This window comes from Streptomyces sp. NPDC036764, from assembly GCF_055609385.1.
The window spans coordinates 395,267-452,937 of sequence record NZ_JBVJPT010000005.1; the positions used below are offsets into that span (position 1 = coordinate 395,267).

A 57,671-nucleotide genomic window follows, 5' to 3' on the forward strand; every position below is an offset into this window, starting at 1 on the left:
GGACGAGCACGCGGTCGGCTATGGCGTCGGCCTCCTCCAGGTAGTGCGTGGCGAACAGGACGGTCCGGCCCTGGTCGGCCTGCTCACGCATGGTGGCCCAGAAGGCCTGGCGGGTGGTGACGTCCATGCCGGTCGTCGGCTCGTCCAGGACGATCAGGTCGCTGTCGCCGGCGGTCGCGAGGGCGAAGCGCACGCGCTGGGCCTGGCCGCCGGAGAGCTTGTCGACCTTGCGGTCGGCGATCTTCGAGACGCCCGCGCGGGCCAGCACGTCGGAGACCTTGTACGGCCTCGGGTGCAGATCGCAGGCGAGCCGGACCAGTTCGGCGACGGTGACCTCGTCCATCAGCCCGCCGCTCTGCAGCATGGCGCCCACCCGTCCGGCGACGATGGCCTCGCGCGGTCCGGTGCCGAAGATCCGCACCGTGCCGCTGTCGGGCTGCTTGAGGCCGAGCAGCAGGTCGAGCGTGGTCGACTTGCCGGCCCCGTTCGGGCCCAGCAGGGCCACGGTCTCCCCCGGGTGCAGCGCGAGCGTCAGCCCGTCGACGGCCCGTACGCTCCCGTAGCTCTTGCTCACCCGGTCGAATCCGACCACCTCGGTCGTCGTGTTCAACGCTGTCGTTGTCATGGCTCAAGGTTGGCCGCGGGGGCCCGGGGCCCGGCAGTGTCCGCGGTCCTGAGTGCCGGATGACAGATGTCATGTCGTAGGGCGACGCCCGGAAACGTGATGGCATGAGCACGGCGGATTGGCTAGCGTGATCGCCGCTCGGCCCGACCCGCCGGGTACCACCATCGCAAGGGGGAAACTGCCATGCGGAAACTTCTCGCAAGCGCCGCCACCGCCATGGTCGCCGTCGCCGGCCTCGCCTTCGCCGCTCCCGCGCAGGCGGCATCGGACTCGGTCTCGGTCCAGGCGATCAACTGCCACGCCAAGGAAAGCGTGAAGATCCGGGCCGGGAAGTCGACCGGCTCGGCCGCGCTCGGGGTCTTCCCCAAGGGCGCGGGAGCGGAGTGCGGCGGGGCCTCCGAAGGCGGAACCTTCACGGCCTGCGGCTACACCGACGGATACTTCTGGATCGCGATCAAGTACCAGGGCATCAAGGGCTACGTGGCCCTGTACTGCATCACGCGCCCGTGACCGCCTGAGACCCGTGAAGGCCCGTCCTGCCCGGACGGGCCTTCACGCGTTCGCACAGTCGTGCCTCAGCTCGGGCTGGTGTCGATGACCCCGGTGCGCTCTGCCGTCGTCTTGCCCCGCAGAGCCTTGCGCAGCGCCGAGACGACGTCCTGCGGCAGGACATCGCGCTTCCCGGTCGCGGTCTCGACCTTCACGCCGTTGAAGGTGGCGCCGTACGCCTTCTTGAGCGCATCGAGGTCGTACGTGTCCACGAGTTTGCCGTCGACGGCCTTGAAGGACAGGATCTTCGGCAGTGACACGGGGCCGAACGGGATGCTGTGGGCCGCGTCGGTCTGAATGGTGACGATGTCGGACATCGCCGGCTTCGCGAACTCCTTCATCATCCGGTCGACCTCGGCGTTCGAGACCGACGGCTGCTGCGTGGTCGTCGGGACGGCCACCGCGGCGGACGTGCCCGTCTCGACCTGGCTGCGGTAGGCCTCCTCGACCGCCTCGGTGGACTTGGCGACGTCGATGCCCTTGCCCGCCTTGCCGTAGACGGCCACGGCCTTGCCGGACTCGAACTTGATCGTGCCCTCGGTCACCGAGCCGGAGCCGCCGGAGGCGTCATCCAGGGCGGCGTGCAGCTTCTCCTCGTCGGTCGGCATGACCGGGTCGACGACCCGCTGGTTGCCGAAGAGGGAGCCGATCACGGAGATCGGGTTGTAGTCGCTGCTCGCGGCCGTGCTGACCGTCTGCTGCATGTCGAACTGGAGCCCCGCCTGGTCCGGCTGCAGCTCCACGGTCTTGCCGCCCACGGACAGCTTCAGCGGCTTGCTGACCCGCTCGTCGAAGGCGTCGTTGAGCTTCTTGACGGCGTCGTCGCGGGTGCCGCCGCCGATGTCGACTCCGAGCACGGTGGTGCCCTTGGGCACGTCGGTGTGGTTCATCAGCAGGCCAGCGCCGTACAGACCGCCCGCGAGGACGACCACGCCGCCGCCGATCAGGGCCCGCTTGCTGCGGCCCTTCTTCTTCGGCGCGCGCGAGGACGAGGAGCTCGGCGAGGACGGCTCGGGGAGCTTCGGGGGCGTGTGCGGCCCGGCGGGCGTGTCTGTGCCGCCCGGCCCGAAGGGGCCGCTCTGGGCGCCGCCGGGCACCACCGGGATGCCGCTGGTGACGGTGTGGCCGGAGACGTTGTCGGCGACGCCGAAGTTCGGGCCGCCGGGCTCGGGGGCCGGCTTCTGCGGGGTGAGGATCGCGGTGTCGTCGCTCATGCCGCCGCCGGGACCGTGGCCCGGGGCGTGGAAGGCGGCGCCGGGGCCGTTCGGACCGGGCCCGCCCGGGCCGTTGCCGGGGGCGCCCGGGCCCGCGGGGCCGGCCGGGCCGACGTTGATGCCGGGAATGCCGGGGCCGCCGGGCGCGCCCGGACCACCGGGACCGCCCGGACCACCGGGACCGCCGGGACCGCGGACGCCGGGGCGGCCTCGGCCGCCCTGTCCGCCGCCGGCGACCGGCGGCACCGCCGGGCCGTCGCCGGTGACCGGACCGGTCGTGGGGCCGGCGGGACCCTGCGGGCCGCCCCGGCCGCCACGGCCGTTCGGGCCGTTGAAGTCGCTGGAGCCACCGAAGTCGCTCGGGGCGTTGAAGTCGGCGGCGGGGTCGAAGCCGGCCGGGCCGCCCTGGGCGGCGTAGCCGCTCGGGCCGTTCGGACCGCCCTGCGCGCCCTGGCCGCCGAAGCCGTTCTGCCCGTTCGGGCCGCCCTGGCCGTTCGGGCCGCCGGTTCCGTTCTCCGCGAAGTACGGCAGGTCGTCGCGGCGCGCCTCACCGCCGGGGCGGGCACCGTTGCCGTTGCCGTTGCCCAGCGGGCCCGCCGCCAGCGCCTCGGTGACGTCGAAGGAGCCGGTGCCGCCGCCGTGCCCGGGAGCCACCGGTCCGCCGGTCGCCCCGGGGAGCCCCGCGCCGCCTGGACGGGAGCCGCCGTCCGGCCGTGCGCCGTTCGCGCCGCCGGGACGGGAGCCTGCGCCGGGCACGCTCATCGAGCCGACGACACCGCCGGGCCGCCCGGGACCGGTACCCGCGCCGGGCGCCTGAGCGCCCGTACCGGCGGAACCGCCCGCGCCGGGAGCTGAACCGCCGGGCATACCGGCACCGTTGGTGGCCGGGCCGCCCTGACCGCCCTTGCCGCCCGAGGACTTGCGCGGTGCGAACCAGTCGCTCGTCTTCTCCCCCGGCTGCGCGGCGGGTTCGGCCGGGGGCTCGGTGTTGCCCGTGGCCGCGGCCGTGGCGCCGGCGGGCGGCGGCGCCTCGGTGTCGGCGCCGTCGCCGGGATTCTCGGCGTCGGAGACGGGCTTTCTGACGACGACCGGCGGAATGGGCCGCGATCCGGGGATGTTGATCCGGATCCGGGTCGTCAGCGTCGTCTCGGTCTTGCGTTCCTCCGGCTGAGCGGCCGAACGGCCCCCGTCCGCAGCGCTGTCGGAAGCCATGGGGGTCCCGTACGGCGGCGTGCCCGAGGGGTATGCGGCTCCGCCGCGCCCGTTGGGCCCGGAGGACGGAGTGTCAGTTTCACGACTCAAGGCAGGTTCTCCCGGTTGGCTCCACCGCCCGTTTCGACCTCATTGCTGTGGGCGGCTCGGCGGCGCGCACCACCATACTGGCCACCTCTGGCGCGTATCCCACGACCGCCTGGGAAACCCACACGGGACTCGCACGAGTGCGTCGTGGAGAAGTGGTACGTCAATTGCCAAGTCGGACGTCGTCGCCACCCGGTTGCCCCAACGGCGCGAGGGTGGCACAGATCACAGCAACGGCCATGCCCCCGAGCAGGAAGAGGTAGGAGGCGGCTCCTGTGCCGAACAGGAAATCGCCCTCCGGACGGCTGGCGGTCAGCAGGATGACGGAGATCATCCAGCCGCCGGCGGGTGCGACGGCCCCTGCGCGGCCGCCCATCGCCCGGGCGGCGCCCAGCAGCAGCCCGGCCTCGCCGGCGATGGCGAGCAGCAGCCCGCCCGGGAACCACGCGGGCTGCACCAGCGCGCCGGCCACGCCGACCACCGCGCCGAGCACGAAGAGGGCGAGGTAGGCCAGGGCCCGCAGGGCGGAGGGCCGCTTCAGCTTCAGCGGCTGGGCGAGCATGGAGCTCATGACGCCTCCCCGGGCGTGAGACCGGCGAACAGGTCGGTCTCCGGCCGTGCCCCCGCCGCACCGCGCACCAACTCGTAGTACTCGGTGGTGAACAGGGGCTGCGCGAGCTCGTTGGACAGCGCGAAGTACGGCTCGGCGACCTCGATCTGGGTGGCGTGCGCCCGCATCGCGGCGGCCTTGGCGGCGGCGTGCGCGGTGCCGTCGATCACGGTGGTGATCCGCTCGTCGGCGACGACTCCCGGTACGTCGGCGACGGTGGCGGCCTTGCCGAACGGCAGTTCGGGCAGATCCGCCCGAAGCCGGGCGAACGCCTCGTCGGCCGCGGTGCCCGGGACCCGGTTCCAGTAGATCTTGGGGATCTCCCACCCGGCGTCCACGGCGAGCTCGGCCGCGCGCATGGCGATGCGGTGGGCCTGGATGTGGTCGGGGTGGCCGTAGCCGCCGTCGGGGTCGTAGGTGACCAGGACCTGGGGGCGTACCTCCAGGATCACCTCGACCAGCTCGCGGGCGGCCTCGTCGAGGTCCGCCTGCCACAGGCTCGCGGGGTCGTCGTTGTCGGCGAGGCCCATCATCCCGGAGTCCTCGTAACGGCCCCTGCCGCCGAGGAGACGGAAGTCCTCGACGCCGAGCTCGCGCATCGCGGCGGTGAGCTCCCCCAGGCGGTGTTCGCCCAGCTCGGCACCGGTGAGGTGCCGAAGCTCCGGGGGAATGACCTCGCCGTGCTCGCCGAGGGTGCAGGTCACCAGGGTGACCCGGGCACCCTCGGCCGCGTACCTGGCCATGGTCGCGCCGTTGTTGATCGACTCGTCATCCGGGTGCGCGTGCACCAGGAGAAGACGCCGGTCGGGGAGTTCCGTCATGGACCCCACCCTACGAGGCGGCCGTGGGGTCCCCCCGCTCGGGCGAAGCCGAGAGTGGGGGAGCTCAGAACTTGATGCTTCCGATCATGCCCGCGATGTTCGTCGTCAGCTCGCTGATGGTCGGAGCGACGGTCGAGGACGCCAGGTAGAAGCCCAGCAGCATGCAGACCACCGCATGTCCGGCCTTCAACCCTGATTTCTTGATCAGAAGGAAGACGATGATCGCCAGCAGCACCACCGCCGAAATCGAGAGTGCCACGGCGGCTCACCTCCAAGAATCCCAAGCGCGGGGGTCGGACTATGGGGGCAGATAAATCCATCAAGCAGCCAGCAGGTTCATACCCACTATGCGGTTGTGATCATAACTATCCGTACGTGCGCATCGATCGGCGCACAGCCGCACAAGGGGGCGCACTGGCCAATATGGTCGGGGCATGACGACCGACCCTGTGTCCTTCCCCCGACGGCACGCCCGCACCCAGAGGTTCACGCTCGGCGCGCCGCGCGCGTTCGCGGCGTCGCCCGACGGTTCCCGTGTCGTGTTCCTGCGCTCCACCTCCGGTACGGACCCGGCGAGTTCGCTGTGGGTGCTCGACACACTGAGCGGCGAGGAGCGCGTGGCCGCCGACCCGCGCGCCCTGCTGGGCGGCGCCTCGGAGGACCTCTCGCCCGAGGAGCGGGCGCGGCGCGAGCGCAGCCGTGAGGGCGGCGCCGGCATCGTCGGCCACGCCACCGACCACGCCGTCGAGTTGGCGTCTTTCGCCTTGTCAGGGCGGCTTTTCACGGCCGAGCTGCAAGCCGGGACGGCCCGCGAACTCCCCGTCCCCGGACCGGTGATCGACCCGCGCCCCTCCCCCGACGGACGGCACATCGCGTACGTCACGCAGGGCGCCCTGCGGGTGGTGGGCGCCGAGGGCGAGGGTGACCGTGCGCTCGCCGAGCCCGAGTCGGACGGGGTCACCTACGGGCTGGCCGAGTTCATCGCGGCCGAGGAGATGGCCCGCTACCGGGGCTTTTGGTGGAGCCCCGAGTCGGACCGGCTCCTGGTGGCGCGCGCGGACGACACGCCGGTGCACCGGTGGTGGATCTCCGATCCGGCACGTCCGGAGCGGGAGCCGCAGCGGGTGGCGTACCCGGCGGCGGGAACGCCGAACGCGGACGTCCGGCTGTTCGTGATCGGGCTGGACGGGGTGCGCACGGAGGTCTCCTGGGACCGGGCGCGCTACCCCTATCTGGCGCGAGTGCACTGGTCAGCGGCGGGTGCGCCGCTGCTGCTCGTACAGGCGCGCGACCAGGTCAGCCAACTGTTCCTGGCCGTGGACCCGGCGACGGGGGCGACCCGGATGGTGCACGCCGACGAAGATCCACAATGGCTGGAACTTTTCCCTGGCGTGCCCTGCTGGAGCCCTGCCGGGCAGCTCGTGCGCATCGCCGACGAGGGCGGCGCGCGGGTGCTCACGGTGGGTGAACGCCCGCTGACGGGGCCGCAGTTGCACGTCCGCGCGGTGCTGGACGTCACCTCCGACGACGTGCTGATCTCGGCGTCGGCGGGCGAGGCCGCGGCCGAACCCGAGATCGGCGAAGTGCATGTGTATCGGGTGAACGAGCTCGGCGTGGAGCGTGTGTCACAGGAGCCCGGCGTGCACTCGGCGGTGCGTGCCGGGGGCGTGACGGTGCTCGTGTCCCATACGCCCGACCGGCCCGGGGCCGAGGTCCAGGTACTGCGCGACGGCGACCGAAGGGAGAAGGGGGTACCCCCGGCCGGAGGCTGGGGGAGGATTGGCTTGGTCCGCTCCTATGCCGAAGATCCGGGTCTGTCTCCGCGCATGACCCTCACCACAGGGGGCGCACGCCGCATCCCGTGCGCCGTGCTTATGCCTCGGGACTACGCCGGTGACACCCCACTCCCGGTTTTGCTGGATCCCTACGGGGGACCGCACGGCCAGCGGGTGGTGGCCGCCCACAACCCGCATCTGACCTCCCAGTGGTTCGCCGACCAGGGCTTCGCGGTGATCGTCGCGGACGGCCGCGGCACCCCGGGACGCTCGCCCGCCTGGGAGAAGGCGGTCAAGGACGACATCGCGGCGGTCGTGGTGCAGGACCAGATCGACGCGTTGCAGGGGCTCGCCGAGCGGTTCCCGCTCGACCTGACCCGGGTGGCGATCCGGGGCTGGTCCTTCGGCGGCTATCTGGCGGGGCTCGCGGTGCTGCGCCGCCCGGATGTCTTCCACGCGGCCGTCGTCGGCGCCCCGGTCACCGACCTGCGTCTGTACGACACCCACTACCAGGAGCGCTACGTCGGGCACCCCGAGGAACAGCCGGAGGTCTACCGGCGCAACTCGATGATCGACGACGCGGGCCTGGTGGAGGCGGCCGAGCCGCACCGACCGATGATGATCGTGCACGGGCTGGCGGACGACAACGTGGTCGTCGCGCACTCCCTGCGGCTGTCCTCGGCGCTGCTCGCAGCCGGCCGCCCGCACGAGGTGCTGCCGCTGTCCGGGGTGACCCACATGACCCCGCAGGAAGAGGTCGCGGAGAACCTGCTGCTGCTCCAGCTCGACTTCCTGAAGCGGTCGCTCGGGCTCGGCTAGACGGCAACGGACCGGGGTGACATGGCGCACCCCGGTCCGTTTACGGCACCCGCACGGCCGTACGCTGTACAGCCTGACGCGTCCGTATATCGGAACCGGGTCGGCGAAGTTGCCTGCGTGTTAACGCAGTTGATGTGCCTTTGTGTGGCTATGGCCGCACCGGTTCACCGGGCCTCGGCCGCGACCACCTGCTTCTCCTCCGCGAAATGGCACGCCGAGTCGTGCAGCGCGGGCCCGCTCGACTCCCGCAGCCGCGCCGGCACCGCGAGCAGCGGCTCCTCTTCGGCGCAGCGCTCCTGCGCCTTCCAGCACCGGGTGCGGAAGCGGCAGCCGGAGGGCACGTTCGTCGGGGACGGGACGTCGCCGGTGAGGATGATGCGCTCGCGGCGCTCCCGGGCCTCCGGATCCGGGACGGGGACCGCGGAGAGCAACGCCTGGGTGTAGGGGTGCGTGGGATGGTCGTAGATCTCGGTGTCCCGGCCGGTTTCCACGATCCGCCCGAGGTACATCACCCCGACCCGGTCGGAGATGTGCCGGACGATCGACAGGTCGTGGGCGATGAAGACGTAGGAGAGGTCGAACTCGCTCTGCAGGCGGTCCATCAGGTTGATGACCTGGGCCTGGACGGAGACGTCGAGGGCGGAGACCGGTTCGTCGGCGACGATGACCTCCGGGCGCAGGGCCAGGCCCCGCGCGATGCCGATGCGCTGGCGCTGGCCGCCGGAGAACTGGTGCGGATAGCGGTTGATGTACTCGGGGTTGAGGCCGACCACGTCCAGCAGCTCCTGGACCTTCCTGCGCCGCTCGCCCTTGGGCGCCGCCTCGGGATGGATCTCGTACGGCTCCCCGATGATGTCGCCCACCGTCATACGGGGGTTGAGAGAGGTGTACGGGTCCTGGAAGACCATCTGGATGTTGCGCCGTACGGCCTTCAGGGCGCGGCCGGACAGCCGGGTGATGTCCTCGCCCTTGTACTTGATGGAGCCGGCCGTCGGGCGTTCCAGGTTGACCAGCATCCTGGCGACCGTCGACTTGCCGCAGCCGGACTCGCCGACGATGCCGAGGGTCTCGCCGCGGTGGAGGGTGAGGTCGACGCCGTCGACCGCCTTGACCGAGCCGACCTGTTTCCTGAACAGGACGCCCCGGGTGAGCGGGTAGTGCTTGACGAGCCCGCGGGCCTGAAGAATCGCCTCAGCCATTCAGGCACTCCCTCCACAGGTGGCAGGCGCTGCGCCGGTCCGCGGAGACCTCGTAGGGGGGAGGCACGTCGGTGCGGCACACGTCCTGGGCCATCGGGCAGCGCGGGTGGAAGGCGCAGCCCTGCGGGATGTTCATGAGGTTGGGCGGCAGGCCCTTGATGGCGTACAGCTCCTGGCCCTTGAGATCCAGGCGCGGGATGGATTCCAGCAGGCCGCGGGTGTAGGGGTGGGCGGGCGCCTTGTAGATGTCGTGGACCGGCGCCGACTCCACGATCCGGCCCGCGTACATCACCGCGATCCGGTCGGCGACGTCCGCGACCACGCCGAGGTCGTGGGTGATGAGGATCAGGGCCATGGCGTACTCGCGTTGCAGCTCCGCCAACAGATCCATGACCTGGGCCTGGACGGTGACGTCGAGGGCGGTCGTCGGCTCGTCGGCGATGATGAGCGCCGGTTCGAGGGCGAGGGCCATCGCGATCATGATGCGCTGGCGCATGCCGCCGGAGAACTGGTGCGGGTACTGCTTCACGCGCTCGTTGGCGGCCGGGATGCGGACACGGTCCATCAGCTCGACGGCCTTCGCCCGCGCGTCCCGCCTCGACATGCCCCGGTGCACGACGAACATCTCGCCGAGCTGCTCCCCCACGGAGAGCACGGGGTTGAGGGAGGACAGCGCGTCCTGGAAGATCATCGCCATCTCGGCGCCGCGGACCCTGCGCCGCTCCTGTTCCTTCAGCCCCAGCAGGTCCCGCCCCTGGAAGAGGATCTCGCCCCCGGTGATCCGGCCGGGCGGTGTGTCGAGGATGCCCATCACGGCCTGCGCGGTCACCGACTTCCCGGACCCGGACTCTCCGAGCACGGCGAGGGTCTCGCCCGCGTCCACGCCGAAACTGACGCCGTTGACGGCCTGGGCGACCCCGTCCCTGGTGCGGAACTCCACATGCAGGTCGCGCACTTCGAGCAGCATGCGGCGGCTCACCTCAGCTTCGGGTCGAGGGCGTCGCGCACGGCGTCGCCGAGCATGATGAACGCCAGGACGGTGACGGCGAGCGCTCCGGACGGCCACAGCAGGGCGTGGGGCGCGTTGCGGATGTACGGGGACGCCGCCGAGATGTCGATGCCCCAGGAGACGCTCGGCGGCTTCAGGCCCACGCCCAGATAGGACAGGGTCGCCTCCAGCGCGATGTAGGTGCCCAGCGCGATGGTCGCGACCACGATCACCGGGGCCACCGCGTTCGGGGCGATGTGGCGCAGCAGGATCCGGGAGTTCGAGGCGCCCAGGGCGCGGGCCGCCTGGACGTAGTCGTTCTGCTTGGCGGTGATGACCGCGCCGCGGGCGATGCGGGAGATCTGCGGCCAGCCGAGCAGCGCGATGAAGCCGATGACCGGCCAGACGCTGTTGGCGGTCACGACCGACAGCAGGACCAGGCCGCCGAGGACGACCGGGATGGCGAAGAAGACGTCGGTGATCCGGGAGAGGACCGAGTCCCACAGGCCGCCGAAGAAGCCGGCGAGCGCGCCCAGCACCGAGCCGAGGAGGGCGACCCCGAGTGTGGCGCAGACACCGACCGAGACGGACGTACGCGCGCCGTAGACGGTGCGGGTGTAGACGTCGCAGCCCTGTCCGTCGTAGCCGAAGGGATGGCCCGGCCCGGCGCCCTGCTGGGCCTTGGCGAGGTCGCACTTGAGCGGGTTGCCGGAGGCGATCAGCGAGGGCCACAGGGAGATGACGACGAGGAAGACGATGATCAGGGCCGAGACCAGGAAGACCGGGTTGCGGCGCAGGTCCCGCCAGGCGTCGGACCACAGGGACCGGGGTCTGTCCGTCGGTTCCGGCCCGCCGCCCGCCACCCCGTCGGCGGCCGGCGGCCGCTTCTCAAGGATCTCCGCCTCGGTCGTGGCGAGGCCCGTCACCGCGCCCATGGCCGTGCCGGCGGCGGCACCCTCCGGCTCGAACGGCGGCTCAGGCATAGCGGATCCTCGGGTCGAGTACGGCGTACAGGAGGTCGACGACCAGGTTGCACAGGAGGAAGACGAGGACGAGGACCGTCACGAAGCCGACGACGGTCTGGGTGTTCTGGCGCAGGATGCCCTGGTAGAGCTGGTAGCCGACGCCGTGGATGTTGAAGATCCGCTCGGTGACGATCGCCCCGCCCATCAGGAAGCCGATGTCGGCGCCGATGAAGGTGACGACGGGGATGAGGGAGTTGCGCAGCAGATGCCGGGTGACGACCCGGCGCCTGGGCAGGCCCTTGGCGACGGCCGTACGGACGTAGTCGGAGCTGCGGTTCTCCGCGATGGAGGTGCGGGTCAGACGGGTGACGTACGCCAGCGAGACCGAGGCGAGGACGAGGCCCGGCACGAGCAGCTCGTCGAAGGGGGCGTTGGGGGAGACGGACGGGCGGATCCAGCCCCACTCCACGCCGAGCAGCAACTGCAGCAGCAGGCCGGTGACGAAGGTGGGGACGGAGATCACGACGAGGGTGAGCAGGAGGACGCCGGTGTCGACGGGGCGGCCGCGGCGCAGGCCCGTGACGACGCCCAGGGTGATCCCGATGACGACCTGGAAGACGATCGCCACGATCGTCAGCCGGATGGTGACGGGGAAGGCCGTGGACATCAGCTCGGTGACTTCCTGCCCGTTGAACGCCGTACCGAAGTCCCCGGTGAACAGGTTCCCCATGTAGGTCAGGTATTGCTGCCACACCGGCTTGTCGAGGCCGAACTCCCTCCTGAGCTGGGCGGCCGTCGCCGGGTCGCACTGCCGGTCGCCGCACAGGCCCGCGACGGGGTCGCCCATCACGTTCACCATGAGGAAGATCAGCAGGGTGGCCCCGATGAACACCGGGACCATCTGCACCAGGCGCCGGATCACGTACCCGACCATGGCGGACTCAGCCGACCTTGATCTCGTTGTAGACGGGGACGCTGAACGGGTTGAGGGCCACGTCCGACAGCCGGTCCGACCAGCCGGCGCTGCCGTTCTGGTACCAGAGCGGGATGGACGCCATGTTGTCCCGGACGACCTCCTCGGCCCGCTGGAAGGTCTGGACGGCCTTGGCGACGTCGGTCTCGGCGTTGGCCCGGTCGATGAGCTTGTCGAACTCCTGGTTGGACCACTTGCCGTCGTTGGAGGAGGCGTTGGTGTAGTAGAGCGGCTGGAGGAAGTTCTGGGGCAGCGGGTAGTCCATCTGCCAGCCCGCCCGGAAGGGGCCGGAGAGCTTCTGGGTCGTGGACTTGCTGCGGAAGTCGGCGAAGGTGCCGATCGGGTTGCCGACGCAGGCCCGGTCGTTGTCCAGGGCGTTGTTGATGGAGTTGCAGACGGCGTCCACCCACAGCTTGTGGGAGCCGGTGTCCGCGTTGTACGTGATCTTCACCTGGCCGCCGGGCAGCCCCCCGCCCTCGGCGATGAGCTTCTTGGCCGCCGCGGCGTCGTACTCGCACCACTGACCGCACAGCCCCGCCTTGTAGCCGCCCTCGGCGCCGAGGACGGGTGAGGTCCAGTCGGTGGCGGGGGTGCGGGTCCCCTGGAAGATCGTCCGGGTGATCTGCTCGCGGTCGATCGCCCGGGACAGCCCCTGGCGGACCTTGACCGAGCCGGGCTTGTTCCACTCCTTGTCGTAGTGGGGGAAGGACAGGGTCTGGATGATGCCGGCCGGGGTGTTCAGATACCGGTCGCCGAGGTCGCCGCGGACGTTCTTGAGCTGCTGGGCCGGTACGTCGTCGACGAGGTCGAGGTTGCCGGCGATCAGGTCGGTGTAGGCCGTGTTGTTGTCCGTGTAGACCTTGAGGGTGACGCCGTCGTTGCGCGCCGCGTCCTCGCCCGGGTAGGCGCCCCACTTCGCCAGTCGCATCTCGGAGCCCTTGGTGTACGACTCGACGGTGTAGGGGCCGTTGCCGACGGGCTTGGACAGCCATGCGGCGTGGTCGTCGAAGAACATCCGGGGCAGCGGGACGAAGGCGTTGTAGCCGAGGGTCTCGGGGAAGCTGGAGAACTTCTGGCTGAGCCTGACGGTGAAGGTCCGGTCGTCCACGACCTTCAGGCCGGACATGGTGTCGGCGCTCTGCGCGCCCTGGGCGGGGTGGACCTGGTCGTAGCCGTCGATGTAGCTGAAGAAGTAGGCGTTCTTCTGGTTGTTCTTCAGGCTCGCCCCGTAGTTCCAGGCGTCCACGAAGGACTTCGCGGTGACCTTCTCGCCGTTGCTGAAGGTCCAGCCGTCCTTGACGGTGATCGTGTAGTTCCTCGAGTCGGGGGTCTCGATGCGCTCCGCGAGCATGTCCTCGGCCTCGCCGGTCTTCGGGTCGTACTGCTTCAGCCCGCGGAAGATCATGTAAAGCACCTTGCCGCCCTGCACCTCGTTGGTGTTGGCGGGCTCCAGCGGGTTCTGCGGATCGGTCCACGAAGAGCTCAGTACCGCGCCGCCGGCGCCGGTGCTGTCACCCCCGCCCCCGCAGGCGGTCGTCGCGAGCGCAACCGCCATCGCGCATGCGGCCCATCGGGCGTGCGTCGCTCCACGCATGGAGTGCCTCCTCTGACTACTGATCCGTTACGGGCCAATATCGAGTCAAAAGCCGCATACCGCACACGGACTCCGGCCAATGGGGCGAGACACCATCCGGATGCACGCATCCGCGCGAGCGACGAAACGGACTTCTCCGTCCACCCCCTTCACGCGGTCCGTCGATCTTCGACAGACCGCGCAATGGATCTTCGCCATCCGATGCCGAACCGTTGGATTACGACCCTTGGATGTACACATTTCGGTACTGGAGCGTCCGCATAACGAACTTGTTGCCCGAATAGTCCAGTTGGTCCGAGTCAAGGCACGACTCCATCACGTTGCGCTACCCGCGTAGCTACGGAACGGTCAAGACAGGGTAAAGAACGTAAAGAGACAACCAACTCGGCCGAGAATTTATTGACCTTGAATGAATTGCGTTGAAAAAGTCCGGCGTAGCCCGTAGGGGAGCGTGCCCTGCGGAGTCATCAGACCCTCCCTTGGGCCAGGAGCACCATGACCCCCCCAACTCCATCCGCGGCTGCCCCGCTTGAGGCGACTGACGAGAGCATCGAGAAGTCGCCTTCGCCCTCCACCCATAAGGGCAACGAGAGCCGCTCGCCTGGACGGCTGGCGTGGAACCGCTTCAAGCGGGACCGCACGGGCGTCATATCGGCGTACGTCGTGATCTTCTTCTTCGTCGTCGCACTCGGCGCTCCACTGATAGCCAAGCTGTATGGCAAGGATCCGTACACCACCTATGCGAGTGCACACCCCGAGCTGCTCAACGCCTTCGCGTACCCGGCGGGTCCGAACGGCGGCATCAGCTCGGACTTCTGGTTCGGTGTCGAGCCGCAGCTCGGCCGTGACGTCTTCACCTTCCTGCTCTACGCGATCCGCAACTCGCTGGGCATCGCCCTCGCCGCCACCCTGCTGACCGTGACGCTCGGCGTGGTCATCGGCGTCACCGCGGGCTACCTCGGCGGCAAGACGGACTACTTCGTGGGCCGGGTGATCGACATCCTGCTGTCGTTCCCGTCCACCCTCTTCTTCATCGCCTTCATGCCGGTCGTGTACGGCCTCTTCGTCGCCCCTGACGAGAACATCCCGACCTCGCTGCGTGCCGCCGGCCTGATCGTCGTGCTCTCCGCCTTCGGCTGGGCCTCCATCGCCCGCCTGCTGCGCGGCCAGGTACTCGGCCTGCGCGAGCGGGAGTTCGTCGAAGCGGCCAAGGTCACGGGCGCATCACCGCGGCGTATCGTCTTCAAGGAGCTGCTGCCCAACCTGTGGACGCCGATCATCATCCAGTCCACGCTGATGCTCCCGGCGTTCGTGACGGCGGAGGCGGGTCTCGCCTTCCTCGGGGTCGGCATGATCGACCCGACCCCGGACTGGGGCGTCATGATCCAGCGAGGCGCCCAGTTCTACACCGAGGACCTCACCTTCATGCTCTTCCCGGGCCTGGCCATGGTGATCTTCGTGCTCGCGTTCAACCTCCTCGGTGACTCGGTGCGTGACGCACTCGACCCGAAGTCCAAGCGCTGACTCCGGCTTCTTTCAGGACCACGGCAAAGTCGCCGGGTGCCGGATCTCTCTCATCAACCCACTTCAAGGCAGGATGCGATGTCCTTCTCGCGTAGAAACTTCCTGATCGCCACCGGCGTAGCCGCGGCCTCGACCACCGTGCTGAGCGCGTGCAGCAGCGGCAGCGAGGGGGGCTCGTCGAACGACGCCCCGAAGGTCACCGGCTCCAAGACCACCGAGATCCCGGTGGGCACGAAGGCCGACTCCACCGGTCCGGCCCCCGAGGTCAAGGGCGCGGTCAAGGGCGGGACGATCTACTCGCTCCAGCAGTTCGACATGGACCACATGGACCCGGGTCAGATCTACGTCTCGACCGAGTCCGCCATCACCGTGCCGATCATGCGCGGTCTGACCGGCTACAAGCTGGACGACAAGGGTGCGGCCACCCTGGTCGGCGACGCCGCGACCGACGCCGGCACGATGAAGGACGGCGGCAAGACCTGGTCCTTCACGCTCAAGGACGGCATCAAGTGGGAGGACGGCTCCGACCTCTCCATGGACGACGTCCGCCACACCTTCGAGCGCCTCTTCGCGAGCTTCATCACCGAGGGTCCGGTCTACGTCCAGGAGTTCCTGGTCGGCGGCGACAAGTACGAGGGCCCCTACGACGGCAAGAGCCTCGACTCCATCGAGATCGACGGCAAGACCGTCACCTTCCGCCTCAAGGAAGCCCGCGTCGACTTCAACTACACGCTCGCGATGCGTGGTTACTCCTTCGTGCCGAAGAAGCAGGACACCAAGGAGAAGTACGACAAGCGCCCGTTCTCCTGCGGCCCGTACAAGGTCGAGAGCCGTAGCGTCGGCAAGTCGATGACCTTCGTGCGCAACGAGCACTGGGACGCGAAGACGGACCCGATCCGCAACAACTACCCGGACAAGTACGTCTTCCAGATGGGCTACGAGCTCGTCGCCTCGACCGACCGCTGGATCGCGGACCAGGGCAACGACCAGTACGCGGTGCCGATCTTCAACGAGGTCGCCCCCGAGCGCCTCGCCCAGGTCCTCACCAAGCCCGAGCTGAAGAAGCGCGTCCTCACCGCGGTCGACACGGTCACCTACTACTGGCCGATCAACATGACCCGGGTCAAGGACCTCAAGGTCCGCCAGGCCATCAACCACGCCTGGCCGCACCAGCAGCTCCAGACCATCGGCGGCGGTGCCGCGTCCCAGGAGATCGCCACCACGATCTTCGCCCCGGTGACGCCCGGTTACACCAAGTTCGACCTGTACGGCGTCGACAAGAAGCCGGGCGGCGACCCCGAGAAGGCCAAGGCCCTGCTGAAGGAAGCCGGCAAGGTCGGCTACAAGCTGGTCATCGCCTACCAGCAGTCGGACACCGCGGTGAAGACCGCCGTCGCCATCAAGAACGCGCTGGAGGCGGCCGGCTTCCAGGTCGTCAACAAGCAGGTCGACAAGTCGACGTTCTACACTCAGATCGGCAAGATCGACAACGACTTCGACCTGTTCGCCGCCGGCTGGAGCCCGGACTGGCCGGGCGGTTACTCGCAGTTCTACCCGTGCTGGAGCGGCAAGAACATCGGCGACGGCCGCAGCAACTACGCGCAGCTCAACGACCCCAGCGTCAACAAGGCCATCGACGCGGCCGGCCAGATCGCGGACGTGGAGAAGGCCAACAAGGCCTGGGGCAACGTCGACAAGATGATCATGGAGCTCGCCGCGGTCGTTCCGGACTACCACAAGATCCGCAACTACCTGTACGGCTCCAAGGTCGGCAACGTGATCTGGGACTCCGGACACACCTGCGTCGCGCTCTGCAAGCTCTACGCCAAGAAGTAAGCGAGCACGACCCCTTGGGGGCGGCCATCCCGTATGGCCGCCCCTGCGGCCCACCCCCCTCTACTTCCCCCCGGCGACGGCGCCCCGTCCGGAAAGTCACGCCTCATGTTCCGCTTCCTTGTCCGCCGAGTCACCGGCGCGCTGGTCATTCTGTTGATCATCAGCGCCATCACCTTCTGGCTCTTCTACGCCGTGCCGCGTGACCCCGCGATGATGTCCTGCGGCAAGAACTGCACGCCCGAGAACCTGGCGCAGATCCGGCAGAACCTGGGCATCGACAAGCCGATCCCGGTGCAGTACTGGCTGTGGCTCGTCGGCGTCTTCGCCGGACGCGACTACACGAGCTGGGGCTACTGCGACGCCCCCTGCCTCGGTTACTCGTTCGCGAACAACGAGCCCGTCTTCGGCACGATCATGGACCGTCTGCCGACGACCCTGTCGCTCGCCTTCGGCGCGGCCGTCGTCTTCCTGATCCTCGGCATCGGCGCGGGCATGATCGCGGCCCTCAAGCAGGGCCAGTTCCTGGACAAGTTCGCCAGCTCCGCCTCGCTGCTCGGCTCCTCGCTCCAGATCTACTTCGTCGGTTACATCGCGATGTTCTTCTTCGTCGCGCAGCTCGGGTGGCTCGACCAGCCGCAGTGGACTCCGCTCACCGACGACCCGACCGCCTGGTTCTCCGGGCTGCTGTTGCCCTGGCTGGTCCTCGCGATCATCTTCACGGCCAACTACACCCGTATGACCCGCTCCCAGCTCGTGGAGCAGCTCAGCGAGGACTACGTCCGTACGGCACGCGCCAAGGGCCTGTCCCGGTCGAACGTCTTCTTCCGGTTCGCCTGGCGCGGCGCGATGGGCCCCATCGTCACGGTGTTCGGCATCGACCTGGGCACGCTCATCGGTGGCGCCATCATCACCGAGTCGACCTTCAGCCTCCCGGGCATCGGCCGGCTCGCGGTGAAGTCCGTGGACCAGAGCGACCTGCCGATGCTGCTCGGGGTGACCCTCCTGGCGGCCGGCGCGATCGTCTTCGCCAACATCATCGTCGACGCCGTCTACGCCCTCATCGATCCACGGATCCGGCTCGCCTGACCCCCGCCCCCGGCGTGCCACCGACCACCCACCGGCATCCCTCCCACCGCCCCACCGGGCGATCCCCTCGCATCACCCCTCCAGGAGCGTCCCCGTGACGAGCACCGATCAGCAGCCCTTCCTCTCCGTCAGGGACCTTCAGGTCCACTTCTCCACCGAGGACGGCATCGTCAAGGCCGTCGACGGGCTCTCCTTCGACCTCGCCAAGGGCCAGACGCTCGGCATCGTGGGTGAGTCGGGATCCGGCAAGTCCGTCACCAACCTGACGATCCTGGGCCTGCACGACCCCCACCGCACCACGATCGACGGCGAGATCCTGCTGGACGGCAAGGAGCTGCTCACGGCCTCCGAGCGGGAGCTGGAGAAGCTGCGCGGCAACAAGATGTCCATGATCTTCCAGGACGCGCTGGCCTCGCTGTCGCCGTACCACACCATCGGTATGCAGATCGGCGAGACCTACCGCAAGCACACCGGCGCCTCCAAGAAGGAGTCCCGGACGCGGGCGATCGAGATGCTGCGCCGGGTCGGCATCCCGCAGCCAGACATGCGGGTGGACGACTACCCGCACCAGTTCTCCGGCGGTATGCGCCAGCGCGCGATGATCGCGATGGCGCTGGTCTGCGACCCCGAACTGCTGATCGCCGACGAGCCGACGACGGCCCTCGACGTGACGGTCCAGGCCCAGATCATGGACCTGCTCAAGGACCTCCAGCAGGAGTTCGGCACGGCGATCATCTTCATCACGCACGACCTCGGTGTCATCGCCGACATCGCGGACGACGTGCTGGTGATGTACGGCGGCCGCTGCGTGGAGCGGGGCACCAAGCAGGAGGTGCTGCGCCGGCCGCAGCACCCGTACACCCTGGGCCTGATGAGCTCCATGCCGAGCCTGGACGGCCCGGTGGACGTGCCGCTGTCGCCGATCCCGGGTTCCCCGCCGTCGCTGCTGAACCCGCCCTCGGGCTGCCGTTTCCACCCGCGGTGCGCCTTCACCGAGAAGGTGTCGGGCGGGCTGTGCTCCAGTGAGCGGCCGTTGCTGGAGGTCGTGGAGGGCAGGGGTTCCGCCTGCCACCTCGCGCCGGACCAGCGCAAGGATCTCTTCGCCGACTACGCCGGTTCCCGGCACTGACGTACACGAGACGGGACTTCACCATCATGAGCAACGCGCAACCGCTCCTGGACGTCAGCGGTCTGACCAAGCACTTCCCCATCAAGGGCGGCTTCCCGATCAAGCGCACGGTCGGTGCCGTCAAGGCGGTGGACGGCCTCGACTTCCAGGTGGCCGAGGGCGAGGCCCTCGGGCTGGTCGGCGAGTCCGGCTGCGGCAAGTCCACGACGGGCCGGCTGATCACGCGGCTCCTGGAGCCGTCCGGCGGCAAGGTCTCCTACCGCGGCCAGGACATCACCCACGCGGGCCGCAAGCAGCTCGCGCCGATCCGGTCCGAGATCCAGATGATCTTCCAGGACCCGTACGCGTCGCTGAACCCGCGCCAGACCGTCGGAAAGATCATCTCCGGCCCGATGGAGATCAACGACATCAACCCGGCGGGCGGCCGCGAGAAGCGCGTCCGTGAGCTGCTGGAGATCGTCGGTCTGAACCCCGAGCACTTCAACCGCTTCCCGCACGAGTTCTCCGGCGGCCAGCGCCAGCGCATCGGCGTCGCCCGCGCGCTCGCCCTGGAGCCGAAGCTCATCGTCGCGGACGAGCCGGTCTCCGCCCTGGACGTCTCCATCCAGGCGCAGGTCGTCAACCTGCTCCAGAAGGTCCAGCAGGAACTCGGCATCGCCTTCGTCTTCATCGCCCACGACCTCGCCGTCGTACGGCACTTCTCGCAGCGTGTCGCGGTCATGTACCTCGGCAAGATCGTCGAGATCGCCGACCGCGACGACCTGTACGGCAACCCGCGCCACCCGTACACCCGGGCGCTGCTGTCCGCCGTGCCCGAGGCGACCGTGGACGACGTCCCCCGCGAGCGCATCCGCCTCCAGGGCGACGTCCCCTCCCCCATCAACCCGCCCTCCGGCTGCCGCTTCCGCACCCGCTGCTGGAAGGCGACGGAGAAGTGCGCGAGCGAGGCGCCCCCGCTGGTCCAGGTCGAGGGCAACAAGCCGAGCCACCTGACGGCCTGCCACTACCCGGAGACGGACGAGACGGTCCCCGCGCAGCGTCTCGCCAAGGACCCCCAGCCGGCGGCCTGACACACCCCTTTTCGTCGGTCGCCGTGCACGGAACGGACCTTCTCCGGCCCATTGACCCGAGCCCTTGAACGTCCGGTTCCAGGGGACCGAGGGCCCGCGCCTCCCCGGCGCGGGCCCTCTCCCTTTTCCGCACCCGGATACCGGGAGCCATGGTGAACCGGGTCGCGTCGTTGGCCGAGAACGGCAGGGAGCGCACGGCAACTGCCGTACTGGTCGGCTAGGTTGAGGCGCGTGGCCCTTCACCTGCGCGGCACCCTTCTTCCCGACGGCAACGTCCGGGACCTGTGGATCCTCGGCGACCGGATCACCTTCGAGCGCCCTTCGGTCGAGGCGGAGACGGTGGCCGACGGCGGGTTTCTGCTGCCGGGGCTGGTGGATGTGCACACGCATCCGGGGTCGGCGTCCGAGGACGAGCCGCGCTGGGATCCGCAGGCGTTCGGCGAGCAGATCGCCGCGCACCGGGACGCCGGGACGACGGCGTTGCGGTTTCCGGGGCTGCTCGGGGAGATCCCGGAGAGCCTGCGCGAGGCCCCGGACGCGCCGCGCATGGTCACGGCGGGGCGGTGGCTGGCGTGGGCCGGGCTCTCGAAGAACGCCGACTTCCACCTGGTGACCGACGACCTCGTCGCCTCCGCCGTCGCCGAGGCGAAGGCACACGACGGCTGGTGCAAGCTGATGGGTGACTGGGACTACGAGGCGGACCCGGTGCCGTACGACCTCCTGCGCGCGGTCGTGGACGCGGTGCACGCGGCAGGGGGACGGGTCGCCGCGCACTGCCAGTCGGCGCAAGGGGTGCTCAACGCCGCTCGCGCGGGGGTCGATTCGATCGAGCACGGGATGGCGATGCCCGAGGAGTGCGTGGAGCTGATGGCCGCGCACGGGTCGAGCTACGTCCCCACCCTCACCGCCTTCGCCCGCCGGGCGCCCCAGATCATCGACAACCCGCGCGGCCGGCTCTGGCACGAGGGCCACGGCATCATGATCCGCCGGGTACGCGAGGCCCATGACGCCGGCGTCACCGTCCTCGCCGGCACCGACTCCGCCCCCTTCGGCAACGTCGCCACCGAGGTCGAGCACCTCATCGCCGCCGGGCTGCCCGCCGACGTGGCCGTCGGCGCGGCGAGTTGGACGGCCCGGGAGTTCCTGGGCCTGCCGGGCCTGACCGAGGGCGGTCTCGGCGACGTCACGGTGTACGACGCGGACCCGCGACGGGAGCCGGCGATGCTGCGACACCCTCGCCGGATCGTGCTGCGCGGACGCGTCGTGCGCCGGCCACCGCTGCCGCAGGCCTAACGCCCGCGCTGCGTCCACTCCTCGTGGAGCATCCCGAACAGCACGCTGTCGTACCAGGCTTCGCCCACCCGGACGGCGGCCCGTCGCCGTCCCTCCTCGACGAACCCGACCCTGCGGAACGCCCGCATGGCGCGTTCGTTGCCGCTCCAGGTGTCGAGCTCGATCCGGCGCAGCCGGCAGGCGCCGAACAGATGGCCCACCAGGAGCTCCAGGGCCTCGGAGCCGTAGCCGCCGCCCCAGCGGTCGCGCTCACCGATGGTGATCCCGACCGTGGCCCGTCCGGTGAACGGGTCGAGGTCCCGGTAGTCGGCCATACCGATCGGCCGCCCGTCGGCGAGGTCCTCCACGGTGAACGTCGACTCACTGCGGGGGTTGTCCCGCAGCCGCGCCTCGTGAAACCCCGCCACGGCCTCCCGGGTCACCGGCCCGAACAGCGGATCCCCACCGGTGGCCCAGTGCACCACCTCCGGATCGTTCCGCCACCGCACATGATGGTCGAGATCCTCGGCGCGCAGCGCGCGAAGCCGGACAAGCTTGCCTTCGATCATCACGTGATCATAAGGAAGCCGCCCTCATCCGGCACCCACCACCAGCTCCACCTCGAACCCGTCCGTGTTCTCCAGGTACGCCGCACAGTGCTCCGGTCCGCCCGCATGAGGATGCCGGTCCGCGAAGAGCAGCCGCCAACCGTGCTCGGCCGCCGCCTCGACCAGCGCGTCGAGGTCGGTGCGGTCGCCGGGGACGTGGAAGGCCAGGTGGTTGAGCCCGGGGCGCAGACGGTCGTGGTGGTCCGCCGTCATCGCCGGGGACTGCTCCACGACGACGTACGTCTCCCCCGCGCGCCAACTGCGACCCGTCGGCCAGTCCTGGTGGGGTACATGGCCCAGCCGTTCCAGCAGCCACCCCCACGACGCCACCGCCCGGTCCAGGTCCGGCACCCACAGTTCGACGTGATGCAGCAACTCCTCTGCCTCCCCCTCGCGTTGCGCTTCCGTGTGGCAGACTTCCGCGCGTGGTCGATCGTTCGTTCGCGGATCTCTCGCTCGCCGCGTTGTACGACATCCTCAACCCGTGGGGGCCGGGTGACGACTTCTACCTCGGGTATGTGATGGGTGCCGGCGCCGTGCTCGATGTCGGGTGCGGGACGGGGCAGTTGCTCCGGCGGGCCCATGACGACGGGCATCGCGGGCGGCTCGTGGGACTGGATCCCGCCGCCGCCATGCTCGTACAGGCCCGGCGGTGCGGCGACGGGGTCGATTGGGTGCTCGGGGATCTGCGGACGCGGTACTGGGCGCAGGAGTTCGATCTCGTCGTGATGACCGGGCACGCCTTTCAGGTGCTGCTCTGCGACGAGGAGGTGCGTGCCGCCCTGGAGGCGGTGCGCGGCGCCCTGCGTCCCGGTGGCCGGTTCGTGTTCGAGACCCGGAACCCCAAGGCGCGGGCGTGGGAGGGCTGGACGCCCGAGCGGGTACGGGAGGTGACGGACCCGGACGGGTCCGCCGTACGGGTGTGGCACGAGGTGGAGCGGCCCGTCCTCGGGGACCGCGTGACGTTCACGGAGACCTTCGACAGCGACACCTGGCAACGCCCCCGCGTCAGCCGCACCACCTTGCGCTTCCTCGGCCACGACAACCTGAACCGCTTCCTGCACGCGGCCGGGTTCACCGTCGTCGGGCAGTACGGCGACTGGGGGCGAGGCGCGCTCACCCCGGCCGCCTCCGAGATCATCACCGTGGCCGAGGCCGGGTCCTAGTCTTCGCCGGCCCCCTCCTCCAGCGCCGCCAGCGCCGGATCCAGCACGATGTCCTCGTCCCGGGCCTCGATCGTCGGCTCCTCCGGGAAGTGGCATGCCGTCAGATGGCCGGTGTGGTTGCCGGAGATCTGGATCAGCGGGGGCTCCTCGCTCGCGCACTTGTCCTGCGCCTTCCAGCAGCGGGTGCGGAAGCGGCAGCCGGACGGCGGCGAGATCGGGGACGGCACGTCACCGGCCAGCCGGATCCGCTCCCGCCGGGCCGCCTCCTCACCGGCCACGTTCACCTCGGGCACCGCCGACAGCAGGGCGTGGGTGTACGGGTGCCGGGGGCGGGTGTAGATGGAGTCGCGGTCGCCGACCTCGATGATCTTGCCGAGGTACATGACCGCCACGCGCTGCGAGAAGTGCCGTACGACGGCCAGGTCGTGGGCGATGAACAGGAACGCGATGCCGAGCTCCTGCTGCACCTTCTGGAGCAGGTTCACCACCTGCGCCTGGATGGAGACGTCCAGGGCGGAGACCGGCTCGTCCGCGACGATCAGCTTCGGCTCCAGGGCCAACGCCCTTGCCACGCCGATGCGCTGGCGCTGGCCGCCGGAGAACTCGTGCGGGAAGCGGTTGAAGTGCTCGGGGTTCAGACCGACGATCTCCAGCAGTTCCCTGACCCGTTTCTCCCGGCCGCCCGAGGGCTCGATCCCGTTGATCTCCATCGGACCCGAGATGATCTTGCCGACGGTCTGTCGCGGGTTCAGCGAGGAGTACGGGTCCTGGAAGATCATCTGGATCTCGGACCTGATCGGCACCAACTGCCTGCGTGTGGCGTGCGTGATGTCCTGGCCGCGGTAGGAGATATGGCCGCTCGTCGGCTCCACCAGCTTGGTGATCAGCCGGCCCGTCGTCGACTTGCCGCAGCCCGACTCCCCCACCAGCCCGAAGCTCTCGCCGACGTGGACGGTCAGGTCGATGCCGTCCACCGCCTGCACCTGGCCGACCGTGCGGCGGATCGGGAAGCCGCCCTTGACCGGGAAGTGCTTGACGAGCTTCTCCACCACCAGCAGTGGTTCGCCGGACGCGTCGGTGGCGGCCTCGCGGGGAGCCGGGAGGACGAGGTCCTCTGTCATAGCCGTAGTCCTCCTCAGACGTGGCTGATCGGGTGCGCTAGCCGAGCCGTGGCTTGATCTCTTCCACGAAGATGGTCCGCTTCTGGTCCGCCGTGAGATGGCAGGCCGAGGCACGGTCCGGGCCGAGCAAGGGGACCTCGGTGACGCAGCGGGTGCCGCCGACCCGGTCCTGGAAGGTGCAGCGGGGGTGGAAACGGCAGCCGGAGGGCGGCCGCAGCAGCGACGGCGGCGTGCCCGGGATGGGCGCGAGCGGGGTGTTCGGGTCGGAGTCGAGCCGGGGCATGGAGTTCAGCAGGCCCCAGGTGTACGGGTGTTGCGGCGCCCGCAGCACCTCGTCGACCGTGCCCCGCTCCGCCGCCCGGCCCGCGTACATCACCATGATGTCGTCGGCCATGTCGGCGATCACCCCGAGGTCGTGGGTGATGAAGACGATCGCCGAGCCGAACTCCTGCTGGAGGTCCTTCAGCAGGTCCAGGATCTGGGCCTGGACGGTGACGTCCAGCGCGGTGGTCGGCTCGTCGGCGATCAGCAGGTCGGGGTCGCAGACCAGCGCCATCGCGATCATCGCGCGCTGGCGCATACCGCCGGAGAACTGGTGCGGATAGTCCTTCGCCCGCTGCCGCGGGTTGGGGATGCCGACCTTCCCCAGCATGTCCACCGCCCGCTCCCAGGCGGCCTTCTTCGAGGTGCGCATGTGCTTCATGTAGGGCTCGGCGATCTGCCGGCCCACGGTGTAGTACGGCGACAGCGCGGTGAGCGGGTCCTGGAAGATCATGGCGACCTTGTTGCCGCGCAGCTTCTCCAGCTCGGACTCGCGGGCCGTGGTCAGTTCCTTGCCGTCCAGCAGGATCTCGCCCTCGACGGTGGTGAACATCGGGTTGTGCAGGCCGAGGATCGTCAGGTTCGTCACCGACTTCCCCGAACCCGACTCGCCCACGATGCCCAGCGTGCTGCCGCGTTCCAGGTCGAAGGAGAGCCCGTCGACGGCCCGTACGACGCCGTCCTCGGTCCGGAAGCTGACGTGCAGGTCCCGCACCGAGAGGAACGCGCCCTCGCCGGCCGGGACCGGGGCGCCGGCCTCCTTGGTCAGAGTGGTCACGTCAGTGCTCCTCAGCCTGTTCCTCAGCGCGGCCTAGGCCAGCCGCACACGCGGGTCGATGAAGGCGTACGTGGCGTCGACGACGATGTTGCACAGCAGAATCATGGTGGCGGAGAACAGCATCACGCCCAAGAGGAGCGGCAGATCGCTGAAGAACACCGACTCCACCGCCAGCCGGCCGATCCCGGGAAGTCCGAAGGTGTACTCGGTGATGATGGCGCCGCCGAGCAGCGAGCCGAGGTCGATGCCGAAGATGGTGACGATGGGGATCAGCGAGCCGCGCCAGGCGTAGCGGAAGAAGACGTACCGCCGGGACATGCCCTTGGCGCGGGCGGTGCGTACGTGTTCCTCCTGGAGCTGTTCGATCATCGACGAGCGGGACATACGGGTGTACTGCGAGGCGAAGATCGTGGACAGGACGACCCAGGGGATGATCAGGCCCGTGAACCAGGCCCCCGGGTTCTCGGTGAGCGGGTTGTAGGCCGGTTTGTCGAAGAGCTGGGTCTGGTAGACGAGGATCGCGAGGGCCAGCGGGCCGAGGAAGTAGATCTGCATCGAGCTGATCACCATCGCGCCGGCCGTGAAGGACTTGTCGACGAGCGTGCCGCGCTTCCAGGCGGCGACCAGGCCGGTGCCGAGGCCGACGATCAGGAAGCAGACGGCCCCGCCGAGGGTGAGCGAGATGGTGGTGGGCAGCCGGTCCATCAGGGTGCCCCAGACCTGCTCGTTGGAGTGGTACGAGTAGCCGAAGCAGGGGGCGGGGCAGGGGCCCTGGGCGAAGTCGTCGCTGCCCGAGACGAGGTTGGTCAGGAAGATCCAGTACTGCTCGGGGATCGGTTTGTCGAGGCCGAGCACCCGGTGCAGGTTCTCCAGGTTGGCCGGGGTGCACGTCTTGCCGCACATCAGCAGCGCCGGGTCGCGCGGCATCCCGAAGAACAGCAGGAACGCGACGATGCTCAGCAGGAAGAGGATGATCACGGCGCCGAGGGACCGGCGGACCAGGAAGCGCAGCATGGCAGGCAGCTCTCAGACGTCGGCGGGCTCTGGGGGCCTGTCCGGCGGCACCCGGTGCGCCGTCCCCGAAAGCGAGGGCGGACGCACCGGATGCCGGGCGGGCGGGGTTACTTGACGTACAGGCGGCGCGGGTCGACGCCGGCGATGATGTCGTCGTAGACGAGCCCGCCGACCTTGGTACCGGCGATCTGGGTCTGCTTGTAGTACGCGGTCGGGACGATGTTGACGACGTCCTTGACCAGGTACTCGTTGAGCTTGCCCCACTCCGCCGACGCCTTGGCCGGGTCGGTGATCTTGTTGATCCGGTCGATCTCGCTGTTGACCTTGGGGTCGTTGACCTGCGAGTAGTTCTGCGCGCCCTCGGCGATTCCGCGGCCGTCGTACAGCGGCGGGATCACGGTCGAGGCGGACGGCCAGTCGGCGCCCCAGGCGGTGTGGAAGATGTCGTAGTTGTTGTCCAGCTTGCTGACCTGGTCGTAGTAGGTCTCGGCCGGGATCTCCTGGCGCTGGACGTCGAAGCCGGCCTTCTCCAGGCCCGCCGCCATGGCCGTGGAGTACTGCTGGCCCTCGGGGGTGTTGATGTAGCCGAAGGTCAGTTTCAGACCGGTCTTGCCGGCCTCCTCCAGGAGCGCCTTGGCCTTGGCCGGGTCACCGGCGGGCTTCTTCTTCTTGCCCCACGGGTCGAAGGCGGGGTCGTAGCCGGTGACGGTCGGGCTGATGATGCCGCCCGCGACCTCCATCGCGTCGGTGCCGCCGTAGGCACGCACGAACGGCGTGACCGGGAGGGCGTAGGCGATGGCCTGGCGGACCTTGATGTCCTTCATCTCAGGGTGGGCCAGGTTGATGTTGATCTGGCCGACGTAGGGCTGGAAGCCGGAGACCGTGCGGGACTTCATCTTCGGGTCGTTCAGGACCTTGGACAGGTTGCCCGCGTCGACCTGGTTGCTGAAGCTGACGCCGGTCTGGTCGGTGCCGCTGTCGGCGAGGAGCGCCTTGGTGGAGTCCTCGTACTGCTGGTTGAAGGTGATGTTGAACTTGTCGACGTACTGGTGCCGCAGCGGGTCGGTGGCCGGGTCCCAGTTCTCGTTCTTCACGAGCACCATCGACTTGCCGGACTTGAACTCCTGGATCTTGTACGGCCCGGTCACGACCGGCTTCTTGTCGTACTTCTCCTTGGTGTCGCCCTTCTCGGAGACGACGGCGTAGCCCGTCATCGCGAGGGCGTACGGCAGGTCGGCGTGCGGCTGCTTGAACTTGAAGACGACCGTCTTGTCGTCCGGGGTCTCGATGATGCTGTCCGGCAGGTGCTTGCCCTTGAACGGGCCGTCCGGCAGCAGCTTGCGGTAGTCGGCGCCCGGCGTGTCGGCGAGCCACTGCTGGATGTACGGCGGGCCCTGGTTGACGAAGGCCGCGAACTGCCGCTCGAAGGTGTGGCGGACGTCGGCCGAGGTGATGGCCGAGCCGTCCTCGAACTTGATGCCGTCCTTGAGCGTGTACTTCCAGGTCTTGCCGCCGTCCGTGGTGGTGCCGGAGTCGGTGGCGAGGTCACCGACGACCTCGTGCTTGCTGCCGTCGTCGCTGGTGGCCTTGTAGCCGGTGAGTCCTCTGTGCAGGAGCTGCGACACGGCCATCTCGTCCTGGACGTAGATCTGTCCGGGATCGAGGTGGGCGTAGCTGTCGCGGGCCAGCACCGAGATGGTGCCGCCGGACTTGGCTCCGGGGACCTCCGCGGCGGGTCCCTTGGAAGCCGCCTCGTCTCCGAACTTGATGGCAGCCTGCTGCCGTTCGGCGTTCTCCTGCTGTTCCTTGTCGTTGCCGCCGCTCTTGCTGCCGCCCTCGCTGCACCCGGTCAGCACCAATGCGCCGGCCGCGAGCACCGAGATTGCCGCGTATGTGTGGCGTCCGCCCCTACTCATCACTCAGTTTCCACCCATCTGTGTGTCACCAGAGCTAAGAAGTGCCAAGTGCCAACCAGGCCGTCAGCGCGCCGTCTTGGGGTCGAAGGCGTCCCTGACGGAATCCCCGAGCAGGTTGAACGCGACGATGAAGATGATCATCGAGATGCCGGGGAAGAACATGTACGTGATGTCGTTCTGCATCACGAGTTCGGTGGACGCCTTGGAGAACATCTGCCCCCAGTCCGGCGTCGGTTCGACGATGCCCACGCCGAGGAAGGACAGACCGGCCTCGGCGGTCACGAAGTTGGGGAGCATGTAGGTGCCCTGCACGAGGATCGGCGTCACCACGTTCGGCAGGATCTCCTTGCGGATGATCCGCCACGGCGGGGCCCCGCTGACCTTGGCCGCGTCGATGAACTCCCGTTCTCGCAGGGCGAGTGTGGTGCCTCTGAGGATCCGTCCGAGGCTCATCCAGCCCAGGAACCACTGCACGAGGATGAGGGCGACCACCCTGACGTAGACGGGGGTCTCGTCGCGCGGGCTGACGAACAGTGAGACCACGACCGGCATGCTGGCGATGAAGAACAACTGCGCCGGGAAGGCGAGCAGGAAGTCGATGATCCGGCTGAGCCAGTAGTCCGTCCTCCCGCCGAGATAGCCGGCGGTGACGCCGAGGACGATCCCGGTGAGGACGGTCGCGAGCGTGACGGCGACCGAGATGCCGAGCGAAGTGCGGATGCCGTAGAGCAACTTGGTGAAGACGTCGTATCCGTTGCCCGGTTCGAGGCCGAACCAGAACTCCCCGCTGATGCCGCCGTTGGGCTGCACGGGCACGCCCGCGCTGTCGAACAGCTCGGGGCGTTCGTCGGCGTACACCGTGTACGGATTCTTGCCGTACAGCCAGGAGATGACCGGGGCGAGCAGGCCGATCAGGAAGAAGAAGAGGACGACGTAGGCCGAGATCACGCCGGTGCGGTCGCGCTTGAAGCGGATCCACATCAACTGGCCGGGAGACCGGCCGACGAGCTCCTCGTCCTCGGCCTTCACCACCGCCGGCGGTTCGCCGTCCGCGATGACCGAGGTCCCGCCACCCTCAATACCGATACGACTTGTCACGTTTCGCCCGTTTCGCTGGTATGGGTATGCCAAAGCGAGGCGTACGGAAGTCCGCAGCCGGACGCGCGTAGGAGGTACTTGCCCCACCCTCCGACACCCCTGACGAAGGATCAGGCAACCGCCTGTGCTCGTGAGTCGGCACTGTCCCCACAGTGCGAGACCCATTGACCCGAGCGCTGCGGCTAACTATCTGGCATGAGCCAACTACCGACCACCGTCTTTAAATCTCAATTCAGTCACAGCTCACGCCTAGATCTTCCAAAATCCGGACAAACTGTTTGCGGGGAGAAGGGCGCGAAACGGACGTGTTACATGGGTATCGTGCGAGGAACTCCGCATTTCGGACATGGGGGCGAGTCTCGGCCACCAAAAAACGGCTTGCAAAAAAGCCCGGGCTCCCCCTAGGTGGGGGAGCCCGGGCTCAGGTGTCCGAGAATCAGCCGTGCTTGGCGCGGCTCGCGGCGCGGGCGCGCTCGCGGGCGTCCAGGTTCACCTTGCGGATACGGACGGCCTCCGGGGTCACCTCGACGCACTCGTCGTCGCGGCAGAACTCCAGGGACTGCTCCAGGGAGAGCTTGCGCGGCGGCACGATCGCCTCGAACGAGTCGGCCGAGGACGACCGCATGTTCGTGAGCTTCTTCTCCTTGGTGATGTTCACGTCCATGTCGTCGGAGCGCGAGTTCTCACCGACGATCATGCCCTCGTACACCTCGGTGCCCGGGTCCGTGAACAGCACGCCGCGCTCCTGGAGGTTCGTCATCGCGAACGCGGTGACGGCACCGGCGCGGTCGGCGACCAGCGAGCCGTTGTTGCGGGTCTGGAGCGCACCGAACCAGGGCTCGTGGCCCTCGTGGATGGAGTGCCCGATGCCCGTGCCGCGGGTCTGCGTCAGGAACTCGGTCCTGAAGCCGATGAGGCCGCGGGACGGCACGACGAACTCCATGCGCACCCAGCCGGAGCCGTGGTTCGACATGTTGTCCATCCGGCCCTTGCGGACACCCATGAGCTGCGTGACCGCGCCCATGTGCTCCTCGGGCACGTCGATCGTCATGCGCTCGACCGGCTCGTAGACCTTGCCGTCGACGTCCTTGGTGACAACCTGCGGCTTGCCGATCGTCAGCTCGAAGCCCTCGCGGCGCATCTGCTCGACCAGGATGGCGAGCGCCAGCTCACCACGGCCCTGGACCTCCCAGGCGTCCGGACGCTCGGTGTCGAGCACGCGGAGGGAGACGTTACCGATCAGCTCGCGGTCCAGGCGGTCCTTGACCTGGCGGGCGGTCACCTTGCGGTCCTTGACCGCGGCCTTGTTGTCGGCGCCCTTGCCGGTGCCGCCACGGCCGACCAGCGGCGAGGTGTTGGTACCGATGGTCATCGAGATCGCCGGCTCGTCGACCGTGATCAGCGGCAGCGGGATCGGGTTCTCGGTGTCGGCGAGGGTCTCGCCGATCATGATGTCCGAGATACCGGCGACGGCACAGATGTCACCCGGGCCGGCCATCTCGGCGGGCTTGCGGGTGAGCGCCTCGGTCATCAGCAGCTCGGTGATGCGCACGTTGGACATGGAGCCGTCGCGCTTGATCCACGTGACGGTCTGGCCCTTGCGCAGCTCGCCCTGCTCGACGCGGAGCAGCGCGATGCGGCCGAGGAAGTTGTCGGCGTCCAGGTTGGTGACGTGCGCCTGGAGCGGCGCCTCCTCGTCGTACTCCGGAGCCGGGACGTGGGACAGGATCGTGGAGAAGAACGGCTCCAGGCTGTCGCTGTCCTGCGGGACCGTGCCGTCCTCGGGCTTGGTCAGCGAGGCCACGCCGTCGCGCGCGCACGCGTAGACGATCGGGAACTCGATCTGGTCCTCGTCGGCGTCGAGGTCGAGGAAGAGGTCGTACGCCTCGTTCACGACCTCGTCGATGCGCGAGTCGGGGCGGTCCGTCTTGTTGATGCACAGGATGACGGGCAGGCGGGCCTGGAGCGCCTTGCGCAGCACGAAGCGGGTCTGCGGCAGCGGGCCCTCGGAGGCGTCGACCAGCAGGACGACCGCGTCCACCATCGACAGACCGCGCTCGACCTCGCCACCGAAGTCGGCGTGGCCCGGGGTGTCGATGATGTTGATGGTGATGACGTCGCCGCCATCCTTGGGGTGGTACTTCACGGCCGTGTTCTTGGCCAGGATCGTGATGCCCTTCTCACGCTCCAGGTCGTTCGAGTCCATCATGCGGTCGTCGAGGGACTCGGCGGCGTGCGCCGCGAAGGCACCGGCCTGCTTCAGCATGGCGTCGACGAGGGTCGTCTTGCCGTGGTCGACGTGGGCGACGATGGCGACATTGCGGATGTCGTGGCGCGTGGCCATATTGCGGCGTACTCCCGGAGTGTGAGGAAGGGGCCGGCGCGTACGTCTGTGTTACGCGGACCCTGCCGGGCTGTACATGCCACGGCCTCACCCCATGGTACGTGCCCTCCGCGGCAAGGGCTCCCTGGGCCAGCCCAAGCCCCCGCGCACCGCCGCCCGGCTACGAAGCCGCAGGCCCCGGATTCGTCCCCTTCTTCAGGAAGCCCATGTCCTCGTACACCGGTGTCCCGAAGCCGAAGGCACCGGCGTTGGCGATGTTCGTCCTGGCCGCGGTGAGCTGGGGGCGCTGGTAGAGGGGGATCGAGCCGGCCGCCGCCCAGATGCGGGAGTCGGCCTTGCGGATCAGCGAGCGGGACTCGGACTCGTCCAGCGTGGCGATGGCCTGGTCGAAGAGCTGGTCGACCTGGTCGGTGCCGACCCGGGTGTAGTTCTGCTCGACGTTCAGGGAGCCGTCGGCGGCCGGGACCGGCTTGGCGTAGATCGGGCGGGCGTCGGTCGCGGGGTAGGCGGACGTCGGCCAGGAGTAGAGGGCCAGGTCGTACTGGCCGGAGGCGATGTGGTCCTTGAAGTAGCTCTCGTCCGAGACCTTGCTGATCACGGTACGGATGCCGACCCGCTCCAGCATGATCGAGATCCGGTCCGCCACCGTGCGCAGCGACTGCGAGCCCTCCCCTGCCGGGACCACGAACCGCAAGGTCAGCGCCTTGCCGTCCTTCGCCAGCGGCCGCACCGCCGCGCCTGCGGGGGCCGCGGTGCCCCGTGGGGCGTAGGCGCCGGGCACCGCGCCCTGCTGGAGCTGCTTGCTGCCGTACTGCTTGCCGTCCTGGGCGAGGTGCTCGCCGTGCCCGCCCTTGCGGCCCTCGTCGCCGTCCGCCTTGTTGTCCTCCCCGACGACGTACGTCCCGTCGTCCCCGCCCTCGGAGTCCTTGCCCGAGTCCTTCTTGTCGGACTTCTCCTCGGACTTCTTCTCGGACTTCTTGTCGGCCTTCTTCTCGGCCTTCTCTTCGGATTCATTGGCCGAGTCCTTTTCGGGGCCCTTCTTGGGCTTCTCCGCCTCGCTCCCGGCCGCCTTCTCCGCCTTCTTCTCCTTGATCGGCCCGCCCTGCACCCAGCCCGCGTCCGCGAGCAGGGCCTGGGCCTCGGCCGTGTCCTGGCCGCCGATCGCCCCGCTGTTGTCGGCGTAGGCGGCCTGGCCGGACAGCGCGAGATGGCTGCCGACCGGCTCGGCGGGCAGGCCGAGCGGGGAGAGGACCAGCTTCGCCAGCTCCTCGCGGTCGAGCGCGCGGGCCACCCCGCGCCGCACCCGCTCGTCGGCGAGCGGACCGTCGCCGCCGTTGAGGGCGAGCTGGGTGTACGCCGGCTCCAGCGACTTGCGCACCTCGAAGCCCCGGAACCTCGCCTTGTCGCGCTTCTGCGCGAGGGTCAGCGTGCGCCGGTCCGGGCCCATCAGCGGGGTCGCGGACCCGCCGGCCGACGGTGACTGCGGGCGCGGCGGGGCGGCGAGCGCGATGCGCCTGGCCGCGGCCGGGTCGACCTCGGCCAGGTCCAGTTCCCCGGCGGCGAGCTGGGCCGCCCGCTCGTCGCGGGGCACGGCCCGCAGCACGATCTCGTTCAGCTTCGCCCGCTCGCCCCACCAGCGCGGATTGCGGGTGAGGCGGATCTCGTCGCCCTTGCGGTCGATCTTCTTCACGGTGAACGGCCCGGCGCTGACCTTGAGCTTGCGCCGCGCCCCGTCGTTGAACGAGTCCGGCGTGCCCATGACCTCCTTCGGGTACAGCGGCGAGAACAGCGACCGCCAGTCCGCGTAGGGCTGCCCGAAGGTGACCCGCACCTCCAGGTCGTTGTCGCCGCGCTGGATCTTCTCGATGCGGTCGTAGCCGGCGTTGCGGGCGGTCCAGTACGCGCTGTCCTTGCCGGACAGGGCCCGCCACTGGGCGGCGAAGTCGGCGGCGCCGATCTCCCGGCCGTCGCTCCAGACGGCCTGCTGGTTCAGCTTGTACAGGACGACCTGCTTGGGCTCGGTCTCGACGACCTTGGCCGACTCCAGGTAGGCAGCGTTGCGCTCCGGGCGCCCGTTGCCGTCGAACCGGAACATCGACGGCAGCGTGGCCTGCGCGATCCGGGTGGTGGTGGCGTCGGCGTCCGACTGGAAGGTGTTCAGCGTCTCCGGCACGGCGTCCACGGCCCAGCGCAGCGTGCCGCCGTCGGCGATCTGGGCCCGGGCGGCCGGGGCGATGTCCTGACCGGCGAGCGGCTTCCCGGCCGGGTCGGGGTCGCTGCACCCGGCGAGCACGGACACCGCGAGCGCGCTCGCACCGAGGAAGGCGACCGAGCGCATGACCGAGCGGGTGGCGATGCCGTCGTGGGACATCTCTGGTACCTCCGTGGAGCAGCTCCCGCCGGTGACAATTAGTGCGTTCTGATCACATTTGGCGGTATTTTGGAGTTGATCAGATCTATGGCCCCCCACTGAAGAGGAAAGGGTTCGCCGGGCGGAGACGACACGGCGGCGGGGGCGGGCAAGCCCACCCGTCCGGAGTAAGGCCCCCTCGCGCTCCTTGGCTCCCCCGGCGTACAAAGAGCGCGTGCGAGCGCGCGTCGGAGGCGTGCAATCCGCCAATCGCTGCACATGCCTTCACAGCGACAGGTGTGACGCGCGACACTCGCAGGCGCATGAACGTTGCCACCCAGGGCCGAAGGGCCCACGGAAGTGAGGTCACGTCATGTCCGTGCAAGACGACCTGACAACTGTCCAGCGCTGCCTCGACGACCTGGCCCGGTCCGTGGGCCGCCTCGAACAGCAGTTGGGCACCGGCGGGCTGGAGATGCGCCGTGTGCGCACCGACGCCGACCACCTGCGCGAGAGCGTGGCGCTGCTGCGGGAATCAGCCGCGTCCCCCGTCGCGCAGCGCAGGCCGGAGCTCGTCTCCATCCCCGACACGCCGTACGACGACTCTCTGTGGATCGACACGGATGACGAGGGTCTCGGCGCCCGGGACCGCCGCGCCCCTTGATCCCTCCCCCTGACCCGACCGGAGTCATGCATTGGCCACTGGTACGGAACCCCATCTGAACAGCGGCGGCGTACGAACCGGTACACGCGCCGCGATCACCGCCCCGCACCTGCGGACCGACCGCTGGTGGCTGGCCCCGGCCGCCACCGCGGCCGGTCTGCTGGCGTTCATCGTGTACTCGACCTGGCGGGCCTTCGCCAACGCGGACTACTACGCGGCGCCGTACGTCTCCCCGTTCTACTCGCCCTGTCTGGCGGAGAACTGCGAGCCCATGCACGCCGGGCCGAACTGGGACCTCTTCGGGAGCTGGTGGGGCATCTCCCCCGCGATCATCATCCTGATCTTCCCGCTCGGTTTCCGCCTGACCTGCTACTACTACCGCAAGGCCTACTACCGCGGCTTCTGGATGTCGCCCCCGGCCTGCGCGGTGGCGGAGCCGCACAAGAAGTACTCCGGTGAGACCCGCTTCCCGCTGATCCTGCAGAACATCCACCGGTACTTCTTCTACGCCGCGCTCCTGGTCGCCGGGATCCTGACGTACGACACGGTGCTCGCCTTCCGCGACGAGAACTACGAGTGGGGCCACATGGGCCTCGGCACCCTCGTCTTCCTCGCCAACATCGCGCTGATCTGGGCGTACACCCTCTCCTGTCACTCCTGCCGGCACATCGTCGGCGGCAAGCTCAAGCACTTCTCCAAACACCCCGTGCGCTACCGCATGTGGCAGTGGATCGGGAAGCTCAACGCCCGCCACATGCAGTTGGCGTGGGCGTCGCTGGTGAGCGTGGCGCTCGCCGACTTCTACGTCTATCTCGTCGCGTCCGGGGTCTTCGACGATCCGCGCTTCTTCTAATCGTGAGTGGGGACTGAACAGATGTCCGTGGTCGAACGGCAGGAGTGGGACGTCGTCGTGATCGGCGCGGGGGGCGCGGGCCTCCGGGCGGCGATCGAGGCACGGGAGCGAGGCGCCCGTACGGCCGTGATCTGCAAGTCGCTGTTCGGCAAGGCGCACACCGTGATGGCCGAGGGCGGCATCGCGGCGGCCATGGCAAACGCCAACGAGCACGACAACTGGCAGGTCCACTTCCGCGACACCATGCGCGGCGGCAAGTTCCTCAACCAGTGGCGGATGGCCGAACTGCACGCGCAGGAGGCGCCGGACCGGGTCTGGGAGCTGGAGACGTGGGGCGCGCTCTTCGACCGTACGAAGGACGGCCGGATCTCGCAGCGCAACTTCGGCGGGCACGAGTACCCGCGCCTGGCACACGTCGGTGACCGCACCGGCCTGGAGCTGATCCGCACGCTGCAACAGAAGATCGTGGCGTTGCAGCAGGAGGACAAGAAGGAGACCGGGGACTACGAGTCCCGGCTGAAGGTCTACCAGGAGTGCACGGTCACCCGGGTCCTCAAGGACGGCAGCCGGGTCTCCGGGGTCTTCGCCTACGACCGCGAGACGGGCCGCTTCTTCGTCCTCGAAGCCCCGTCCGTGGTCATCGCGACGGGCGGGATCGGCAAGTCCTTCAAGGTGACGTCGAACTCCTGGGAGTACACGGGCGACGGCCACGCGCTGGCACTGCTCGCCGGGGCGCCCCTGCTGAACATGGAGTTCGTGCAGTTCCACCCGACGGGCATGGTCTGGCCGCCGTCGGTGAAGGGGATCCTTGTCACGGAGTCGGTGCGTGGCGACGGAGGGGTGCTGCGCAACTCCGAGGGCAAGCGGTTCATGTTCGACTACATCCCCGACGTCTTCAAGGAGAAGTACGCCCAGTCGGAGGAGGAGGGCGACCGCTGGTACGAGGACCCGGACAACAACCGCCGGCCTCCCGAGCTGCTCCCCCGTGACGAGGTCGCGCGGGCCATCAACGCCGAGGTGAAGGCGGGCCGCGGCTCGCCGCACGGCGGGGTCTTCCTGGACGTGTCCACCCGGATGCCGGCGGACGTCATCCGTCGTCGGCTGCCCTCCATGTACCACCAGTTCAAGGAACTGGCGGACGTGGACATCACGGCCGAGGCGATGGAGGTCGGACCGACCTGCCACTACGTCATGGGCGGCGTCGCGGTCGAGTCCGACACGGCGGCGGCACGCGGGGTGCCGGGGCTGTTCGCGGCCGGCGAGGTGGCCGGCGGCATGCACGGCTCGAACCGGCTCGGCGGGAACTCCCTGTCCGACCTGCTGGTCTTCGGCCGCCGGGCGGGCTGGCACGCCGCCGAGCACGCGGCGGCACGCGCCTTCGAACGCCCCGAGGTCAGCGACCTGGAGATCGACACGGCGGCCGCCGAGGCGCTGCGCCCGTTCTCCGCGGAGGGCCCGGCCGGGGGCGAGGACGACGGGCGCCCGCCGGAGAACCCGTACACCCTGCACCAGGAACTCCAGCAGGCCATGAACGACCTCGTCGGCATCATCCGTCGCGAGGGCGAGATGGAGCAGGCGCTGGAGAAGCTCGCCGACCTGCGCGTACGGGCCCGCAGGGCCGGGGTCGAGGGCCACCGGCAGTTCAACCCGGGCTGGCACCTCGCGCTCGACCTGCGCAACATGCTGCTGGTCAGCGAATGCGTGGCGCGGGCGGCGCTGGAGCGCACGGAGTCGCGCGGCGGCCACACCCGCGAGGACCATCCGACGATGGACCACAGGTGGCGCAACATCAACCTGCTGTGCCACCTGGCCGACCCGACGGGCGGCCTCGCGGCCACCGACCCCGAGCGCGGCCAGATCAATCTCGTACGGGAGACCACCGACCCCGTCCGCGCCGACCTACTGGCTCTCTTCGACAAAGAGGAGCTGGTCAAGTACCTCGCCGAAGAGGAGCTCTACCAGTGAGCAGCTACGAGGCCCGCTTCAAGGTGTGGCGGGGCGATGTGCAGGGCGGTGACCTGGAGGACTTCAAGGTCGAGGTGAACGACGGCGAGGTGGTCCTCGACATCATCCACCGCCTCCAGGCCACCCAGGCGCCCGATCTCGCCGTCCGCTGGAACTGCAAGGCGGGCAAGTGCGGTTCGTGTTCCGCCGAGATCAACGGGCGGCCGCGGCTGCTGTGCATGACACGGATGTCGGTGTTCACCCGCGAGGAGACGATCACCGTCACCCCGCTGCGCGCCTTCCCCGTCGTACGGGACCTGGTCACGAACGTCGGCTTCAACTACGAGAAGGCGCGGGAGGTCCCGGCCTTCGTGCCGCCGGAAGGCGTGGCCCCCGGCGAGTACCGGATGATGCAGGAGGACGTGGACCGCTCGCAGGAGTTCCGCAAGTGCATCGAGTGCTTCCTGTGCCAGGACACCTGCCATGTGGTGCGCGACCACGAGGAGAACAAGCCGGCGTTCGCGGGCCCGCGCTTCCTGATGCGGGTCGCCGAACTGGACATGCACCCGCTGGACGCGGCCGGCGAGAGCGGCCTGGACCGCAAGAAGACCGCCCAGGACGAACACGGCCTCGGCTACTGCAACATCACCAAGTGCTGCACGGAGGTCTGCCCCGAGGGCATCAAGATCACCGACAACGCCCTGATCCCCCTGAAGGAACGGGCCGTGGACCGCAAGTACGACCCGCTGGTGTGGCTGGGCTCGAAGATCAGGAGGCGCTCATCGGCGGAGTGAGTGCCTGGTGTCAGCGGACCCAGCCCTCTTCGTACGCCGTCCAGTCGCCCTCTGTCGCCGCGAAGTCGACGTAGAGGGCGACGCCGAAGTCGACGCGGTCGGCGTCGGTGCGGGACAGGCCCAGACGGACGCCGCGGACGGCGGCGGGGACGGTCTCCGCCGCCGCCCGGTGGCCGCTCGTGCTGTCGTGGAAGAACGGCAGGCCCATCAGGAGATCCGTGCCGGGCGGGGTGACCTCCAGGGCCAGTGAGGTCTGCTGGGCGACATAGCCGCCGTACAGGCTCTCCAGGGGCATGGCCGTGTCGTACGACATCACGGCGATCTGGTCGACGCGGCGGGCCACCTCGCCGAAGAACTCCTGCGACCACCACTTGGGGTGGCCGGTGAGCGCGCCGGCGACGGAGTGGAGTGCCGGGAGCGGGTCGATCTGGTGGGCGGCGACGGAGAGCGGGGCTCCCTGAGCGCGGGTGAGCTTGTGGAGGGCGTCGAGGAGGGTGAGGTAGTCCCGGTCCCCGGAGTGGAGGGGTTCGAGGTCGAAGTGGGCGCCGTCGAAGCCGGCGGCGAGGATCCGGCGGGTGGAGTCGGCGATGGCCTCGCGGGTCGCCGGGCGGCTCAGGCGCAGGCCGTCGTCGTCCTCGGTCGCCAGTTTGTCGCCGAGCCAGGCCTGGACCCGCACGGCGGGGATCTCCCGGTGTACGGCCTCTATGAGCCAGCGGGCTCTGGGGTACGCCGAGGCGGGGAGCGTGCCGTCGTGTTCGAGGGGGCCGGCGTGGACGTAGAGGTCGCGGATGCCGGTGCCTCGCAGGCGGCGTGCCAGGGCCTCGACGTCGGCGTCCTTCTTACGGCCGTCGACCCAGGCGTGGCCGAGCCAGACGGCGTCCCGGTTTCTGGTGTGGGTGCCTTCCGCCGGGTGGCCGGTGTAGTTGAGACGCAGGGCGAGCGCGACGCCGAGGACGGGGAGGACGAGGATCAGGGCGAGGCTGAGGGCGGTGCGGCGCAGGCGGCGACGGCGACGGGCGCGGCGGTCGGTGCTTGTGGGGCCGTCGGTGCTTGTAGGGCCGTCGTCGTTTACGGGGCGGTCGTCGCTTGCCCGGCTTTCGGTGGGTGGGTGGTCGTTTCCTTGTCGGTCCATCGCCGGGTCCCCTCATCCGTCGCCATGTGTCCCTCCACACCACCCTTGACGCATCCCGGTCGCGCGGGGGCATTGCTGCTCATACGCTCCGAAATGTGACGTCAACCTTGATCCGGGGCCGGCCGCGGCGTGAGCGCTCGCACATATCGGTGCGGGTGGCACACGCCGTGGTGGGCGGACTGGTCGGGGTGGTGTGGCTGGTGTTGCCCGGCATGACGATCAGCGGTGGGGGCGCGGTTGCGGGCGGCACGGATCGACCCGTCGCCGGTGCGATGGAGCACCGGGAGGGCGCGCGGAACGCGCAGGACGAGGACACCTCTGCCGCCGACTTCGTGATGCCCGTGGTGGCGGTGGTCGCGGCGGGGATCCTCGCGGGGTTCGGGTTCATACGGCGCAGGCGGCGCGCGCGGGATCGTACGACTCCCGGAGGCGCGTCGGTCCAGGCCACGGAGCCGCCCGCCGGCGAACTCGACGAGCGGGCGTGGGCCGCGCTGGTCGAGGCCGACGACTCGGTGCGGGTCAGCGAGGAGGAGCTGGGGTTCGTCGCGGGACGGTTCGGGGCGGGGGACGTCGAGCATGTGGAGCCCTTCACGCGGGTTCTGCGGGACGCGGTGGGCGAGTTGGCGGTCGCGTTCCGGATGCGGTGGCAGTACGAGGGCGGGGTGCCGGAGGAGGCCGCGGCCCGTCGGCACACGCTGGCGGGAATCGTCGGGCGGTGCGAGGAAGTGGGGCGGCTGCTGGACGGGCAGGCGGCCGCGTTCGATCAGTCGCGGGGGCTGGAGGAGGGGCTGGGCGGCGGGCTGGGGCATGCCCTGGTCGTCGCCGAGGGCCGGTTCCGTGAGCTGACCTGGCGGACCGGAGGTGCGGGCACCGTGCTGGGTGAGCTCGGCGAGCTGTACGCCCCCTCCGCGAGCGCCGCCGTCGCGGGCCATGTCGAGCAGGCCAAGGATCGGCTGGTGTTCGCCACCACACAGCTCAACCACGCACGCCAGTCGGCCGACTTGGGCGACAACGAGCGCGCCGGGGGCCGGCTGCGTGCCGCCGAGGGTGCCATCGCCCAGGCGGCCGCCTTCATCGACGGCGTCGAACGGCTGGCCGGGGCGCTCTCGACGGCGGCGGCGATGGTTCCGGCCGCGCTGACCGGCGGTGAGGCGGAGATCGCGGGGGCGCGCGAGCCGGTGCCGGCCTCGATGGGTGCCCCGTACGCGGACATCCCGCCCGGCGAGCTGCGCTCCCGGGTCGCCCACGCCGACGCCACCCTGGCCGGCGTACGCGAGGAGCTGGCCTCCGGTCGGCCGTACGACCCGCTCGACCTGCTGCGGCGGATCGTGCGGGGCGTCGCGCCCGTCGCGGCGGGGCGTGCCGGGGTGATCCCGGCGGCCGCGGTGGTGTGCGCACGCACTGCGGTCGGCGGCGCTGACGACGTCGTCGCGACGCATCGGGCGGCGGTGGGCGGCGAGGCACGTACCCGACTGGCCGAGGCACGGCGACTGCTCCTCGTCCCGGTACCGGCGCCGGCCGGGCGGGGGCCGCGTGCGGAACTCGCCGACCTGGTCGCGGCCGACACCCTGGCCCAGCAGGCCCGCGAGCTGGCCGAACAGGACATCCGCCTGCACGGCCACCCCGTCGACGGCCCCGGCCACGACATCAGCGGCCTCACCGGAGCGGTCCTGGGCGGCATCCTGCTGCCCGCCGAGCCCGACGGCGGTACACCCCCCAGCTTCGGCGGCCCCCGCACCCGGGCCCGCCGCCCGGCCCGGATCGACTGACGCCCGAAAGCCCACCCCCGGCCCACCGGACCGGATGTACGAGGCCCGGCGCCTCAGAACAGGCTCAGCAACGCCTCCGCCGGATCCATGAGGCCGTTCTCGCCGTCCGGCAGGGGGAGTTCGAACCAGACCGTCTTGCCGCGTGGGGTGCGGCGGGAGCCCCAGGCCGCGCTGAGGAGGCCGACCAGTTGGAGGCCCCGGCCGCCCTCGTCCGTGTCGCGGGCGCGGCGGCGACGGGGCTGGACCAGGCCGGAGTCCCAGACCTCGCAGACCAGGGTGCGGTCCAGGAGCAGGCGCAGTCTGATCTCGCCCTCGCCGTAGCGCAGGGCGTTGGTGACCAGTTCGCTGACGAGGAGTTCCGTGGTGTCGACCAGGGGTTCGAGGTCCCAGGACAGCAGTTGGCCCCGGGCGTACTCGCGGGCCCGGCCCACACTGCGCGGCTCGCGCGGCAGGGTCCAGTCGCCGACCGACTCGGCGGGCAGGCCCTGTACACGTGCCATCAGCAGCGCGATGTCGTCCTCGCCGTGGTGGGAGTCGAGGGTGTTGAGGACGTGGTCGCAGACGTCCTCCAGGGGGCGGGTCGGGTCGGTCAGCGCGCCCACGAAGGCTTGCAGGCCCTCGTCCAGGGGGTGGTCGCGGGACTCCACGAGTCCATCCGTGTAGAGCGCCAGCAGAGCACCCTCCGGCAGTTCGACCTCGACCTCCTCGAACGGCTCCCCGCCGACCCCGAGCGGCATCCCCGGCGGCACGTCGAGCATCAGTGCCGCCTCGCCGGGCTCGACGAGGACCGGCGGCAGATGGCCGGCGTTGGCGAAGGTGCAGCGGCGCGTGACGGAGTCGTAGACCGCGTACACACAGGTCGCGAGGTACACCTCCGACAGGTCCGCCTCGCGGGGCCGGCGGGCCGCACGGGTGGCCTGCTGGACACCGCCGGGTGCGCCGAGGCCGCGTGCGATCTCGTCCAGCGCGGAGAGGACCTCGGCCGGTTCGAGGTCCAGCAGGGCCAGCGTGCGGACGGCGGAACGCAGTTCGCCCATCGCGACGGCCGCGCGCAGCCCGCGCCCCATGACGTCACCCACGACCAACGCGGTTCGGTGGCCGGGCAGTTCGATGACGTCGAACCAGTCGCCGCCCACCTCGCTGGGCCGGTCCGACGAGGAGTTGCCGGGCAGATAACGGCACGCGATGTCCAGGCCCGAGGCGACCGGGTCCCCGGGCGGGAGCAGCGACCGCTGCAGTATCAGCGCCCGCTCGTGCTCACGCCGGTACAGCCGGGCGTTGTCGATGCAGACCGCGGCACGCGCGGCGAGCTCGACCGCCAGATCCCGGTCCCGGTCGCCGAACGGCTCGCTGCCCTTCGTCCGAGCGAACTGCGCCAGCCCTACGACCGTGTCGTGGGCGACCATCGGCACGGCGAGCGTGGACTGCACGAGCCCGCCCTCCTCGCCGGGCACGTACTGCGGCCGGGCGGTGCGCAGGGCGTCCGCGCAGGGCGAGTTGAAGGGGTAGTGGTGGACGGCGCCGACCGCGACGGGGACGCCGCCGCCGACGAAGGGCGCGTCGGAGACCGCACTGGCGAAGGCCACCCGGCGCAGCTCCGCGCTGCCGTCGGCGAGGCCGGGCGGGGTCTCGTCGCCGGCCAGCAGCCCCTGGTAGAGGTCGACGGTGGCGAGGTCGCAGAAGCCGGGGACGACGACGTCGAGGAGTTCGCGGGCCGTGGTCTCCAGGTCGAGGGAGTTGCCTATGCGGGCGCCGGCCTCGTTCAGCAGGGCGAGATTGCGCCGGGCGGCGGCGGCCTCACGGGCGGCGGCACGGCGGGCGGTGATGTCGATTCCGAGCCACGCGATACCGATGGGTCGGCCGCTGCCACTGTGCACCCGGTAGAGGTTGATGGACCAGTGGCGACGCTCGTCGGAGCCGGGCACGAAGCCGGTGACGTGCATGTCCGTGATGGAGTCGCCGCTCTCCAGGACGCGGCGCAAGGTGGCCGAGATGCGCTCGGCCTCGGGCCGCGACAGGTAGTCGTGGACGCCCCGGCCGCGGTGTTCGTCGGGGGTGCCGCCGAACAGCGAGGCGAACCGCTGGTTCGCGCGGCGCACCCGCAGATCGGGGTCGATCAGCAGGAACCCGAAGGGAGATTGACCGAAAATCGCCTGCGAGGCGGCGAGGTCGGTCTCCATCCGGCGCAGGGTGCGCACGTCCACGACGATGCACACGGCGGCCTTCTCGCCGCCCTCGGTCCGCGTCGGCATGACGTACACCTCGGCGAGGCCGTCCTCACCGGGGCGGCCGTCGGCGTCGTCGGGCATCCGGAAGGGGACCACGCCGGTCCACTCGCGCCCGTCCAGGATCTCCGCCATCTTGCGCTGGCCCTGCTCGTGCAGGTCCGGGTCGACGAACGCCTCGATGGGGTCCATGCCGACGGCGCGCTCGGCGGGGATGCCGAAGATCTGCTCGGCGCGCAGACTCCACTGGTCGACCAGGCCGTCGGGGCCGATGGAGAACGACGCGACCTTGATGTAGTCGTAGATCGAGCCGGGCGGACTGCTCTGCCAGACGGGGTCTCCGGGCCGGGGCTCGTCCAACGGGAACACCGGGTCGGAGTCGGTGGCCGCGTAGGCGCCGGAATCGCTGGAGGCTTGCGCTCCACGGGAGTTCGATACATCGCCGGAGTTCTGTGTGTCCCCGGGGGCCCGTGTGTCCTGAGAGGCTTGCGAGGCCCGTGTGTCGCCGGACCGCTCCCCCGCGGCCCTCGTCCTCGCGCCGTCCGACGGGTCCTCGGACTCCGTGGCCTTCGCTGGTATCTCGCTCACGCGAACCGTCCCCTCCAGCTCACCGCGCCCGGCACCGGTCACCGGCGGCGGCTGCCCGCAGTATCCAGCACTACGGCCCCGCACAACACGGTGTTCACGATCACAGCACGGTCCCGATGGTTTTCGGTCCCGGCCGCAGAAACACTTCCAGACTTCTAACCAGCGGACACGCAGTCGAATCACGCGGTTCTACAACTGCCACTGGCCTGAACCATTCGTTCGACAGGGCGAAGGGCGGCGTACACCGCCATGGACGTCTACTGACGGGTTGTACAGGGACCGGGAGCGCCGCACGGAACGCACGGGGTCACTCCGGCACCACGAGCTCGAACCACACCGTCTTGCCCGTGTTCCGGCCGGGTCTGGTGCCCCAGCGGCGCGAGGAGTGCGCCACGAGCTGGAGCCCGCGGCCACTCTCGTCCTCCAGGTGGGCGACGCGTTCGCGAGGCGGGTCCGGAAGGGGGTCGGAGACCTCGACCAGGAGGACGTCACCGAGGCAGCCGGGGCGGACCAGCCGTACACCGATGGGGCCCGTGGCATGCCGCAGGGAGTTGGTCACCAGTTCGCTGACCAGCAGCGCCGCGATATCGGCGAGGCTGTCCAGCCCCCAGGCGCGCAGCCTGTCCCGGACGGCGGTGCGTGCCGCCCGCACGGCACCCGCCTCCGCGGGAAAGCTCCACTCGGCGCAGTCGCCTTCGGTGTCGATCACGCCGATCACTTCCCAGGCCAATGGGTTCACCCATGTCCGGTTTCGCAGGGTTAATGACCACATACCCGATATTCATGGGGCGGTACCGCGCGAAACGTGCAGGACACGTCAGGAAATCCGGGAAGTTCCTCAGGCCCGAAGCCGTGCCGCCACCTCACGCACGGCCGGCACGTCCTGGTCCAGCCAGTCCACGTCCCAGAGTTCTCCGGGACCCAGCCAGCGCAGCTCGTCGTGGTCCTCGAGGGTCTTGGGTTCACCCGTTCCGGGCAGGAGCCGGGCCGTCCACACGTGCAGGACGTAGGGGGATTTCAGGGGCCATGCCCCCGGTACGCGCTCGATCACCTCGGCGTCCACGCCGAGTTCCTCCCGCAGCTCGCGCACGAGCGCCGCCTCGGGCGTCTCGCCGGGCTCGACCTTGCCTCCGGGCAACTCCCAGCGCCCGGCGAGCTCCTCGGGCGCACTGCGGCGCGCGGCGAGAAGGCGCTCTCCGTCCAGCAGGGCGGCGCCGACCACGATCCGTTCCGTCATGCGCCGGAGCCTACGGGAGCCCAGGGGGGGTCAGTTGTCCCCGCTGTCGCCGTTCTGCGCGATCCGCTCGACCCAGTAGAGCTGCTTGTGGCCCCGGCTGTCGAGGCTGTCCGCGATCTTCTGGGCCTCGGCCCGGGTCGCGTACCGGCCCACGCGATAGCGATTGCCGTTGTCGTCCTGCCGGACGACGAGCCAGGGAAGAGTGATCGTGCTGTCGTTCATCGCGTCCCACCGCCCCTTCCCGCCCTCGACCGGCCGCTCGCTCCCGCCCCCCGCCGCCCGAGTGCTGCTCGCGGCGTGTGCCGTGCCCCGCCCGCTAAGGAAACCGCAATCCGCATATGCCCGAGCCTACGCCTAACCTTTACGCAGCGAATACGCCTTTTCACAAAGAGGTACGCAACCAGCCAAGTCGCAGGGGGCGCACGGCGCCGAACGCGCCGTGCGCAGACCTCGATGCTTCCGGTCACAGGCATGCCACGCGCGCCCGTGTCGACCTGCGAGAACGGCCAGATTCCAACGACTGCGGAAGGGGCGGGAGTTGAGGCTCTGCCGGCGGCAACTGCCGTGAAGGTGTGCGCTACCTCACCAACGGGCGCGTCACTTCACCGGAAGGTGGTACGAGACCCGGTAGCGGTCAGCGGGAATGACCACGTCCGCCGTCTCCACCGGACGGCCCGAGGCGTAGTAGGTGCGCTGGATGACGAGGACGACGTGGCCCGGGACGCCACCCAGCGTCAGCAGTTCCTCCGCGAGGCCGGGGCGCGCGCCCACCTCCTCGGTGACGTTGTCCACGACGACGTCGATGGCCGCCATGCGCTCGACGACGCCCATGCCGCCGAGCGGGCCCTCCTCGGGCAGCATCACGGGGGTGCGGCCGGTGACAGCCAGGGGCTCCCAGGAGGTGGACAGCATCATCGCCTCGCCGGCGTCCCGGAAGAGATAGCGCGTGCACATCACGCGGTCGCCGGGCCGGATGCCGAGCCGCTCGGCGACGGCGACACTGGCCTCGGCCTGCTCGCTCCTGGACTCCCAGGTGCCGCGCGCCTCGCCGTCGGCCTGCTCCTGACGGAACGGCGTGGCACCGCTCGGCGGACGGAAGCCGGAGCGGGCGACGCTGCGGGGCACGGCACGCTCGCGCACATAGGTCCCGGAGCCGGAGCGGCCCTCGACCAGACCCTCGGCCATCAGCACCTTGCGGGCCTCCAGCGCGACGGTGTCCGAGACGCCGTACTCCTCGCGGATCCTGGCCTGGGACGGGAGGCGGGTATGCGGTGGCAGCGAACCGTCGACGATCTTCTTGCGGAGATCACCCGCGACGCGCAGGTACGCCGGCTGCTCACCGAAAGTCACTGGCCGCTCCCATCAGGTTGTACAGACAGCAACAGCCTGGCAACCATGAGTTGTCTCACGCAAGCAAAGGCCAGAGAATCACTCGATGTGATGACTTGTGCCCCCGGAGGGCTTTACGCAGGCACTTTCTCCCCGCTATAGCCGCGCTCACACCTCGGTTCACACATCGAGACCGCCGGCACCGCTGCTCCCGCCGCCTCCGGCGGAGTCGTCCTCGTACGTCGGCGCGGTGGTGTCCAGGCCCAGAGCCTTGCGGGCGGTGACGGTCGTGGGGCCGTCGACGTATTCGTACCCGTTGTCGTAGTGGGCGTAGTACGTGTCCGCGTCCTTCGCTGCGGCTGCCTTCGCCCACTCCTTGCGGGCGGCCTCCATCTCGTCGATCAGGTCGGCGACCGGCCGCTCGGCGTCCGGCTGCCAGGTGTGCCCGCGCAGCCCCTCGATCTGCTCGCCGAGGACGGCGTGGATCTCCTTGGCCCAGGCCCGGTTGGCCGCCAGGTCCTCCTCGGGATACTCCTCGGGCTCCTCGTACAGCGCCGCGTCGACGGCGTTGGCCACGGAGAGGAAGATGGTCTGGTCCACGTCGAGGGTCGTCGGGTCGCTGCGCAGCGAGCCGGTCAGCTTGCCGTTCTTCTCGGTGCTGCCGAACAGGCAGGTGATCTCGCGGTCGCCGAAGCGCCAGCTCTGCCGGGACGGGATGAAGTAGTACACGTCCACGTCGTCCGGCACGGCCCAGCTATCCATGGCGTAACCGTCCCGCAGGGCGTAGCACTTGTCGTCGGCGGTACGGCTGACCTCGTCGTCGCCGGGGAACTCACCGCCCGGCAGGGAGACGACCGCGAAGACCTCGCCGTCGTGCGGGGCGGAGCAGGACACCGCGTCGATGTCGTACGCCTCTCCCTCCAGGTTGCCCGTCGGCGAGTCGAAGCAGTCGCCCTTGGCGAGCGAGTAGGCGGTGCCCTCGCCGTTCGCGGCATCCCTGAAGCCGTCCCAGAACTCGGAGGCGCCGCCCGTGGACAGCGCCAGTGCCCACAGCACCAGCCCGACGGTGGACAGGATGGAACCGGCGATCGCCATGCCCTTGCCGCGTTCACCCTTCTTCTTGATCTGCGCCAGCGCGATCAGCCCCAGCACCAGGCCCACGGCCGGCACGAAGCAGAGGATGCCGAGGACTAGGGCGCCGATGGCGAATCCGTTGACGGGGACGGGGCGGCCGTAGGGACCGTAGGCGCCGTGGGGGTGGTAGCCGTACGGGCCCGGAGCACCGGGTGCGCCGTACGGATACGGCGACGGCGGTGCGTACTGCCCCTGCACGGACGGCCCTTGGGCCTGCTCCGGGGACCCTTGTGGCTGGTCAGGTCCGGGAGGCGGAGGTATGGACACGAGTACCGTGCTCCTGGTTCGGGCGGCGGTGCCGGGGCGGGAACGGGCGTACGACTGGGCGAATGGTAAGCGGTTGACGAGGGGGATTGTCATGCTGGTGACGAAAGCGGCGATCCGGGCGGTGAACGGGCTGACCGCCCGATGGGCGCAGGCGTCGGACCCCGCCGCGGGCGGCGGCACGGTCTTCTCGGCGGCGGGCGTGTGGCCACTGCTCGCCTTCCTGGCGGACGGGGCGGACGGTCCGGCCAGGGCCGAGCTGGCGGACGCGGTCGGGCTGCCGGCCCACGAAGCGGCGGGCGCGGCGCGGGAGTTGCTGGGTGCGATGGGTGCGATGCGCGGGCTGGAATCGGCGCTCGGCCTGTGGACCAAGCGGACGCTGGAGCTGCGGGAGCGGTGGGAGGCGGGTCTGCCCGCGGCGGCACACGGCGTGCTGACGGGGGATCCGGCGGCCGACAAGGGGGCGTTGGACGCCTGGGCGGCGAAGCGGACGGGTGGGCTGATCGAGGAGATGCCCGTCCGAGTGGAGAAGGACACCGAGATGGTGCTGGCGAGTGCGCTGGCGATGCGGACGAACTGGCTCCGGCGCTTTTGGGGCTATCGGATGACGCCGGAGACCGGGCCGTGGAACCACCGGGTGCTGGTCGGCCTGCACCGGCAGAGCGCACTGTTGGACCGGGTCGGGGTGGTGGACACGCCCGAGGGGCACGTCACCGAGCTGCGCGTGCTGGGCGACAACGCGATCGACGTCCATCTGCTGCTGGGCGAGGAGGGGATGACGCGGGGGCAGGTGCTGGGGACCGGGGTGGACATCCTGGCGCGCAGGCTTCCTGTGGTGTCGGGGCCGCAGCTTCCCTACGGGGAGGTGGGACCGGGCCTGCGGGTGGTGAAGAAGCGCAGTGAACGGCCCCTGCCACCCACCCTGGACGTGACCACGGCGGCGTTCGACCTGCGTGCGCACCACGACCTGCTCGCACTGCACCGCGTCTTCGGCCTCACCACGGCGAGTGACGTCGGCCGCGGCCACTTCCCCGGCATCAGCGGCTTCCCGCTGGCCGTCGGGTCGGCCCAGCAGTCCACGACGGCGCAGTTCGGGGAAGTGGGCTTCCGCGCGGCCGCGGTGACGGCGATCGGCTTCGCGCCGGGCGGCGTACCCCGGCTCCGCTGGGTGACCACGAGCATCAGGGCCACCTTCGACCGCCCCTTCGGCTTCCTCGCCCTGCACCGCCACACACGCCTCGTCCTCGCGGCGGGCTGGGTGACGGACCCGGAGCCCTACCGCGAGGACGAGGAGCACTACTGATCGCCGGTTCGGCCACCCCCTTTCAGGGGCGCGGGGAACTGCGCGACAAACCACGACGCAGCCGCGGACAACAGACGGCCATGCGCGGCACTACCCGCTCAGAACTGCAGCGCCCAGGCGTCGATCCGCCCGGTGTCGAGATTCGCGTTGTCGCTGACGCGGAGCTTCCACGTGCCGTTGGCGGCCTCCGAGGAGGCGTTCACCGAGTACGTGGTGTCGATGTTGTCCGAACTGCCGCCGGTGCCGTACGACTTCAGCGTGTACGCCGTGCCGTCCGGGGCGATGAGCTGGACCTGGAGGTCGCCGATGTACGTGTGGACGATGTGGACCTCGACGGCCAGGGCCGACGGCGCGTTGCCGGAGACGCCGGAGACGGTCACCGGGGACTCGACCGTCGCGTTGTCGGCGATGGCGTAGTCACCGGTGTTCTCGAAGCGCGGGCCGGGCGGGGTGGTCGTACCGCCACCGACGTTGAGGAGCCTGTTGGGCGAGCCGGTGCCCGGGCTGGTGACGACGCCTGTCGTGGCGGCGGACGTCAGGGCCGAGGAGACCTGCGCCGGGGTGGAGGTGGGGTGGTCGGCGAGGTACAGAGCGGCCGCGCCGGCGACGTGCGGGCTCGCCATGGACGTACCGGAGATGGTGTTGGTCGCCGAGTCGCCGGAGTTCCAGGCCGAGGTGATGGACGAACCCGGCGCGAACAGGTCGAGGACCGAGCCGTAGTTGGAGTAGCTCGCCTTGGCGTCGGTCGAGGTCGTCGCGCCGACCGTGATCGCCTCCGTCACCCGTGCGGGCGACTTGGTGGAGGCATCGGTCGACTCGTTGCCGGCCGCCACGGCGAAGGTGACGCCGGAGGCGATGGCGTTGCGTACGGCCGTGTCGAGAGCGGTGTCGGCGCCGCCGCCGAGGGACATGTTGGCGACGGCCGGCTTGACCGCGTTCTGGGCGACCCAGTCGATGCCGGCGACGACCTGCGCGGTCGTACCGGAGCCGGAGTTGTTCAGCACACGGACGCCGACGACCTTGGCCTTCTTGGCGACGCCGTAGGCGTTGCCCGCGACCGTGCCCGCGACGTGCGTGCCGTGGCCGTGGCCGTCCTGGGCGGTGTTGTCGTTGTCGATGGCGTCGTAGCCGTAGGAGGCACGGCCGCCGAAGTCGCTGTGGGTGATGCGGACGCCGGTGTCGATGACGTACGCGGTCACACCCTGCCCGGCCGAGTCCGGGTAGGTGTACGAGCTGTTCAGCGGCAGGTTCTTCTGGTCGATGCGGTCCAGGCCCCAGGAGGGCGGGTTGGTCTGGGTCGCGTCGATGTGGAACGTGCGGTTCTGCACGACGGAGGCGACCGCCGGGTCGGCGGCGAGCCGCTTCGCCTCGGCCGCGGAGGCCTCGATCGCGTAGCCGTTCAGGGCCTTCTTGTACGTCCGCTCGATGCCGGCGCCGTACTTCTGGACGAGGGCACGTCCCGCCTGGGAGCCGGAGCGGGCGTGGTCCGCCCTGAGCGTCACGATGTAGCTGTCGGCGACGGCATTTGCCGCGCCGGCGTACTGGATGCGGCCCTCGGGGGCGGCGGCCGCGGCGGGGAGTGCGGAGACGAGGCCCGCGACGAGGGTCGCGGTGGCCGCTGCGCTGAGCGCGGCGAGTCTTCGCCTTGAGTCTCTGCGGGAGTTACGCATCACTGCCATCTGAGGGGTCCTCCTCAATCGGTGGTGCGTCGGTGGGGGGAGCACGGGGCGGGAAGGAATCATAATTTGGTCAGGAACATGTCAAACTCTTGTCTCGCACCTGTGCGCCAGGCGAAAGATTGAGGGCTCCACAGGAATTACACAAGGGGCCCTGCACGGCGAACTCGGCCGGCCCTCCGGATCGGCCGGGCCGTCCGGAGGGCGTTCACTACAGGCGGGTGACGGCGCTTGCCGCACCCCTCACTCGTCGAAGGCGGTCGCCCGCGTGCGCTTCTCCCAGGCCGCGACGTCCATGCGGACCTGGTCGAGGTGGCCGAGGACCGCTTCGACACCGTCGTCGCCCAACGGCAGCCGCAGCGGGGTGTCCTCGGACCCGAGGGCGGCGAGGATGAGGGCCGCGGCCTTCGCCGGGTCGCCGGGCTGGGTGCCGTCGCCGCCGGAGACGAACCCGCGTGTCTGGCTCACCTTGGGATACAGGCCGCTGTCCGTGCTGGTGCCGGCCCGGCCGGTCTCGAACAGCGAGGTGCGGAAGGAGCCCGGCTCCACGATCAGCACCTTGATGCCGAACTCCGCGACCTCGTCCGCGAGCCCCTCGGACAGACCCTCCAGCGCGAACTTGGTTCCGCTGTACGCCGAGAAGCCCGCGAAGGACATCTGCCCGCCCATGCTGCTCATCTGCACGATCGCCCCCGACCGCCGCTCACGCATGTGCGGCAGCACGGCCCGGGTGAGTGCGGCAGGCCCGAAGACATGCACCTCGAACAGCTCGCGCAGCTCCTGCTCGGTGGTCTCCTCGAAGGCGCCGACGTGGGTGCGGCCCGCGTTGTTGACCAGGACGTCGATCCGGCCGTGCCGGGCGATCACATCCCGTACGGCGGCCTCCGCGGCCCCCGTGTCGCCGACGTCCAGCCGCAGCGCCTCCACCTGATCGGGGTGAGCGGCCACGAGATCGTCCAGCCCCTCGGGCCGCCGTACCGCACCCACCACGACGTCGCCCTCGGCGAGGGCCGCGTCCGCGATGGCCCGGCCGAAACCGCTGCTCGCGCCCGTGATCAGCCACACCTTGTTCATGACAGCTCCTCGTGACGGTTCGTTCGTTCGGGCTTGCACGGACCAGCCTGCTTGCGAATGAGGTTGCCCGTCCAAGACCCACACTGATAACCGATGGTTATGGCGATGGACGTTCATGTACGGGACCTGCGGTACTTCGTGGCGGTGGCCGAGGAACTGCATTTCACCCGCGCGGCCGAGCGGCTGTACGTGTCGCAGCCCGCGCTCAGCAAGCAGGTGCGCGCGCTGGAGCGGCACCTGGGCGTGGAGCTGTTGCGCCGCGATCCGCAGGGCGTGACGCTCACCGCGGCGGGCGCGGCGCTGCTGCCGCACGCCCGGCGGGTGCTGGAGGCCTGGTCGGAGGGGTCGGCGGCGCTGGAGGCCGCCCGTGCCGCGGCGCGCGGCACGCTGGTCGTGGGCATGAGCACCAGCCCCGGCCGGGGCGGCCTGCTGCCCGCGATCCGCTCCCGTTTCACGGCCGCCCACCCGGAGACCGTCCTGCGGCTGCGGCAGGTGAGCTGGGAGGACCCCACCGCCGGGCTGGCCGACGGCGACGCCGACATCGCCTTCGTCTGGCTGCCGCTGCCGGACGCCGGCCGCTACGGCTGGACGGTGGTCGCGGAGGAGCCCCGGCTGGTCGCGCTCCCGCAGACCCACCGCCTCGCCTCCCGCCCGGAGATCGACTTCGCGGACCTGCTGGACGAGCCCTTCCTCGCCCTGCCGGCCGGCGCCGGGCCGTTGCGCGACTACTGGCTCGCCCTGGAGGAACGCGGAGGGCGTCCGCCGCGCATCGGGGCGGAGATCGCCGGTACCGAGGAGACGTACGAGGCACTGGTCGCGGGGCTGGGGGTGTGCCTGGTGGCCACGGGCAACGCTCCGCTGATCACCCTGGGCGGGGTGGTGACGCGTCCGGTGCGGGGGCTCGCGCCGAGCCGGTACGCGCTCGCGTGGCGACGGGAGGACGCCCGGCGGCCTTTGGTACGGGCGTACGCGGAGGCTTGTCGACGGGTGGCGGGAGGGGTGTGAGCCGTACGGACGTGAGCCGTACGGACGTGAGCCGTACGGACGTGAGCCGTACGGACGTATGCGGAGGCTTGCCGGCGGGTGGCCGCAGGGCCGTGAGCCGTACGACCGTATGCGGTACGGACGTATGCGGCACGGACGTGTGCGGCAGGGCGTTCTCGGTCATGCTCGTTCCGTCGCGGGCGTGGCCGGTGTGGTGGCCAGCCGTGCCTGTTCCTCCTCGACGATGCGGCGGGCCAGGGTGATGTCCGAGATGTCGACGGCGTCCGGGGTCGCCTCGGCGACCGCGCTGCGGCGGGCGTAGGCGTCGAACAGGCGGGACTTGTTCTCCAGCAGCCGCACCAGCCGTTCGTCAACTCCGCCCGTGCAGAGCAGGCGGTGCACCTGGACCGAGCGGACCTGGCCCATGCGGTGGGCGCGGGCGACCGCCTGGTGTTCGACGGTGGGCTTGAGCTGTGGCTCGCAGAGGATCACGACGGAGGCGGCCTGCATGTTGAGGCCCACGCCGCCGGCCTCGATCTGCGCGAGCAGGACCGCGTGGCCGGGCGCGGCCGCGAAATCGTCGACGAGCTGCTGCCGGCGGGCGGGCGGCACGCTGCCGGAGATCGGGCCGAACACCTGCCGCCCGCCCCTCGACAGCGGCCCGTCGCCGTTCGGGCCGTGCCGCGGAGCCGGTGCCGCTTCCCGGGCCGGCTCGTCGCCGTCCGTCGCGCCTGCCGGAACCGTGCCGTCCGCGAGGGCCTTCTGTGTCACCCCCAGGACGTCGCGGAAGGCCGAGAACACCACGACCTTCAGGCCGTTCTCGGCGGCCTCGGCGGCGATCTCGCACAGCCGGTCCAGCTTCGCCGAGCGCGCCGGACGCGCGTACGCCGCCCTGCGCATGGCCATGAAGTTGCCGGCGCGGACCGCCTCGCGGTAGGCCTCCTCGTCCTGCGCGCTGGGTTCCTCCCACTCGTCCGTGTGCTGGAGCGCGGGGAGTTCGGTGAGGACGTCCTGCTGGTTGCGGCGCAGATAGACCGGGGCGACCGCCTTGCGGAACGCCTTGGAGCCGGCCACGCCGTCGTGCTCGTCGACGCTCTCGGCCAGCTCGGGCTTCAGGATCCGCACCAGGCTGCGGAACTCCTCGACGCGGTTCTCCATGGGCGTTCCGGTCAGGAACAGCACCCGGTCGCAGTGCTGCGCCCACTCGGAGACGACCATCGAGCGGCGGGTGCGGGGGTTCTTCACGTAGTGCGCCTCGTCGACGACGAGCATGCCCAACTCGCCGCCGGGCACCGGGAAACCGCGCAGGGCGTCGAAGGTGGTGACGGCGACGCCGCCCCGCTCCTTCCAGTCGGCGAACGCCTCCTGCCGGTCGGGGCCGTGCAGCGGCGTCACCCGCAGTGCGCTGCGCTTCTCGATCTCCCGGGTCCAGTTGATGAGCACGCTGGCCGGGCAGACGACCAGGAAGTGGCTCCGTCCCTCGCCCGCGAGGTGCGCGAGCGCGGCGATGGCCTGGATGGTCTTGCCGAGCCCCATCTCGTCGCCGAGGATCACCCGGCGCTGGGCGAGCGCGAAGCGGGTGCCGAAGGCCTGGTAGCCGCGCAGGGAGACCCGGCGGTGCGTGTCGTCGAGCGTCTGGGTCCTGACCCGCTCGGCCACCTCGTCCGGCAGAAAGCCCTCGGCCGCCGCCGGGTCGGGGGCGCGGCCCGAGAGCTCGGCCAGCAGACCGTAGTACTCGGCGGAACGGAGCTCGTAGTCGACCAGCGCGGCCACGTCGGACTCCGGGCGGCGCAGCAGGTCGACCGAGGCCTGGGCGAGCCGCTGCGGCACCTCGTCCCGGTCGGCCTGCTCGGTGAGGGCGCGGACCTCGGCCAGGGCCGTCAACGCGCGCTCCCGTCCGGCCCGGCCCGCGAGCAGCATGCGCAGCCGCCCGGACGTCGGTGCCGCGTCGGCCAGCGGCGGCCCGAGCCGCTCGGTGAGCGTGCCGGCCGTGTCGACGGCCCTGCGTGCCTCCGGTCCCGCCTCCACCAGGACGTTGAGCGCGACGACCAGTGCGGTGATCCGGGGCTCCGGCCGGTCCACGTCGATGTGCACGGCGATTGTCTCGCGTACGGCGTCCGCGATCCGCCGGGCGGCGGCCACCGTCTGGTCGGCCGTCTGCTGTCCGACGCCGGGCAGTTGCCGCAGCCGGTACGGACCGGCGTCCAGGACCTGTCCGACTGTGCGGAACCCGCCCTTCTCCACCTCGCCCAGCCGCAGCCTGCCCTCGGTGAGGTCCTTCAGCCGGGCGACCGGAATGGCGTCCAGCTCGCTGCGGGCCAGGTCGTCATGGATCGGTTCCAGGGCGGTACGTACGGCCTCGACGGCGCGCGCGTGATCGTCGACGACGGCCCGCGCCGCCTCGAACAGCCGCCTGCCCCTGGCCACCGCCTCCCGCTCGCTCCGCCCCATCGCGCCCCGCCCCTCTCGCCCCTCCCACCGCGTCCCCGCATCCTGCCACCCCGGGCACGACCGGCGTCGACCGCCGGTTCGCCCCGACTGTCACCAACCGGCCGAGCCGCGCCTGCGGTCCGCCGTCGTCTGCCGGCCTTCGGCTTACCGGCTCCGGCCTACGTGCATCAGCCGCTCGGCCGGGTCCCTTGGTTCTCCCCCTCGTTGCCCATGCCTCGATCATGGCACCGGCCACTGACAGTGACGGTGGAACGAGCGGCCGGGGGCGGCATTGTCAGTGGCCCCCTCTACTGTTGCGGCCAGTTGATCGAGCGATCACCGGCCGGGGGGTCGGCGAAGGGGAGGGACCGTGCGGCGCTGGGAGTTTGTCGGGGACGGGTCGGCGAAGTTCTGGGAGGCGGAGGCCGAGGGCGCCACCGTCACCGTGCGCTACGGACGGGTCGGAGCCGAGGGTCGTACGCAGGTGAAGGAACTGGGCTCGGCCGAGGCCGCCGAACTCCATCTGGCGAAGGTGATCGCGGAGAAGGAACGCAAGGGGTATCGGGAGGTTTCGGCCGAGGTCGAGGTGCCGATCGGCGGCGCGGTCCCGGCCTCTGCCTCTGCCTCCACCCCCGCCTCTGCCTCTGCCTCTGCCTCTGCCTCTGCCTCTGCCTCTGTCGAGGATTCGGCGCAGGCTGTGGAGTCGGCGCCGGCCTCGCCGGACGAGGTCGTCCTGCCGGACGAGGAGACCTTCGAAGTGCCGGCCGCCTGGCGGCGGTTGGTCCATCCGAGGCGGGGCGGGATCAGGCGTGGCGCCGTCGCGCCGCGCAAGGACGCCGAGGAGCTGGTGGCCGGTCGGCTGAAGGAGGAGGCGGACTGGATCGAGCAGATGCTCTCCTCTCCGAAAAGCGACTCCCGGATCGTCGATGCGGCCCGCGCGCATCTGAGCGGGAGCCCCAGCCCGCTCGGCGCGGCCGCCCTGGCCGCGCTGACCGTCCACTACCAACTCCCCAGCGGGGTCTTCGTGGACACCTGGGTCCAGGACCACGGCCTGGCCTTCGCCGCTCGTGCGGTCGTGGAGTACTTCGACATCGAGGCCTACTGGCAGCAGTACGGCATGAACCGGCAGGATCCCCGGCTGCGCTTCCGGCCCGTCGGCGGCTATGTCGACGGCCAGTGGGCGCGCCCCCACTTCGCGGACCGGATGCGAGCCCTGCTCGCCGCGGCCGACGAGGACTCGTACGGGGCGGCCGTCGCCGCGCTCGCACGGTGCCGGGACGCGGAGCGTCGTCGCATCGTCGTGTCCTATCTGGTGCCCAGCGAGCGGGAGTGGGTCGCCGAGTGCTGCACGGGCGAGGTCGTGGACGACCCGCTGCTCCGGGAGATGCTGCTGTGCTCGATCGATTCCCCGGACCGGCTCGGCCACTTCGGCAGCAAGCTGCATCTGCACTGGGGCGGCTGGTCGATGGCGTTCGTCGCCACGCTCGCCGAGGGCACCGGCACCGCGTTCGCGCCGTTTCTGGAGGAGGGTCTTGACGTCGCGTACGGCTCCGACCGGACCAAGGCCCTCGCCGGTGCCCTGGTCGAGCTGCCCTCGGACGACGCCTTCGGCATCCTTCTCGCCCGCGTCGAGGACAAGCACGTCCGTCCGCATCTGCTGGAGGCGATGCGGCGCTACCCGGTCCGCGCCCTGCGCCTGCTGGGCAAGGCGGCCCTCGGCTCCGCCAAGTACGCGTCGATGGCGGAGCAGTTGCTGGCCGCGCACGTCCACACGCACCGGAAGCTGACGGCCGCCGTACTGCCCGACCTGCCCGCCGCCGTGGCCGACCTCGTCGAACCGAAACTCACCAAGGGTGACCTGGTGGCCGACGCTCCGACGGAGGCGCTGCCCGCGCTGCTGGTCAGCCCGCCGTGGGCGAAGAAGCGTACGGCCCGCAAGGCGCGCGTGGCGGACGGGACGCCGGTCGTCCCGGAGCCCCGGGTCTCCTGGCTGCCGGGTGAGCGGGAGGAGTGGGCCGGCACCAAGTCCTGGTACGCCGAGTGGCGCAAGGAGTACACCTGGGCCAAGGAGATCGAAATCCTCCAGCGGGGCGAGCAGTTGAAGGACGTCCGGGACGTCCGGCTGTTCGTCGACGGGCCCGAGGACGTCGTACGACCGCTGCTGGCCGGCTGTGCCCCCACGGACTACTGGGACGGCGAGTCCGCTC

The 57,671-nt window shown here is 70.2% G+C and carries 46 protein-coding genes (2 of these 46 running past the window's edge); 17 read left to right on the top strand and 29 right to left on the bottom strand.

Features of this window, described 5'->3' with window-relative positions:
- Positions 1-625, bottom strand: the 5' portion of a protein-coding gene (locus tag ACZ69Q_RS22495) for an ABC transporter ATP-binding protein (RefSeq protein ID WP_471044548.1). Its footprint begins 308 nt before the window's first position; the window shows 625 of its 933 coding nt (coding positions 1-625); it begins with the start codon at positions 623-625; the stop codon falls past the left edge of the window.
- A 183-nt stretch (positions 626-808) separates the two neighbouring features.
- Here ACZ69Q_RS22495 and ACZ69Q_RS22500 point away from each other — a divergent pair, with 183 nt between their 5' ends.
- Positions 809-1,135 (top strand): SH3 domain-containing protein, encoded by a 327-nt coding sequence (locus ACZ69Q_RS22500; RefSeq protein WP_471044550.1) that lies wholly within the window; start codon positions 809-811, stop codon positions 1,133-1,135.
- A gap of 65 nt (positions 1,136-1,200) precedes the next feature.
- Here the strand turns inward: ACZ69Q_RS22500 and ACZ69Q_RS22505 are convergent, their stop codons facing one another.
- From ACZ69Q_RS22505 to ACZ69Q_RS22520, 4 genes are all read right to left on the bottom strand, one after another.
- Positions 1,201-3,690, bottom strand: coding sequence for a hypothetical protein (locus tag ACZ69Q_RS22505; RefSeq protein ID WP_471044552.1), 2,490 nt, complete (start codon positions 3,688-3,690; stop codon positions 1,201-1,203).
- Positions 3,691-3,850: 160 nt separating this feature from the next.
- Positions 3,851-4,258, bottom strand: coding sequence for a DUF6113 family protein (locus tag ACZ69Q_RS22510; protein ID WP_471044553.1), 408 nt, complete (start codon positions 4,256-4,258; stop codon positions 3,851-3,853).
- Positions 4,255-5,118 (bottom strand): N-acetyl-1-D-myo-inositol-2-amino-2-deoxy-alpha-D-glucopyranoside deacetylase, encoded by an 864-nt coding sequence (gene mshB, locus ACZ69Q_RS22515; protein ID WP_471044556.1) that lies wholly within the window; start codon positions 5,116-5,118, stop codon positions 4,255-4,257. The genes ACZ69Q_RS22510 and mshB overlap by 4 nt, the downstream gene beginning before the upstream one ends.
- 64 nt (positions 5,119-5,182) lie before the next feature.
- Positions 5,183-5,377 (bottom strand): hypothetical protein, encoded by a 195-nt coding sequence (locus ACZ69Q_RS22520; protein ID WP_019755516.1) that lies wholly within the window; start codon positions 5,375-5,377, stop codon positions 5,183-5,185.
- Between the two features lie 175 nt (positions 5,378-5,552).
- Between ACZ69Q_RS22520 and ACZ69Q_RS22525 the strand changes: the two genes are divergently transcribed.
- Positions 5,553-7,712, top strand: a complete 2,160-nt coding sequence (locus ACZ69Q_RS22525; RefSeq protein WP_471044559.1) for a S9 family peptidase — start codon at positions 5,553-5,555, stop codon at positions 7,710-7,712.
- 164 nt (positions 7,713-7,876) lie between these two features.
- Here the strand turns inward: ACZ69Q_RS22525 and ACZ69Q_RS22530 are convergent, their stop codons facing one another.
- The 5 genes from ACZ69Q_RS22530 to ACZ69Q_RS22550 are packed head-to-tail and all read right to left on the bottom strand — an operon-like array spanning position 7,877 to position 13,431.
- Positions 7,877-8,911 (bottom strand): ABC transporter ATP-binding protein, encoded by a 1,035-nt coding sequence (locus ACZ69Q_RS22530; RefSeq protein ID WP_471044560.1) that lies wholly within the window; start codon positions 8,909-8,911, stop codon positions 7,877-7,879.
- On the bottom strand, positions 8,904-9,878 hold the full coding sequence (locus tag ACZ69Q_RS22535) for an ABC transporter ATP-binding protein (RefSeq protein WP_471044563.1): 975 nt from the start codon (positions 9,876-9,878) through the stop codon (positions 8,904-8,906). Before ACZ69Q_RS22535 ends, ACZ69Q_RS22530 begins: the two co-directional genes overlap by 8 nt.
- 8 nt (positions 9,879-9,886) lie before the next feature.
- Positions 9,887-10,882 (bottom strand): ABC transporter permease, encoded by a 996-nt coding sequence (locus ACZ69Q_RS22540; RefSeq protein WP_471044566.1) that lies wholly within the window; start codon positions 10,880-10,882, stop codon positions 9,887-9,889.
- Complete coding sequence (locus ACZ69Q_RS22545; protein WP_471044568.1) at positions 10,875-11,798, bottom strand: ABC transporter permease; 924 nt, start codon at positions 11,796-11,798, stop codon at positions 10,875-10,877. The genes ACZ69Q_RS22540 and ACZ69Q_RS22545 overlap by 8 nt, the downstream gene beginning before the upstream one ends.
- 7 nt (positions 11,799-11,805) lie before the next feature.
- Complete coding sequence (locus ACZ69Q_RS22550; RefSeq protein WP_471044570.1) at positions 11,806-13,431, bottom strand: peptide ABC transporter substrate-binding protein; 1,626 nt, start codon at positions 13,429-13,431, stop codon at positions 11,806-11,808.
- A 495-nt stretch (positions 13,432-13,926) separates the two neighbouring features.
- On the opposite strand from ACZ69Q_RS22550, the gene ACZ69Q_RS22555 reads away from it, so the two are divergent.
- From ACZ69Q_RS22555 to ACZ69Q_RS22580, 6 genes are all read left to right on the top strand, one after another.
- Positions 13,927-14,955 (top strand): ABC transporter permease, encoded by a 1,029-nt coding sequence (locus tag ACZ69Q_RS22555; RefSeq protein WP_471044571.1) that lies wholly within the window; start codon positions 13,927-13,929, stop codon positions 14,953-14,955.
- A 78-nt stretch (positions 14,956-15,033) separates the two neighbouring features.
- Complete coding sequence (locus ACZ69Q_RS22560) at positions 15,034-16,791, top strand: ABC transporter substrate-binding protein (RefSeq protein ID WP_471044573.1); 1,758 nt, start codon at positions 15,034-15,036, stop codon at positions 16,789-16,791.
- Between the two features lie 105 nt (positions 16,792-16,896).
- The gene (locus ACZ69Q_RS22565; RefSeq protein WP_471044576.1) at positions 16,897-17,877 is read left to right on the top strand and encodes an ABC transporter permease; all 981 of its coding nucleotides are present in this window, start codon (positions 16,897-16,899) and stop codon (positions 17,875-17,877) included.
- Positions 17,878-17,971: 94 nt separating this feature from the next.
- Positions 17,972-19,006 carry an ABC transporter ATP-binding protein gene (locus ACZ69Q_RS22570; protein ID WP_471044579.1) on the top strand — a complete coding sequence of 345 codons (1,035 nt, stop codon included), beginning with the start codon at positions 17,972-17,974 and terminating at the stop codon, positions 19,004-19,006.
- Positions 19,007-19,032: 26 nt separating this feature from the next.
- Complete coding sequence (locus ACZ69Q_RS22575; protein WP_471044581.1) at positions 19,033-20,076, top strand: ABC transporter ATP-binding protein; 1,044 nt, start codon at positions 19,033-19,035, stop codon at positions 20,074-20,076.
- Between the two features lie 231 nt (positions 20,077-20,307).
- The gene (locus ACZ69Q_RS22580; protein WP_471044584.1) at positions 20,308-21,369 is read left to right on the top strand and encodes an amidohydrolase family protein; all 1,062 of its coding nucleotides are present in this window, start codon (positions 20,308-20,310) and stop codon (positions 21,367-21,369) included.
- Here the strand turns inward: ACZ69Q_RS22580 and ACZ69Q_RS22585 are convergent.
- Complete coding sequence (locus ACZ69Q_RS22585) at positions 21,366-21,917, bottom strand: GNAT family N-acetyltransferase (RefSeq protein WP_471044586.1); 552 nt, start codon at positions 21,915-21,917, stop codon at positions 21,366-21,368. The genes ACZ69Q_RS22580 and ACZ69Q_RS22585 overlap by 4 nt on opposite strands.
- A 24-nt stretch (positions 21,918-21,941) precedes the next feature.
- Positions 21,942-22,331 (bottom strand): VOC family protein, encoded by a 390-nt coding sequence (locus ACZ69Q_RS22590; protein ID WP_471044589.1) that lies wholly within the window; start codon positions 22,329-22,331, stop codon positions 21,942-21,944.
- Positions 22,332-22,381: 50 nt separating this feature from the next.
- Between ACZ69Q_RS22590 and ACZ69Q_RS22595 the strand changes: the two genes are divergently transcribed.
- A complete protein-coding gene (locus ACZ69Q_RS22595) occupies positions 22,382-23,122 on the top strand; it encodes a class I SAM-dependent methyltransferase (RefSeq protein ID WP_471044591.1) in 741 nt (246 codons plus the stop codon).
- Here the strand turns inward: ACZ69Q_RS22595 and ACZ69Q_RS22600 are convergent.
- The 7 genes from ACZ69Q_RS22600 to ACZ69Q_RS22630 all read right to left on the bottom strand — a co-directional run bounded on the left by ACZ69Q_RS22600 (position 23,119) and on the right by ACZ69Q_RS22630 (position 34,085).
- Complete coding sequence (locus tag ACZ69Q_RS22600; RefSeq protein WP_471044593.1) at positions 23,119-24,243, bottom strand: ABC transporter ATP-binding protein; 1,125 nt, start codon at positions 24,241-24,243, stop codon at positions 23,119-23,121. The genes ACZ69Q_RS22595 and ACZ69Q_RS22600 overlap by 4 nt on opposite strands.
- Before the next feature lie 37 nt (positions 24,244-24,280).
- Positions 24,281-25,342 (bottom strand): ABC transporter ATP-binding protein, encoded by a 1,062-nt coding sequence (locus ACZ69Q_RS22605; RefSeq protein WP_471044595.1) that lies wholly within the window; start codon positions 25,340-25,342, stop codon positions 24,281-24,283.
- A gap of 33 nt (positions 25,343-25,375) precedes the next feature.
- Positions 25,376-26,356, bottom strand: a complete 981-nt coding sequence (locus ACZ69Q_RS22610) for an ABC transporter permease (protein ID WP_030967465.1) — start codon at positions 26,354-26,356, stop codon at positions 25,376-25,378.
- Between the two features lie 107 nt (positions 26,357-26,463).
- Positions 26,464-28,272: an ABC transporter substrate-binding protein gene (locus ACZ69Q_RS22615; RefSeq protein WP_471044598.1), complete on the bottom strand. Its 1,809-nt coding sequence runs from the start codon at positions 28,270-28,272 to the stop codon at positions 26,464-26,466.
- Between the two features lie 63 nt (positions 28,273-28,335).
- Positions 28,336-29,370 carry an ABC transporter permease gene (locus ACZ69Q_RS22620; RefSeq protein ID WP_471044600.1) on the bottom strand — a complete coding sequence of 345 codons (1,035 nt, stop codon included), beginning with the start codon at positions 29,368-29,370 and terminating at the stop codon, positions 28,336-28,338.
- A gap of 436 nt (positions 29,371-29,806) precedes the next feature.
- A complete protein-coding gene (gene typA, locus ACZ69Q_RS22625) occupies positions 29,807-31,714 on the bottom strand; it encodes a translational GTPase TypA (protein WP_471044601.1) in 1,908 nt (635 codons plus the stop codon).
- 160 nt (positions 31,715-31,874) lie between these two features.
- Positions 31,875-34,085 carry an ABC transporter family substrate-binding protein gene (locus tag ACZ69Q_RS22630; RefSeq protein WP_471044603.1) on the bottom strand — a complete coding sequence of 737 codons (2,211 nt, stop codon included), beginning with the start codon at positions 34,083-34,085 and terminating at the stop codon, positions 31,875-31,877.
- Between the two features lie 352 nt (positions 34,086-34,437).
- Between ACZ69Q_RS22630 and ACZ69Q_RS22635 the strand changes: the two genes are divergently transcribed.
- Genes ACZ69Q_RS22635 through ACZ69Q_RS22650 form a run of 4 tightly spaced genes read left to right on the top strand, consistent with a single transcriptional unit; the run spans position 34,438 to position 38,319 of the window.
- A complete protein-coding gene (locus ACZ69Q_RS22635; RefSeq protein WP_471044605.1) occupies positions 34,438-34,728 on the top strand; it encodes a hypothetical protein in 291 nt (96 codons plus the stop codon).
- Positions 34,729-34,759: 31 nt separating this feature from the next.
- Positions 34,760-35,581, top strand: coding sequence for a hypothetical protein (locus tag ACZ69Q_RS22640; protein ID WP_471044607.1), 822 nt, complete (start codon positions 34,760-34,762; stop codon positions 35,579-35,581).
- A 21-nt stretch (positions 35,582-35,602) separates the two neighbouring features.
- A complete protein-coding gene (locus ACZ69Q_RS22645; protein WP_471044610.1) occupies positions 35,603-37,546 on the top strand; it encodes a fumarate reductase/succinate dehydrogenase flavoprotein subunit in 1,944 nt (647 codons plus the stop codon).
- A complete protein-coding gene (locus ACZ69Q_RS22650; RefSeq protein WP_471044612.1) occupies positions 37,543-38,319 on the top strand; it encodes a succinate dehydrogenase/fumarate reductase iron-sulfur subunit in 777 nt (258 codons plus the stop codon). Before ACZ69Q_RS22645 ends, ACZ69Q_RS22650 begins: the two co-directional genes overlap by 4 nt.
- A 10-nt stretch (positions 38,320-38,329) precedes the next feature.
- Here the strand turns inward: ACZ69Q_RS22650 and ACZ69Q_RS22655 are convergent, their stop codons facing one another.
- On the bottom strand, positions 38,330-39,451 hold the full coding sequence (locus ACZ69Q_RS22655; RefSeq protein WP_471044614.1) for a glycoside hydrolase family 18 protein: 1,122 nt from the start codon (positions 39,449-39,451) through the stop codon (positions 38,330-38,332).
- 95 nt (positions 39,452-39,546) lie between these two features.
- On the opposite strand from ACZ69Q_RS22655, the gene ACZ69Q_RS22660 reads away from it, so the two are divergent.
- Positions 39,547-41,220, top strand: coding sequence for a hypothetical protein (locus tag ACZ69Q_RS22660; RefSeq protein ID WP_471044616.1), 1,674 nt, complete (start codon positions 39,547-39,549; stop codon positions 41,218-41,220).
- Positions 41,221-41,273: 53 nt separating this feature from the next.
- Here the strand turns inward: ACZ69Q_RS22660 and ACZ69Q_RS22665 are convergent, their stop codons facing one another.
- The 6 genes from ACZ69Q_RS22665 to ACZ69Q_RS22690 all read right to left on the bottom strand — a co-directional run bounded on the left by ACZ69Q_RS22665 (position 41,274) and on the right by ACZ69Q_RS22690 (position 48,000).
- Entirely contained in the window at positions 41,274-44,033 is a 2,760-nt protein-coding gene (locus ACZ69Q_RS22665; RefSeq protein WP_471044619.1) for a SpoIIE family protein phosphatase, read from the bottom strand.
- Between the two features lie 307 nt (positions 44,034-44,340).
- Positions 44,341-44,772: an ATP-binding protein gene (locus ACZ69Q_RS22670; protein ID WP_471044621.1), complete on the bottom strand. Its 432-nt coding sequence runs from the start codon at positions 44,770-44,772 to the stop codon at positions 44,341-44,343.
- Positions 44,773-44,871: 99 nt separating this feature from the next.
- Positions 44,872-45,270 carry a (deoxy)nucleoside triphosphate pyrophosphohydrolase gene (locus ACZ69Q_RS22675; RefSeq protein ID WP_471044624.1) on the bottom strand — a complete coding sequence of 133 codons (399 nt, stop codon included), beginning with the start codon at positions 45,268-45,270 and terminating at the stop codon, positions 44,872-44,874.
- 30 nt (positions 45,271-45,300) lie between these two features.
- On the bottom strand, positions 45,301-45,492 hold the full coding sequence (locus tag ACZ69Q_RS22680; protein WP_404097743.1) for an SPOR domain-containing protein: 192 nt from the start codon (positions 45,490-45,492) through the stop codon (positions 45,301-45,303).
- A gap of 375 nt (positions 45,493-45,867) precedes the next feature.
- Positions 45,868-46,620: a GntR family transcriptional regulator gene (locus ACZ69Q_RS22685; RefSeq protein WP_471044627.1), complete on the bottom strand. Its 753-nt coding sequence runs from the start codon at positions 46,618-46,620 to the stop codon at positions 45,868-45,870.
- Positions 46,621-46,779: 159 nt separating this feature from the next.
- Positions 46,780-48,000: a DUF4190 domain-containing protein gene (locus ACZ69Q_RS22690; protein WP_471044629.1), complete on the bottom strand. Its 1,221-nt coding sequence runs from the start codon at positions 47,998-48,000 to the stop codon at positions 46,780-46,782.
- 91 nt (positions 48,001-48,091) lie between these two features.
- Here ACZ69Q_RS22690 and ACZ69Q_RS22695 point away from each other — a divergent pair, with 91 nt between their 5' ends.
- Entirely contained in the window at positions 48,092-49,300 is a 1,209-nt protein-coding gene (locus tag ACZ69Q_RS22695) for a serpin family protein (protein ID WP_471044631.1), read from the top strand.
- A 98-nt stretch (positions 49,301-49,398) separates the two neighbouring features.
- Here ACZ69Q_RS22695 and ACZ69Q_RS22700 read toward each other — a convergent pair whose 3' ends face one another.
- Positions 49,399-50,979 (bottom strand): S8 family peptidase, encoded by a 1,581-nt coding sequence (locus ACZ69Q_RS22700; protein ID WP_471044634.1) that lies wholly within the window; start codon positions 50,977-50,979, stop codon positions 49,399-49,401.
- 240 nt (positions 50,980-51,219) lie between these two features.
- Positions 51,220-52,050, bottom strand: a complete 831-nt coding sequence (locus tag ACZ69Q_RS22705; RefSeq protein ID WP_471044637.1) for an oxidoreductase — start codon at positions 52,048-52,050, stop codon at positions 51,220-51,222.
- Between the two features lie 99 nt (positions 52,051-52,149).
- Here ACZ69Q_RS22705 and ACZ69Q_RS22710 point away from each other — a divergent pair, with 99 nt between their 5' ends.
- Positions 52,150-53,055 carry a LysR family transcriptional regulator gene (locus ACZ69Q_RS22710; RefSeq protein ID WP_471044639.1) on the top strand — a complete coding sequence of 302 codons (906 nt, stop codon included), beginning with the start codon at positions 52,150-52,152 and terminating at the stop codon, positions 53,053-53,055.
- A gap of 159 nt (positions 53,056-53,214) precedes the next feature.
- Here ACZ69Q_RS22710 and ACZ69Q_RS22715 read toward each other — a convergent pair whose 3' ends face one another.
- A complete protein-coding gene (locus ACZ69Q_RS22715) occupies positions 53,215-55,485 on the bottom strand; it encodes a DEAD/DEAH box helicase (protein ID WP_471044642.1) in 2,271 nt (756 codons plus the stop codon).
- 349 nt (positions 55,486-55,834) lie between these two features.
- Between ACZ69Q_RS22715 and ACZ69Q_RS22720 the strand changes: the two genes are divergently transcribed.
- Positions 55,835-57,671, top strand: partial view of a WGR and DUF4132 domain-containing protein gene (locus tag ACZ69Q_RS22720; RefSeq protein ID WP_471044645.1) — the beginning only. The gene runs 1,841 nt beyond the window's last position; only the first 1,837 of its 3,678 coding nucleotides appear in the window; its start codon is at positions 55,835-55,837; its stop codon lies off the right edge, out of view.

Bases quoted from the DNA above. Each gene is read 5' to 3' on its own strand.
- ACZ69Q_RS22500 (WP_471044550.1), top strand. From the start codon at position 809: ATGCGGAAACTTCTCGCAAGCGCCGCCACCGCCATGGTCGCCGTCGCC.
- ACZ69Q_RS22510 (WP_471044553.1), bottom strand. From the start codon at position 4,258: ATGAGCTCCATGCTCGCCCAGCCGCTGAAGCTGAAGCGGCCCTCCGCC.
- mshB (WP_471044556.1), bottom strand. From the start codon at position 5,118: ATGACGGAACTCCCCGACCGGCGTCTTCTCCTGGTGCACGCGCACCCG.
- ACZ69Q_RS22525 (WP_471044559.1), top strand. From the start codon at position 5,553: ATGACGACCGACCCTGTGTCCTTCCCCCGACGGCACGCCCGCACCCAG.
- ACZ69Q_RS22530 (WP_471044560.1), bottom strand. From the start codon at position 8,911: ATGGCTGAGGCGATTCTTCAGGCCCGCGGGCTCGTCAAGCACTACCCG.
- ACZ69Q_RS22535 (WP_471044563.1), bottom strand. From the start codon at position 9,878: ATGCTGCTCGAAGTGCGCGACCTGCATGTGGAGTTCCGCACCAGGGAC.
- ACZ69Q_RS22540 (WP_471044566.1), bottom strand. From the start codon at position 10,882: ATGCCTGAGCCGCCGTTCGAGCCGGAGGGTGCCGCCGCCGGCACGGCC.
- ACZ69Q_RS22545 (WP_471044568.1), bottom strand. From the start codon at position 11,798: ATGGTCGGGTACGTGATCCGGCGCCTGGTGCAGATGGTCCCGGTGTTC.
- ACZ69Q_RS22550 (WP_471044570.1), bottom strand. From the start codon at position 13,431: ATGCGTGGAGCGACGCACGCCCGATGGGCCGCATGCGCGATGGCGGTT.
- ACZ69Q_RS22555 (WP_471044571.1), top strand. From the start codon at position 13,927: ATGACCCCCCCAACTCCATCCGCGGCTGCCCCGCTTGAGGCGACTGAC.
- ACZ69Q_RS22560 (WP_471044573.1), top strand. From the start codon at position 15,034: ATGTCCTTCTCGCGTAGAAACTTCCTGATCGCCACCGGCGTAGCCGCG.
- ACZ69Q_RS22565 (WP_471044576.1), top strand. From the start codon at position 16,897: ATGTTCCGCTTCCTTGTCCGCCGAGTCACCGGCGCGCTGGTCATTCTG.
- ACZ69Q_RS22575 (WP_471044581.1), top strand. From the start codon at position 19,033: ATGAGCAACGCGCAACCGCTCCTGGACGTCAGCGGTCTGACCAAGCAC.
- ACZ69Q_RS22585 (WP_471044586.1), bottom strand. From the start codon at position 21,917: ATGATCGAAGGCAAGCTTGTCCGGCTTCGCGCGCTGCGCGCCGAGGAT.
- ACZ69Q_RS22600 (WP_471044593.1), bottom strand. From the start codon at position 24,243: ATGACAGAGGACCTCGTCCTCCCGGCTCCCCGCGAGGCCGCCACCGAC.
- ACZ69Q_RS22610 (WP_030967465.1), bottom strand. From the start codon at position 26,356: ATGCTGCGCTTCCTGGTCCGCCGGTCCCTCGGCGCCGTGATCATCCTC.
- ACZ69Q_RS22615 (WP_471044598.1), bottom strand. From the start codon at position 28,272: ATGAGTAGGGGCGGACGCCACACATACGCGGCAATCTCGGTGCTCGCG.
- typA (WP_471044601.1), bottom strand. From the start codon at position 31,714: ATGGCCACGCGCCACGACATCCGCAATGTCGCCATCGTCGCCCACGTC.
- ACZ69Q_RS22630 (WP_471044603.1), bottom strand. From the start codon at position 34,085: ATGTCCCACGACGGCATCGCCACCCGCTCGGTCATGCGCTCGGTCGCC.
- ACZ69Q_RS22635 (WP_471044605.1), top strand. From the start codon at position 34,438: ATGTCCGTGCAAGACGACCTGACAACTGTCCAGCGCTGCCTCGACGAC.
- ACZ69Q_RS22645 (WP_471044610.1), top strand. From the start codon at position 35,603: ATGTCCGTGGTCGAACGGCAGGAGTGGGACGTCGTCGTGATCGGCGCG.
- ACZ69Q_RS22655 (WP_471044614.1), bottom strand. From the start codon at position 39,451: ATGGACCGACAAGGAAACGACCACCCACCCACCGAAAGCCGGGCAAGC.
- ACZ69Q_RS22675 (WP_471044624.1), bottom strand. From the start codon at position 45,270: ATGACGGAACGGATCGTGGTCGGCGCCGCCCTGCTGGACGGAGAGCGC.
- ACZ69Q_RS22680 (WP_404097743.1), bottom strand. From the start codon at position 45,492: ATGAACGACAGCACGATCACTCTTCCCTGGCTCGTCGTCCGGCAGGAC.
- ACZ69Q_RS22695 (WP_471044631.1), top strand. From the start codon at position 48,092: ATGCTGGTGACGAAAGCGGCGATCCGGGCGGTGAACGGGCTGACCGCC.
- ACZ69Q_RS22700 (WP_471044634.1), bottom strand. From the start codon at position 50,979: ATGGCAGTGATGCGTAACTCCCGCAGAGACTCAAGGCGAAGACTCGCC.
- ACZ69Q_RS22705 (WP_471044637.1), bottom strand. From the start codon at position 52,050: ATGAACAAGGTGTGGCTGATCACGGGCGCGAGCAGCGGTTTCGGCCGG.
- ACZ69Q_RS22710 (WP_471044639.1), top strand. From the start codon at position 52,150: ATGGCGATGGACGTTCATGTACGGGACCTGCGGTACTTCGTGGCGGTG.
- ACZ69Q_RS22715 (WP_471044642.1), bottom strand. From the start codon at position 55,485: ATGGGGCGGAGCGAGCGGGAGGCGGTGGCCAGGGGCAGGCGGCTGTTC.